The 41,023-nt window shown below is 68.7% G+C and carries 47 protein-coding genes and 5 pseudogenes; 21 read left to right on the forward strand and 31 right to left on the reverse strand.

Translation table 11 applies throughout. From position 1 onward, the window contains the following. Positions 1-294: 294 nt before the first annotated feature. Positions 295-1,236, reverse strand: a complete 942-nt coding sequence (locus ACIP37_RS35475) for a hypothetical protein (protein WP_400812529.1) — start codon at positions 1,234-1,236, stop codon at positions 295-297. Between the two features lie 197 nt (positions 1,237-1,433). Further along, positions 1,434-2,606: a TniB family NTP-binding protein gene (locus ACIP37_RS35480; protein WP_400812531.1), complete on the reverse strand. Its 1,173-nt coding sequence runs from the start codon at positions 2,604-2,606 to the stop codon at positions 1,434-1,436. Positions 2,607-2,610: 4 nt separating this feature from the next. Here ACIP37_RS35480 and ACIP37_RS35485 point away from each other — a divergent pair. Both ACIP37_RS35485 and ACIP37_RS35490 read left to right on the forward strand, forming a co-directional pair. Continuing rightward, a pseudogene (locus tag ACIP37_RS35485) lies at positions 2,611-3,862 on the forward strand (IS256 family transposase). Beyond that, entirely contained in the window at positions 3,859-4,191 is a 333-nt protein-coding gene (locus ACIP37_RS35490; RefSeq protein ID WP_400812533.1) for a hypothetical protein, read from the forward strand. Before ACIP37_RS35485 ends, ACIP37_RS35490 begins: the two are co-directional and overlap by 4 nt. A 43-nt stretch (positions 4,192-4,234) precedes the next feature. On the opposite strand, the gene ACIP37_RS35495 is transcribed toward ACIP37_RS35490, so the two are convergent. The 5 genes from ACIP37_RS35495 to ACIP37_RS35515 all read right to left on the reverse strand — a co-directional run bounded on the left by ACIP37_RS35495 (position 4,235) and on the right by ACIP37_RS35515 (position 10,035). Next, positions 4,235-6,346: a Mu transposase C-terminal domain-containing protein gene (locus tag ACIP37_RS35495; protein ID WP_400812535.1), complete on the reverse strand. Its 2,112-nt coding sequence runs from the start codon at positions 6,344-6,346 to the stop codon at positions 4,235-4,237. Then, complete coding sequence (locus ACIP37_RS35500) at positions 6,346-6,924, reverse strand: TnsA-like heteromeric transposase endonuclease subunit (RefSeq protein WP_400812537.1); 579 nt, start codon at positions 6,922-6,924, stop codon at positions 6,346-6,348. The genes ACIP37_RS35495 and ACIP37_RS35500 overlap by 1 nt, the downstream gene beginning before the upstream one ends. Positions 6,925-7,324: 400 nt before the next feature. Further along, positions 7,325-7,702, reverse strand: coding sequence for an ankyrin repeat domain-containing protein (locus ACIP37_RS35505; RefSeq protein ID WP_363633694.1), 378 nt, complete (start codon positions 7,700-7,702; stop codon positions 7,325-7,327). Positions 7,703-8,331: 629 nt separating this feature from the next. Further along, positions 8,332-8,655, reverse strand: a complete 324-nt coding sequence (locus tag ACIP37_RS35510) for a hypothetical protein (protein WP_363587081.1) — start codon at positions 8,653-8,655, stop codon at positions 8,332-8,334. A gap of 1,143 nt (positions 8,656-9,798) precedes the next feature. After that, complete coding sequence (locus tag ACIP37_RS35515; RefSeq protein ID WP_400812540.1) at positions 9,799-10,035, reverse strand: hypothetical protein; 237 nt, start codon at positions 10,033-10,035, stop codon at positions 9,799-9,801. Positions 10,036-10,324: 289 nt separating this feature from the next. Here ACIP37_RS35515 and ACIP37_RS35520 point away from each other — a divergent pair, with 289 nt between their 5' ends. Continuing rightward, the gene (locus tag ACIP37_RS35520) at positions 10,325-10,573 is read left to right on the forward strand and encodes a hypothetical protein (protein WP_400812542.1); all 249 of its coding nucleotides are present in this window, start codon (positions 10,325-10,327) and stop codon (positions 10,571-10,573) included. Between the two features lie 37 nt (positions 10,574-10,610). Here the strand turns inward: ACIP37_RS35520 and ACIP37_RS35525 are convergent, their stop codons facing one another. Then, complete coding sequence (locus ACIP37_RS35525) at positions 10,611-10,808, reverse strand: hypothetical protein (RefSeq protein ID WP_400812544.1); 198 nt, start codon at positions 10,806-10,808, stop codon at positions 10,611-10,613. Between the two features lie 622 nt (positions 10,809-11,430). Then, on the reverse strand, positions 11,431-11,913 hold the full coding sequence (locus tag ACIP37_RS35530) for a hypothetical protein (protein ID WP_400812546.1): 483 nt from the start codon (positions 11,911-11,913) through the stop codon (positions 11,431-11,433). Positions 11,914-12,107: 194 nt separating this feature from the next. On the opposite strand from ACIP37_RS35530, the gene ACIP37_RS35535 reads away from it, so the two are divergent. The 3 genes from ACIP37_RS35535 (at position 12,108) to ACIP37_RS35545 (ending at position 15,048) form a co-directional block, all read left to right on the forward strand. Continuing rightward, positions 12,108-12,992 carry an aminoglycoside phosphotransferase family protein gene (locus ACIP37_RS35535; RefSeq protein WP_400812548.1) on the forward strand — a complete coding sequence of 295 codons (885 nt, stop codon included), beginning with the start codon at positions 12,108-12,110 and terminating at the stop codon, positions 12,990-12,992. 785 nt (positions 12,993-13,777) lie between these two features. Beyond that, a complete protein-coding gene (locus ACIP37_RS35540; RefSeq protein WP_400812581.1) occupies positions 13,778-14,347 on the forward strand; it encodes a SigE family RNA polymerase sigma factor in 570 nt (189 codons plus the stop codon). Continuing rightward, the gene (locus tag ACIP37_RS35545; RefSeq protein WP_400812566.1) at positions 14,347-15,048 is read left to right on the forward strand and encodes a hypothetical protein; all 702 of its coding nucleotides are present in this window, start codon (positions 14,347-14,349) and stop codon (positions 15,046-15,048) included. Before ACIP37_RS35540 ends, ACIP37_RS35545 begins: the two co-directional genes overlap by 1 nt. A gap of 171 nt (positions 15,049-15,219) precedes the next feature. On the opposite strand, the gene ACIP37_RS35550 is transcribed toward ACIP37_RS35545, so the two are convergent. The 6 genes from ACIP37_RS35550 to ACIP37_RS35575 form a co-directional block, all read right to left on the reverse strand. Next, entirely contained in the window at positions 15,220-15,945 is a 726-nt protein-coding gene (locus ACIP37_RS35550) for a TnsA-like heteromeric transposase endonuclease subunit (protein ID WP_400812568.1), read from the reverse strand. Between the two features lie 246 nt (positions 15,946-16,191). Then, positions 16,192-16,803, reverse strand: coding sequence for a hypothetical protein (locus ACIP37_RS35555; protein WP_400812570.1), 612 nt, complete (start codon positions 16,801-16,803; stop codon positions 16,192-16,194). A 170-nt stretch (positions 16,804-16,973) separates the two neighbouring features. After that, positions 16,974-17,603: a Fic family protein gene (locus tag ACIP37_RS35560; protein WP_400812572.1), complete on the reverse strand. Its 630-nt coding sequence runs from the start codon at positions 17,601-17,603 to the stop codon at positions 16,974-16,976. Next, the gene (locus ACIP37_RS35565) at positions 17,593-17,844 is read right to left on the reverse strand and encodes a hypothetical protein (RefSeq protein WP_400812574.1); all 252 of its coding nucleotides are present in this window, start codon (positions 17,842-17,844) and stop codon (positions 17,593-17,595) included. The genes ACIP37_RS35560 and ACIP37_RS35565 overlap by 11 nt, the downstream gene beginning before the upstream one ends. After that, positions 17,841-18,362, reverse strand: coding sequence for a hypothetical protein (locus tag ACIP37_RS35570; RefSeq protein WP_400812576.1), 522 nt, complete (start codon positions 18,360-18,362; stop codon positions 17,841-17,843). Before ACIP37_RS35570 ends, ACIP37_RS35565 begins: the two co-directional genes overlap by 4 nt. Before the next feature lie 359 nt (positions 18,363-18,721). Then, entirely contained in the window at positions 18,722-20,005 is a 1,284-nt protein-coding gene (locus ACIP37_RS35575) for an MFS transporter (protein WP_400812578.1), read from the reverse strand. Between the two features lie 124 nt (positions 20,006-20,129). Here ACIP37_RS35575 and ACIP37_RS35580 point away from each other — a divergent pair, with 124 nt between their 5' ends. Beyond that, complete coding sequence (locus ACIP37_RS35580) at positions 20,130-20,669, forward strand: CGNR zinc finger domain-containing protein (RefSeq protein ID WP_363586107.1); 540 nt, start codon at positions 20,130-20,132, stop codon at positions 20,667-20,669. 523 nt (positions 20,670-21,192) lie between these two features. Here the strand turns inward: ACIP37_RS35580 and ACIP37_RS35585 are convergent. The 9 genes and pseudogenes from ACIP37_RS35585 to ACIP37_RS35625 all read right to left on the reverse strand — a co-directional run bounded on the left by ACIP37_RS35585 (position 21,193) and on the right by ACIP37_RS35625 (position 28,089). Continuing rightward, on the reverse strand, positions 21,193-21,645 hold the full coding sequence (locus ACIP37_RS35585; protein WP_363586106.1) for a hypothetical protein: 453 nt from the start codon (positions 21,643-21,645) through the stop codon (positions 21,193-21,195). A 205-nt stretch (positions 21,646-21,850) separates the two neighbouring features. Beyond that, positions 21,851-22,288, reverse strand: a complete 438-nt coding sequence (locus tag ACIP37_RS35590; RefSeq protein ID WP_400812454.1) for a hypothetical protein — start codon at positions 22,286-22,288, stop codon at positions 21,851-21,853. Positions 22,289-22,746: 458 nt separating this feature from the next. Then, positions 22,747-23,055 (reverse strand): hypothetical protein, encoded by a 309-nt coding sequence (locus ACIP37_RS35595; RefSeq protein ID WP_363586104.1) that lies wholly within the window; start codon positions 23,053-23,055, stop codon positions 22,747-22,749. Between the two features lie 283 nt (positions 23,056-23,338). Continuing rightward, a pseudogene (locus ACIP37_RS35600) lies at positions 23,339-24,361 on the reverse strand (ISAs1 family transposase); the annotation flags it as partial. Between the two features lie 182 nt (positions 24,362-24,543). Then, positions 24,544-24,780, reverse strand: a complete 237-nt coding sequence (locus tag ACIP37_RS35605; protein ID WP_363586101.1) for a hypothetical protein — start codon at positions 24,778-24,780, stop codon at positions 24,544-24,546. Positions 24,781-24,815: 35 nt separating this feature from the next. After that, entirely contained in the window at positions 24,816-25,265 is a 450-nt protein-coding gene (locus ACIP37_RS35610) for a hypothetical protein (RefSeq protein ID WP_363586100.1), read from the reverse strand. A 102-nt stretch (positions 25,266-25,367) separates the two neighbouring features. Beyond that, positions 25,368-26,651, reverse strand: a pseudogene (rho, locus tag ACIP37_RS35615) (transcription termination factor Rho); the annotation flags it as partial. Between the two features lie 338 nt (positions 26,652-26,989). Further along, the gene (locus ACIP37_RS35620; RefSeq protein ID WP_363633613.1) at positions 26,990-27,586 is read right to left on the reverse strand and encodes a hypothetical protein; all 597 of its coding nucleotides are present in this window, start codon (positions 27,584-27,586) and stop codon (positions 26,990-26,992) included. A gap of 50 nt (positions 27,587-27,636) precedes the next feature. Then, complete coding sequence (locus ACIP37_RS35625; RefSeq protein ID WP_363633615.1) at positions 27,637-28,089, reverse strand: hypothetical protein; 453 nt, start codon at positions 28,087-28,089, stop codon at positions 27,637-27,639. Positions 28,090-29,023: 934 nt separating this feature from the next. Here ACIP37_RS35625 and ACIP37_RS35630 point away from each other — a divergent pair. The 4 genes from ACIP37_RS35630 to ACIP37_RS35645 all read left to right on the forward strand — a co-directional run bounded on the left by ACIP37_RS35630 (position 29,024) and on the right by ACIP37_RS35645 (position 31,122). After that, positions 29,024-29,290, forward strand: a complete 267-nt coding sequence (locus ACIP37_RS35630) for a hypothetical protein (RefSeq protein ID WP_363633616.1) — start codon at positions 29,024-29,026, stop codon at positions 29,288-29,290. Between the two features lie 311 nt (positions 29,291-29,601). Next, complete coding sequence (locus tag ACIP37_RS35635; protein ID WP_363633618.1) at positions 29,602-29,967, forward strand: hypothetical protein; 366 nt, start codon at positions 29,602-29,604, stop codon at positions 29,965-29,967. Positions 29,968-30,120: 153 nt separating this feature from the next. Next, on the forward strand, positions 30,121-30,636 hold the full coding sequence (locus ACIP37_RS35640) for a DUF4240 domain-containing protein (protein ID WP_400812446.1): 516 nt from the start codon (positions 30,121-30,123) through the stop codon (positions 30,634-30,636). Between the two features lie 72 nt (positions 30,637-30,708). Next, complete coding sequence (locus tag ACIP37_RS35645; protein ID WP_363633622.1) at positions 30,709-31,122, forward strand: hypothetical protein; 414 nt, start codon at positions 30,709-30,711, stop codon at positions 31,120-31,122. A 34-nt stretch (positions 31,123-31,156) separates the two neighbouring features. Here the strand turns inward: ACIP37_RS35645 and ACIP37_RS35650 are convergent. Continuing rightward, positions 31,157-31,330: pseudogene (locus tag ACIP37_RS35650) on the reverse strand (IS630 family transposase); the annotation flags it as partial. Here ACIP37_RS35650 and ACIP37_RS35655 point away from each other — a divergent pair. Beyond that, complete coding sequence (locus tag ACIP37_RS35655) at positions 31,317-32,222, forward strand: hypothetical protein (protein WP_400812442.1); 906 nt, start codon at positions 31,317-31,319, stop codon at positions 32,220-32,222. The pseudogene ACIP37_RS35650 and the gene ACIP37_RS35655 overlap by 14 nt on opposite strands. A 19-nt stretch (positions 32,223-32,241) precedes the next feature. Here the strand turns inward: ACIP37_RS35655 and ACIP37_RS35660 are convergent, their stop codons facing one another. Next, positions 32,242-32,622: a hypothetical protein gene (locus ACIP37_RS35660; protein WP_400812440.1), complete on the reverse strand. Its 381-nt coding sequence runs from the start codon at positions 32,620-32,622 to the stop codon at positions 32,242-32,244. A gap of 101 nt (positions 32,623-32,723) precedes the next feature. On the opposite strand from ACIP37_RS35660, the gene ACIP37_RS35665 reads away from it, so the two are divergent. The 3 genes from ACIP37_RS35665 to ACIP37_RS35675 are packed head-to-tail and all read left to right on the forward strand — an operon-like array spanning position 32,724 to position 33,765. After that, the gene (locus ACIP37_RS35665) at positions 32,724-33,026 is read left to right on the forward strand and encodes a hypothetical protein (RefSeq protein ID WP_400812458.1); all 303 of its coding nucleotides are present in this window, start codon (positions 32,724-32,726) and stop codon (positions 33,024-33,026) included. Between the two features lie 39 nt (positions 33,027-33,065). Further along, complete coding sequence (locus ACIP37_RS35670) at positions 33,066-33,479, forward strand: hypothetical protein (RefSeq protein WP_400812438.1); 414 nt, start codon at positions 33,066-33,068, stop codon at positions 33,477-33,479. 55 nt (positions 33,480-33,534) lie between these two features. After that, entirely contained in the window at positions 33,535-33,765 is a 231-nt protein-coding gene (locus ACIP37_RS35675) for a hypothetical protein (RefSeq protein ID WP_400812436.1), read from the forward strand. Positions 33,766-33,820: 55 nt separating this feature from the next. On the opposite strand, the gene ACIP37_RS35680 is transcribed toward ACIP37_RS35675, so the two are convergent. The 4 genes from ACIP37_RS35680 to ACIP37_RS35695 form a co-directional block, all read right to left on the reverse strand. Next, positions 33,821-34,201, reverse strand: a complete 381-nt coding sequence (locus ACIP37_RS35680; protein WP_400812434.1) for a hypothetical protein — start codon at positions 34,199-34,201, stop codon at positions 33,821-33,823. Between the two features lie 124 nt (positions 34,202-34,325). Beyond that, positions 34,326-35,507 (reverse strand): sensor histidine kinase, encoded by a 1,182-nt coding sequence (locus tag ACIP37_RS35685; protein ID WP_400845215.1) that lies wholly within the window; start codon positions 35,505-35,507, stop codon positions 34,326-34,328. Beyond that, entirely contained in the window at positions 35,507-36,475 is a 969-nt protein-coding gene (locus tag ACIP37_RS35690; RefSeq protein WP_400845218.1) for an acyltransferase family protein, read from the reverse strand. The genes ACIP37_RS35685 and ACIP37_RS35690 overlap by 1 nt, the downstream gene beginning before the upstream one ends. 120 nt (positions 36,476-36,595) lie before the next feature. Next, positions 36,596-37,258, reverse strand: coding sequence for a response regulator (locus tag ACIP37_RS35695; protein WP_400845221.1), 663 nt, complete (start codon positions 37,256-37,258; stop codon positions 36,596-36,598). 32 nt (positions 37,259-37,290) lie between these two features. On the opposite strand from ACIP37_RS35695, the pseudogene ACIP37_RS35700 reads away from it, so the two are divergent. From ACIP37_RS35700 to ACIP37_RS35720, 5 genes and pseudogenes are all read left to right on the forward strand, one after another. Beyond that, positions 37,291-37,542: pseudogene (locus ACIP37_RS35700) on the forward strand (HAD family hydrolase); the annotation flags it as partial. Positions 37,543-37,759: 217 nt separating this feature from the next. Beyond that, on the forward strand, positions 37,760-38,533 hold the full coding sequence (locus tag ACIP37_RS35705) for an aminotransferase class I/II-fold pyridoxal phosphate-dependent enzyme (protein ID WP_400845224.1): 774 nt from the start codon (positions 37,760-37,762) through the stop codon (positions 38,531-38,533). Further along, positions 38,530-38,886 carry a hypothetical protein gene (locus tag ACIP37_RS35710; protein WP_400812424.1) on the forward strand — a complete coding sequence of 119 codons (357 nt, stop codon included), beginning with the start codon at positions 38,530-38,532 and terminating at the stop codon, positions 38,884-38,886. Before ACIP37_RS35705 ends, ACIP37_RS35710 begins: the two co-directional genes overlap by 4 nt. A 140-nt stretch (positions 38,887-39,026) precedes the next feature. Next, positions 39,027-39,167 carry a hypothetical protein gene (locus ACIP37_RS35715; protein WP_400812422.1) on the forward strand — a complete coding sequence of 47 codons (141 nt, stop codon included), beginning with the start codon at positions 39,027-39,029 and terminating at the stop codon, positions 39,165-39,167. Positions 39,168-39,481: 314 nt separating this feature from the next. Continuing rightward, positions 39,482-39,820: a hypothetical protein gene (locus ACIP37_RS35720; protein ID WP_400812420.1), complete on the forward strand. Its 339-nt coding sequence runs from the start codon at positions 39,482-39,484 to the stop codon at positions 39,818-39,820. 185 nt (positions 39,821-40,005) lie between these two features. On the opposite strand, the gene ACIP37_RS35725 is transcribed toward ACIP37_RS35720, so the two are convergent. Further along, positions 40,006-40,257, reverse strand: coding sequence for a hypothetical protein (locus tag ACIP37_RS35725; RefSeq protein ID WP_400812418.1), 252 nt, complete (start codon positions 40,255-40,257; stop codon positions 40,006-40,008). A gap of 675 nt (positions 40,258-40,932) precedes the next feature. On the opposite strand from ACIP37_RS35725, the gene ACIP37_RS35730 reads away from it, so the two are divergent. Beyond that, positions 40,933-41,023 (forward strand): transposase (locus tag ACIP37_RS35730; RefSeq protein WP_400845226.1); only part of this gene is annotated, 91 nt, incomplete at its 3' end.

Below are 41,023 nucleotides of genomic sequence, written 5' to 3' on the forward strand. Positions count from 1 at the left end.
ATGACCAACCGCCTGACCGCCAGTCCCGACAAAATCGGGCAATACCTCCGCCCGAAACCTCTCGCAGCAGCCTAAATCGGTATCGAACACCCTCTCAGAACTGCCAGAGACAGCACATGACCGCTACTCAGCGTGACTGTGCCGGGCCACGGTAGCTGGAACTGCGGTGTCCCGTCTCAAATGATCTGGTCTGCGAGTAGGGCTGTGACCTGCGGCGACCAGATCAATTGAGACGCCGAGGTGCCGAAAATCTCAAGTGATCTGGTCCCGGAAGCTGGGATGCACGGTGCCGTCTCAGTTGATCTGGTCCGTCCCTGCTGTTTCGAAGTGATACCAGTTTTGGGTGTTCAGCCAGGACTGGTAGTCCCTGAAGATCCTTGCGAGGCTGTCGGGTTGCTCTCGCTGGTCCAAGAACTCGCCCAGGAGCTGGAAGAGCGTCGCGACGGCTTCGATGTCGGCGTGGGGCGTGAGCGGATGGACCCATCCTGCTGGAGCGAGGTGGCGAACAAGGGCAGGCCAGGTGAGGTCTTGCCCCCTGCCGAGCCGGACGACCAGCCACTCGTGAAAGCCGGCGAGCATGCTCCAGGAGGTCCCGGCGTCGCAGCCCAGGACGAAGGCGGTGGTGGTTGCGAAGGAGCCGTCGATGCCGTGCATCGCGGGCTGTTGGCGAATGGCGGCCAGCAGGCCGCGGTGGTTTCTGATGATGTTGGCTTGCAGGGCCTGATGGGTGGCGCCGAGGAAATCTCCCGTGGTGCGCCGTGGTGTGCCGGCAACGCCGTTGGGATTCGTGAGCGGATGTCCGACGAGGAAGCGGCGCACGGTGGCATAGGAGACGTCGGCGTCATGCTCGTCCAGCAGTCTTTCCCAGATCAGACGGGTGGGAGGGAGTTGGCCGCCGTTCGTTGCCGCGCATTCGTCGAGGATGGCGTCGAGGGCGGGCCGGATGCGGTCAAGGACCGGATTCTCCTTGACCGTGCGTGGCTTTCGGGGCGGCGGTGTCGGCGAGGCAAGGGCTTGCCGGACGGTGCGGCTGTGCACGTGGTGCCGCTTCGACAACGCTTTGACGGACAGGCGTTCCTTCTGAGCATCTCGTCGGATCGCGGCGAAGAGAGCGGGCTTGTCAGCACTGAGGGTGACATACCTTTTGGGCTTCTCTGGTTCACTGGGCTCAGCTGATTTCCTGGGGGCCAGGTCTGGCAGTGCCCGTTCGAGCGCGTCTTGCTGACGTCCGGTCACTGCAGCGAGCCGGTCACCTCGGGGGCGACCTCCGTAGCCGTAGTCGGGTGGCCCGGCGAGGTATCCACGCAGGTAGCTGGGTTTGAGGTGGTTCGCGCGAGCCAGTCGGCGGACGTAGGAGTCAGTGCTTTCCCCGCTCCGAGGGCGGGGGCGGGCAGGCAGTGGGCGAGGCCGGTCGCCGTCGTCAGCACTGGTGGTCATGAAGCCGATTTGGTCTTGCGGGTCTGGGCGGCGCGGTCGAGCTTGACGCGTTCCAGCGACTTCCGGGTGATCTTCTCGGTGCCGTCCAGGATGGCGTCGATGGCGGCCCCGCGGATGAGGTGGGACAGGCTGCCGATCATGCCCCCGGTGCGCTGGTGGAGGTAGCCGGCCAACCCTTCCAATGTCTTGGGCTTGTGGTGGTGCAGCCGCAGGGCCTCTTCGAAGGTGATGACCAGTCCGGTCCATTCCGCGGTGCGGGGGAAGGGGACGGTGTCGATGACCGCGAAGCGCCCGGCGATCTGCCGGCCCCGGGGGCCGTTGAACATCCCGTCCGCCTCCAACTCCACCCCGGCATAGACGAAAGTGGCCGGGATCCGTTCCGAGAAGTACTTCAGCGTGTCCGATACCTCGGCGCCGTTCCTGGTTGCCAGCGAGAGATTGTGGAGTTCGTCGACACACACGACGCTCACCCTCGCGTCGATCAGGACACCGCAGACGGCCTCGATGACATCGGTGATGTTGGCGCGGGTCGTGACGGGCAGGCCCAGGAAGCGGGCGAACTCGACAGCGAGCATGCGCGAGGTCGCGGCGGGCGGGACGGTGACGTAGACGACCGGGATCCGGTCGACGCCCGGGTGCTGGCGCCGGTCGATGACCTCGATGGTCTTGCCGAACTGGGTGAGTGCGGTGGTCTTTCCGGTCCCGGCCGCGCCGGACAGGATCAGGCCCCGGCGGGCGCTGATCGCGTGCCGGTTGAGCAGGGTCAACCGCCTGCCCGCATGGACGACGGTGCGCAAGGTGGAGGTCGCGGCCACGGTCAGGCGGGTGTGGTAGTCGAGGCGGTCGTCGTCGTAGTCCAGCCGCTCGTCCGGGCCCAGGTCCGCGAGCGCGGGTGCGGGCAGCAGGTCGGGCGGAACCGGGTCCTGGGTGGTGAACTCCCGCCAGCCCTCCAGCGTGGTGAGGTAGCGGTGCAGGTCCTCGCGTTCCAGGGCACTTCGCCATCCGTGCTGGCGGCCCGGGTCCGAGTCCTGGCCGGGGGTGGGTCCGGTCAGAGCAATGCTCAGGACTTGTGGATCGGTGCGGGGAGGGACGCGGAGGGCGTGCCTTCCCGAATGATCCCTTGAAGGTCTCCGAGTAGGCCCGCGTTGCAGCGCGGGTCGGGAAGGCACGCCCGTGCTCAGCGTAGTCACCGATGACGGTTCGACTCAGTCCGGCTCCCTGATCGACGAGATCGTCCGCGAGGGCGCCCGGCGCATGCTCGCCGCCGCGCTGGAGGCGGAAGTCAACCAGTACATAGCCGAGTTGGCTGCCGAGATCGACGAGTGCGGCCGCCGTCTGGTGGTCCGCAACGGTCACCACCGGCCCCGCACCGTGGGTCACCGCAGCCGGCCCGGTCGAGGTGAAGGCCCCGCGGATCAACGACCGGCGGGTGGATGAAGCGACCGGCGAGCGCAGGCGGTTCTCCTCGAAGATCCTGGCTCCGTGGTGTCGCAGGTCGCCGAAGATCAGCGAGGTGCTGCCGCTGCTCTACCTGCACGGCCTGTCGTCCGGGGACTTCGTGCCCGCACTGGAGCAGTTCCTCGGTGGCACGGCCGGCCTGTCGCCGGCGACGGTGACCCGGTTGACGAAGCAGTGGGGCGACGACCACGCCGTCTTCCAGGCCCGGGACCTGTCGGACCGCGACTTCGTCTACGTCTGGGCGGACGGGGTGCACCCGAAGGTGCGGCTCGGCCAGGCGCACTCGTGCGTGCTGGTCCTTCTCGGCGTCCGCCCGGACGGGACCAAGGAGCTGATTGCGCTGGCCGAGGGGCTGCGGGAGTCCACCGAGTCCTGGGCGGACCTGCTACGGGATTGCCGTCGACGTGGCATGCGCGATCCCGAGCTGGTCATCGGCGACGGCGCGATGGGCTTGTGGAAGGCCCTGGCGGAGGTCTTCCCGACCGCCCGCCACCAGCGCTGCTGGGTCCACAAGGCCCGAAATGTCACGAACGCACTTCCGAAGTCCGCACAGCCGGGCGCCACGAAGGCGATGCAGGAGATCTACAACGCCGAGGACCGCACCCACGCGGAGAAGGCGGTCGAGGAGTTCGCCCGCACCTACGGCACAAAGTGGCCCAAGGCCGTCGCGAAGATCACCGACGACCGGGACGTGCTGCTGGCGTTCTACGACTTCCCAGCCAAGCACTGGATCCACCTGCGGACCACGAATCCGATCGAGTCGACGTTCTCCACGGTCAAGCTGCGGACCAAGGTCACCCGCGGTGCTGGCAGCCCGGCCGCGGCCCTCGCGATGGTGTTCAAACTGGTCGAGTCCGCCCAGGAACGCTGGCGCGCGATCACCGGCGCCCACCTCGTCGCCCTGGTCCGCTCCGGCGCTCGCTTCGAGAACGGCGTCCTGGTCGAGCGCACCGAGGTGGCGGCATGACCAAGTCGTCCAACCCGGTCGGCCACAGGGTCGAGGTGGAACTGCAGATCGACCAGGTCACCATCGTGACTCCGGCCGAAGCCACCGCAACGGTGCGGTGCATGCTCGGACCCGTTCGCCGCGGTGCCCGCTTCGACCGGATCCGCGACTCGGCAGAGGCTATCGACCTGGAACTGACGCAGATCCTGGCCTACCGCCACTCCGTTGAGGAGCTCGACCCCGTCCACACCGCGCTCGTCACCCTCCGAGGCACAGTCGTTCAACACCTCACGTCAGCCTTCCAGGGCTCCCGATGGCAGGCCATCCGGGGAACCAATCCGCTGCCGTAACCAAGCCATCCACAGGTATTGACTATTGCTCGTCCGGTCATGGTCACCATCGCTTGTCCGCCTCCTTGAAGGGGTCGAAGACGCCGAGCGGGATGACCTTCGCGATCGGCTCGTCATCTGTGCTGTCCATCGCCTCATCAGCGTGGAGATGCGGTTCGTCCTCGACGACTGGAGGCGGCTCTGGCCTGGGCGGACGCGGTCCGGGGCTTTCGGCGGCGGCTCGGGTCCTGGCGGCGACGCGCCGGTCGCGCTTGGACGGCCGCGAGGCGGGTCCATCGCTCTGGTGGGCCGGTCCCTGGTTGGCTCTGACGAGGAGCTTGGCGACAGCCTGGGCGGTCTGCTCTTCGGTGGGTGTCGGGTTGCCCTTGCCTCGCAGGTCGGCTGCCGCATGGTCCCAGGCCAGGTCGCCGAAGGGCTGCGGGACGCTGCCGAGGTGCTTCCAGGGGACCGGGATCCAGCCGGTCTCCCAGTGGTGGCGCATCCAGATCCAGGCGGCGTCGTAGGGGTCGCGGTGGATCTCCCACAGGTTCCGCTTGCGTGTGACGCCGGAGGGCTGGCGCCGGAACGGGGCCAGGTCGGGGCAGTCGTAGATGCGGTTGTTGATTTTGATGCCGTAGGAGTTGACGGCCCGCCAGGTCGCGGGCAGCAGTTCGACGTAGTCGTCGCCGCCAAGGGCGAGGGGGACGTAGCCGGCGCTCTCGACCAGGGCGGCGTACTTTTGGTTCGGGGTGAAGGTCCGGCCCGGGACGCCCGGGTCGCGGAGCCCGTCATGGGGCCTCGATTGCCACTTGGCGACCAGCCATTCATCGAGGAATTCCTGGATCTCCAGCATCGACCACAACGGCTCGTCGTCCACGTCTCGGCCGCGGTGCTCGGCGGTGCGGCCGAGGTAGCCGGGGAGGAACTGGCAGAACAGTGTGGCCACTGATTCGAGTGTGCGTTCGATGTGGGGTTTCTCCGCCGGGGAGCGTGGGTGGCAGGGCTGGAAGTTGATCTCCAGGGTGCGGCAGGCGGCGCGGAAGTTGTCCGAGATGAACGCCTTGCCCCGGTCACAGACGATGGTCTCCGGGATGATCACGGGCCGGGCCGCGGCGTGCTCCAGACGCTCGTCCAGGGTCAGCAGTCGGCGGTGCGGCAGCACCGAGCGGGACATCGACAGGGCCTGGACCCAGCCGGGCCGCATCGGCTCCGGGGTCAGCGCGCGGGCCAGCAGCAGCGAGGCGTCCACCGACTTGGTGGTGGGCCGCACCACCGCCGCGGCGACGGTGCGCGTCGCCAGGTCGATGAGGGCGCAGAGTTCCACCCGGCCGGGGACCCCGTGGTCCAGCCGCACCAGCACGTCCAGCGGGGTGGAGTCGATCTGCATCAGCTCGCCGGGGGCGGCGACCGACTCGTAGCGGAACGGCCCCTCGGGCTGGTCGGCCAACGAGCGGCGGGTGCGGGCCGAGCCGGTGACGTGGACCCCGTGCGACAGCTTGTCGAAGAGCCGGTAGAACGTCGGGCGCGACGGCATCTCCACCACGCCTTGGCCGTGCTCGGCCTCCAGGATCCGCTCGGTCCGCCAGCGCGCGTGCTCGATCGTGCGGGTGGAAGCCGGGATGCTCTCGCCGATCGCCTGACGGATCGCGGCCACCACCCGCCGGTCGGCCCGGCCGGCCAGCGAGGCGTGCGGGGCGAGTCGGTGGTCCACCACCGCCGCGATCCCTCCGGCCTCGTACTGCTGGCGCTTGCGCTTCACCGTCCGCGCCGTGACCTCCTCGCCCAGCGCGACCAGTTCATCCGCCTTCGCCCGCTCGCGTTGCGCCAGCGAACGGCCAACCGGGTCGTACTCGGGCTTGACCCGGACCCCCGCCGGGGCGTCGGGCGGCAGACCGGTGAGGAGTTCGACCAGATGCCGCTGCCACCACAGGGCGCGGGCGGCCACTGGCCCGGGCAGGCGATCCAGCAGCGCGGCCGAGCCCAGCGCCGTGCGGTCGCCGGCCCCCAGGACTGCGAAGTCCTCGGCCGACTGCAGGTGGACCTGGTCGACGAGCATCCCGGTGCCGTGCGTGTCGGCCAGCCGGACCCGCATCCCGGTCAGGCCGACCACGGTATAGGTGCGCTCCTGGAACCTGACCCGGTCACCGAGCCGCAGCCGTCCCGGCCGCGCGGACATCATGGCCGGTCCCGGGACGCCAAGCGCACCAGCGTGTCGATGCCCAGCGGGGCCGTCACAAGATCCGCCGTCAGTTCATGCTGCCAGAGCAGGTGATAGAGCACCGGCAGCACGGCCAGCCGGTCGCCGACCTGCTCGGCCCCGGCGAGCAGGGGCAGGGGGTCGGCGAAGACTTCCCGCAGCCGGCCTGCCACCGGCGCGCGATAGCAGCGACCGTGGCGGTAGCGGGACAGCCAGCGCAGGTTCACCCGGTAGGGCTGGTCCAGGTCGCCGACCTGCCGGAACTGCCAGCCCACCGCCTCGCAGACCCGCGCGGTGAACGCGAAGACCTCGGCGGTGGCCTCGTCCACCAGGCCCTCGGGTCGGACGTCGACAACGACGCCGGTGCCGTCCGCCAGCCGTGCGAAGTAGTCCGGGGTGTGCCCGCGCCCGCGTTCCCCGTCCGGACCAGAGGAGCCGGAAGGGCTGGGACGCCAGGGCGACCACGGCCGGGTCGAAGTCCAGTGCCATCGCCGCGTCCCGCTCGACCCACGACTCGTAGCCCACCAGGGATCCCGATATCGCCGCCCAGTACTCACCGGTGAAGTTCTTCTGTCCCTTGAACGAGTTGAACGACCGTGCCGGCGAGGCGAACTCGAAGGGCTCGGCCCAGCAGCGCGTCAGCGGACCGGAGCGCTCGACACCATCGGCGTCGACGAACCCGACCTCAATATCCCCGACCTCAAGGTCTGCGATGCAGTTGCAGGCGGAGACCGCCTCCGCGGAACCATCCACTCAGCCCTCCGCACTGTCGTGACCCCTCTCAATGCGAGCGTGGGACACGTTGTCCGGGCCCGTGGGCAGAGCCCGGCGACGCCACCCGAAAGAGTGACAACCCGTCTCAAACAATATGGTCGACGCAGGCCAGAGGGCTCGTAGCCTCTCGATGCGCCCGCATCCCGAAATATCGACTCCTGGCTGCAGGTGCGAGTCGGGTGGCTATGAAGCTGATCGTGTTCCCTCATGGCCGCGCGGACTTCGGGACGCTGGAGCTGCCAGTTCCCAGGCTTCGAAGATCGCGGTAGCCATCCAGTGCCCGCTGACGAAGGCGACGTGTTCCACAGAAAGCCCGGTCCCGCCGTGCGACTTGCGGCGCGGGTCGGCACCTCGGGCCACCAGATATGCGGTCAGGCTCACACTGAGCGGATCGCCGGTCTGGCCGTGTGCGTCTATCTCCGAGTCCACCGCATGGTGCAGCAGTGTCATCCCACCGAACTCCTGGTGGATATCGGCTCCGGCGTCCAGCAGCGCACGCAGGGCCTCGACATCGCCTGTCTCCACCGCCGCGTGCGCCGCGCTCATCGTCTCCTCGACCACTACGGGCCCTCCTTCTTCCGCGGAGCGGTAGCCCCCGTTTCCAACACATCCAACCCTGGGCTGAAGCGACAACATCACCCGAGACCGATCGCGAATCCCGCTAGGGCCACCTGAGACAGCGACAGCGACAACATCGCGTAAGACGGGACAGTAGACCCCGCCGGACCAGATCATCTGAGACGACGAGCGAATCGGACCAGATCACCTGAGACAGGGACCAGATCGACTGAGACGGGACACCCGACCTGCTGATCGGTGCTGGTGGAGGCGCTCGTGGGAATCGATAGTTGGCCCGGATCAGAAGCGGCAGTTGGCCCGAGAATGTCGCGCGATGTCACGAGGAGTAGCCGCCTGGTTGGCGATCGGCGGCGGGGTTCCCTGCCGTCACGTCCGCCTGCTTGGCCGAGCAGTCGCTCCATGTAATCCCGAGGAGGACTGGCCGGAGGGACGCCTCCGAAGCATGATCCGCACGAGCTTCCGGGCTCATGGAAGAACTCCACCGGTGGGACTCGGCGCGCTCAGCACACAGAACCTGGTCAACATCTTCGTCGCCCATAACGAGAACGGCCCCCGAGACAACACCGCCTTGGGGGCCGTCAGCATGACAGCGCGGCTACCGTCGTCGCCGGTCAGTCTCCGTAGGGGTGGATCTTGAGGTGGACGTCAGCGTCCTGCCTCGGCTGATCGCTGCTCCAGTACGCCCATCCATTCCAATGGCCCGGGTGGTCATGGTCGCCGTGAGCCGTCGTTGCGCTGAGAGAGGCCCCGGTTCGATACGACGTCACCTCGACATCGTCGCCGTAGCAGACCGGCGCACCGCCGTTCGCTCCGATGAGTTTGCCGCCGGGTGTAAGTCGTGCCTGGGTGCCGCCGTCCCTGGTGAAAACCAACTCACCGTCAGCGCCCTCGGAAATGCTCCAGCTCCCGATGGTGACTTTGTTGCCTTCTGCCACGACGTTCTCCTCACTCCACAAGGTATCCGGGCTAATCGGTGCCTTGTTGAAGGTAGGCAGTCACGCTGAAGGCAGCGCGGTAGCCATCCCGGGACACACCGTCAGCTCCATCGAACGTGTCTCGACCTTGCCTACGTTGACGAAAAGTCATGGCCACGGGCCCCGCCTTGCGCGGGGCCGATTCGCGAGATCATGGGAAAGTCGGAAGCCAGGCCGTCGCCCACCATCGCAACCGGGACCCGTCGAGCACCAGCCGCGACCGAAAAGCGGCGCCACCCGTGAACTGGCCGATCAGCGCCGCCAGATCACACACATCCGACCACGCCCCGGGCCCCTCCCTCGTCGACATGCCAGAACGACACCACCCGGTACGCGTACGCGCGGGCGGGATCCCCAAACGAGACCTCTACTCGGGAAGCTTCACCCACCCGAGTGACCGATTCGGTCACCCACCGTAGCCGTAGGGTCGGTGCGGCCAACTATCGATTCCGGCCTCAGCATCAAGGTGCTCCGACCCGCCCTCACCAGCGCTTTGAACTGCGACGTTATCGAGTCGTGGCCGAGCATCAAGGTATCGAGCGCCCAGCCCGGGGCGGTCATCAAGGAATCAACGCGGGCGCCGGGACCGCGGCGGCTTCGGGAGAAAGGGTGTCGGCCAACCGGTCTGACCTGCGGCCTTCGTGAGCTGGCTACCACTCGGAAGCCTCCCGTCCAGCACTGCGATTCCCCGTGACTCCCCGCCCAACATGGCACGGCTGTGGCACGCCTAGAAGTCGCGAAAAGCCTCTGGGGGCCACTCGGGCGGAAGCGCCCTGGTGAACATCACGTAGACCGGTCCGTAAGGAGTCTCGGTCTTGACGTTCGCCCACTGATCAAGCTCGTGAGAGCAGTATCGGCGAAGCAGACTGACGAACTGTGTGATCTCAGTGTCGGACAGCGGACCGTCGGGCCCCGGGTTCGGCTCCATGGCAGCACGGTAGCTCGGTAGCTCGGTAGCTCGGGCAACCCCGCCTCCGGGGGGCGGGAGGTGGTGACCGGCTGTGACCTGGCCTTATGGCTGCTGGGCCGGTGCTGTCTGGTTCGACCGTGGTGGGCCGCTCTTCCCCGTGGCTCCCCGCTCGATCGGGCACGAGTTGGGCACGGTCACTCGTCGCCATCCGACAGCCGCACCCGAGCGTGCGCAAGGGCGACGGCCCGCAGGTTTGGTGAAAGCTCACCGGTCGAGAAGACTTCGAGCTGGTCGGCTGGACCGTCGAAGGGGCGCGACACGGAGATGAACAGACCTTCCCGCCCCCCGCTCTGATACTCGACGCTCCAGCAGTCGTCAACGATGTCGGTGAAGTGCACAACCTGAAACAGAATCCCTGCGAGCGTGACCACCACACCCCCTAATGGCTCTGGAGCTGGACGCTATCCCGTGGGCGCCCGGCGTCAGCCTACGGCCAGTCCTCGGGCTGAGCGGGTGGCTCCCTCCTCGATCGGGCAGCTTCGCCGCACCCGGGTTCTCTAGCGGCCGCCCTTGGGTGACCGGTCGAGGTGGGGGCCTCCCGCGACCCGTCCACGATCACCACGTCGAAGCCGCACCCATGGGCATGCCCCTGGTCCCCTCCGAGGAGAGCAGAAGACCTTCGAGTACACCGACGACCTGAAGGACGCGCAGCGGGCGCTGGTGGCCGTGCAGGCCGAGCGCCGCGCGTTCCTGGCGACGCTGCCGTCGTGGAGCGGCGATCTGTTGGCCGCCCAGCAGGGGCTGGGAGAAGAGCAGCTGGCCGAGTCCGCACGTCTGGAGGAAGCCGGGCGGCGGGCCTGCCACGCGGTGTGGGCCGACGGGTACTGGGCCACGCTGGCCGGCGAAGACCGGGTCGCCGCTCGCAGCCGACTCCAGCACATCGACGACCAGCCGGCAACGGCGGCGTAGCGACGGCCCCCGCCGCCCGGCAACCGGGCGCGGGGCGCTACCGCAGTCGGATGTTGCCCTTCGCGTCAACGATGACGGTCAGCTCGCCGCCGAGGTTCTCTTGGAGGATCTTGGCCAGCTGCTTCCCGTCGAAGGGATGCCTGGGGCGTAGCGGGGTCCCGAAGTACGGCTCCTCCGGTTCGTCCGCGCCCCAGGCGGATTCGAACAGGCACGCGTCGGTGATCGTGCGCGCCATGGGGAGCCCCTTCTTCCAGGTGACCGGGCGATCACCATAGATCCCCTCGTGGTCGGGCGAAAGGCCTGCACGCCCGGCCGACCTGCTGTGGAGTCACCGGGTGGACCAGGACGGGCATACAGGTTCGTGCCAGGTGGTGCGGACCACCAGCCCGCCGGGCGACAGGTGCTCGCTGCTCCAGGTCCGGCAGTACCCTGCCGCCGGCCGGCACGGCCCGGCCGTGGCCGGGTGACCGGCAGCCTGGCGGGCGAGCACCGGCGCGGCGGCGGGCTTGCCTGTCCGGTGCCGACGGCGTCTGGTGAAGGAAGTCGTCATGCCCGCCGTTGTGCCACCCGCTGCCCGCCGAGAAGCGCCCCCGGACCGTCTCTGCCCGCCTGCGCCCGCCGTGTCCGAGGAACGGGCGGCCAGGCCCGACGAGGCAGCCTGACGGCCCTTCCGGGGCTGCCGCGCCCCAGCCCGCCCCGCCCCACCACGAGCGGCCGGCACCAGCCGGACGCGAGAGAAGAAAGGCCCGCCGCAGGCGCAGCGCCCGACCGGCACCGACCCAACCAGCCAACCAACCAACCACAGCAACCACAGGCCGGGGCACAGAGAGGTAAGTCGGGCCGGTGAGAACCCTCGATCAGCTGAGCCGTGGTTCCGCCAGCAGCACCACGCGGTCGGCCTCGACATCGAACCCGAGAACGGGATGGAGCGGATCAGACTCCGGAGTCAACGTCACCGCCTTGCCGAGCCTGCGCCCGATCGCCCGCAGCAGGAGGCACAGCAGATTGACGCCGTCCTGGCCCCACAGCTCTCGCAGATCAACATCGAAGTCGATCGAGCTGGCCTCATACGCCCGAAAGATCGCCAGGAATCCAGTGGCGGGCCAGACCCTCAACAACGCGTCGGTGTCCTCGCTGCGGGCCAGCATGTCCGCAGCTCGCGGCAGCCGAACCGCGACACCGTCCTCGGAGTACTCGCAGGACCACCCCTGCGACCGCACCAGATCAAGCACCGCCTGCCAGTCCTCGACCGAGGTATCTGCGACCCGCCCGTCCGGCAGCGACCCCATCAGGCCGGGGTCGAAGAAGTTCCTGACGTCGTCCCACAGCAGATCTGGCATCCCGCCATGCTGCCTGGCCACCCGCCCGAACGCAGCCCGATTTCCTTGACGAACACCATAGAGGCACCCCCGGGGGGCCTGCGCGGTCGGTCAGATATCGGGTGGGTTTTACCCGCGTGGAGCAATGTCTGTCTGCTCACACTAGAGCCTAGACAAGGGGGTACCTGTTGAACGATGTTCCAGATCTTGGGCCCATGCCCCAGCGGGTCACCGTGAGTGCCGAACAGGCCGGGCGGCTCGTGGCCGAGCAGTTCCCACAATGGGCCGCACTACCTGTGACGGCTGTGGAGAACGGCGGCTGGGACAACCGGACCTTCCACTTGGGCGACAACATGTTGCTCCGCCTGCCCAGCGCGGAGGAGTACGCCTTGGCCGTGGAGAAGGAGCACCGTTGGCTACCCGAGCTGGCACCCGCTCTCCCGCTGCCGATCCCGGTGCCGCTGGCGAAGGGGAGTCCTGGTGTGACCTACCCGTTCGCGTGGTCGGTCTACGGGTGGATCGACGGCACACCCGCGACGTTCGAGTCAGTCGTCGATCCGATCCGCTTCGCCGAGGGCCTGGCCAACTTCGTCGCCACGTTGCAGAGCATCGACGCCTCGGAAGGACCACAGCCTGGCAAGCACAACTGGTTCCGCGGAGCAACGCTGCGGACCTATGAGGCGCAGGCGCTCGGTGCGCTGGACGAGCTGCGCGGCCGCATCGACGTCGCGCCGGCACATGAGTTGTGGACTCAGGCGCTCGAGGCGCAGTGGGACGGGGCCGACGTCTGGTTCCACGGCGACCTTGCCCAGGGAAATCTGCTCCTTGAGGACGGACAGCTCGCCGCCGTCATCGACTTCGGTACGTGTGGCGTGGGGGACCCCGCTTGCGACCTCGCGATCGCGTGGACCTTGCTCTCGGCTGACGGCCGCGACTTGTTCCGGAAGCGGCTGGGCGTCGACGATGCGACGTGGGCGCGCGGACGCGGCTGGGCGCTGTGGAAGACGCTCGTCTCGTACGCCAACAGCCTGGGCGAGGACGGCGCTGACGCCCGTGACGCGCGACGCGTGCTCTCGGAGATCCTCGCTGATCGAGGCTGAGGGGTCGTAGGGGCGCGTGGACCGCGGCGCGGGCCTGCACGCACTCGGAGCACTCCAACCGGTCCGGGCCCGCCTTCTCCCGCAACTCCAGCTGCGAACCCGCCTGCCGGACGTCGGCTTCCCGGGGTCAGGACCGCCAGCTGTTGCCCACGGCCAGCGGCCGCTCGCCCGACCCGTCGACGCGCAGTGCCTCCCGGCCTGCGGCATCCTCCAGGAGAACGGCCTCCATGTAGGCGATACACCTCAGACGCTCACTCGATGTCACCCCCACGCCAGGCTACCGAGACCACGACGGTCCTGACAGTCCGAACGTGTGCCGAACCTCCAGGTCCACATCGCCGCCGCCCTCGGCGCCGGTTCCGGTTCGATTGGTTCTCACCGGCCGCTGACCTGTGCCGACGCCCGAAACTCACCAACGGTCCCGGGGCGAGACTCACCTCCGCGAGGCGAAGCTCCCCACCGCAGGTCAGCGGGGGTTCCCAAACTCCCCGGTGCAGGTCAGCGGCCCGCACCGGGGGCAAGGCCGGGTCAGGAGCAGCGCCACCACGAACCGGCGAGCTTCGCCGTGGCGGCCGCAGCCTCGGCGGCGGTCTGCTCCGCGCGCGCAGCAGTTCGTCGCCGTCCGGGTTGGCCAGCGCGTCGGTGCCAGCGTGCAACCTTTGCGGCGGCGCGGCGGTGAGTAGGGCAGAGCGGTGGCCCGGTCGGGTCGTCGCGCGGATGCGAAGAGGAACTGGATGACCGCGACCATATTGCCCGTCCCGGTGGAGGACCCTCCCCCGTCCGTCATGGCACCGGCTTCCGCTGGCGGCCCCGGCCTGCGGGAGCTGGACTTCGAGGGGTTCGCCGCCACGCGCTGGCGACGGCTGGTGCGCACCGCCTACCTGCTCACGGGCGACTACCACGAGGCCGAGGACGTGGTGCAGGCGACGTTCGCGAAGGTCTTCAGGAACTGGTCCCGGATCAGCCGTCTGGAGGAGCCGGACGCCTATGTCCACCGAGCCCTGGTGAACAACAACCTGAGCCGCCACCGGCGGCGCCGGGTCAGGCAGCTGCTCGTCCCCGTGCTGCCCGACCGGGCGCACACCGCCGGTGGCGGCCACCGCGACGTCGAGGAGCGCTCGGTGCTGCTCCAGGCGCTGGCGGAACTGCCGCAGCGCCAGCGGGCCGTGGTCGTCCTGCGCTACTGGGAGGACATGAGCGAGCACCAGGTCGCCGAGATCCTGGGCTGTTCGCTGGGCAATGTGAAGAGTCAGGCCAACCGGGGCCTGGCGAAACTGCGCCGGCACCCGGCGCTGGCCCCGTACGCGGCGGACACCGGTTCGACGACCGACGGCACGAACGGAGACAACAGGTGATGGACACCGAGGACATGGTGCGCGGCGCCCTGCGGGACGAGGCGGCCCGGGTCGCGGTGGCGGACTGGTCCGCCACGCCCGCACGGGGCCACGTGCGCCGGCAGCGGCGGGGGCGCCGCGTGGCGATGGGCGCATCGGCCGTGGCGGCCGCGCTCGCGGTGGTGGCCGGCACAGGCGCGGTGTTGTCCGCGCAGCACGGGGCCCAGGCCGTCGGACCGGCCTCCCAGGCTCCGGCCGTACCGGAGGGTCCGGCTCCAGAGCCCGTGGTGGTGGAGCCCGGCCAGCAGCTGCCGCTGGGCCGCCCGGACTGGTGGATGCAGCTGAAGGACCAGGAGGTCTGCATCCACGACGCCCCCGCCTACCGCAGCGATCCGGGATGCGGCGGGTCCTCCTGGGCGGGTGGCACGACCGGGATCAACATGGGGTACTACGGGAACGCCCCGCAGTACCAGGAGGGTCTGTACAACCTCATCTACCACGGGCCCGAGCAGGTGGCCCGGATGAGCATCGAGGTGGACGGCCACGCATACTGGGCCACCGTCGTCTCACTGCCCGGCACCCCGGGCTACACCACCGGCTACCTCTGGGGGCCCAGCAACAAGACCCTCAACGGTTCGACGGCATTCCCGCTCGAAGGCGTCAAGCTCGCCGCGTACGACGCCCAGGGGAAGCTCCTGACGAGCAAGACGGTGTCGTCCTGAACCCGGTGCGTGGGACCGCCGTGCAGGCGGTCCCACGCACCGGGCACCGGGCGGCGTGATTCACCTGGTGACGCCACCCGAGCAGAAAGACTGGCCTTCGGGCTCTCCTTCAGCCGGGACTGCTGGTTGGCGTACTACTGGCAGGAGCCATCAGAGGCTCGTTGGGCACGATCAGCCTCCACCCGCACGCGCTCGTTGCCGATCCACGCCCGTGCCCCCTTGCCCGGGGCCGCGGGCCTGGTGCCGGCGGAGGTGTCCGCGGAGGCGGTGCCGGGCCCCTTGTCCGGGCCAGGCGAGGCCTGGCGCCGGACGGTCCGACAGACGGTCGGCGGCCTGTTCCGCCCCGACGAGCACGGGCAGCGGCTCGACGAATACGTCCCGAAACCTGTCCGCCACCGGCTCGCGGTGGCAACGGCGGCGACGGTAGCGGGCCAGCCAGCGCAGGTTCACCCGGTAAGGCTGATCCAAGTCGCCGACATGGCGGAACTGCCAGCCCACCGCTTCGCAGACCCGCGCGATGAACGCGAAGACCTTGGCGGTGTCCTCGTCGATCAGGTCCCTCGGACGCACGTCCACGACGACACCCGTGCCGTCCACCAGCCGTGCGAAGTAGTCCGGCGTGTGCTCCCGCCGGCGTTCCCCCGCCGTCCAAACGATGCGGAAGGGCTGTGACGCCAGAGCGACCACCGTAGGATCGAGGTCCAACGCCATCGCGGCGTCCCGCTCCACCCATGACTCGTAGCCCACCTGGGATCCGGACGTCGCCGCCCAGTACTCACCAGTGAAGTTCTTCTGCCCCTTGAAGGCGGCGAACGACCGGACAGGCGAAGCCAGTTCGAAGGGGTCCCCACCAGCGCGCCAACGGTCCGAAACAGTCGACACCGTCGACGTCGACAAACCCGACGTCGACCCCCGAGGCGTACTCCCAGGCAGAGGCCATGGCTGCGGACCGGTCCACCGACGCCTCCGTCGCACCGAGAACCCGTCTTCCCTGCGAGGGTGAAGCACCTCGTAGGTGGCCACGACAGAGAGGCGGATGCCGTCACTCGAAAAGGTGACAATCCATCTCAAACAATCAGGTCGATGCAGGCCAGTAGGAGTTTGGCCCAGCGTGGAGGATGGGAGGTCCGACCGCTGGGACACTCACGCCCGGTTGGAGAGGGGCGCTCGAAGCTCCACGCGGAGTCGGATCGAGGTGTCGACGGGCAGTCCCGTGCTGAAGTAGCGAAGCTCTTTCGAGTAGTTCGCGATGAGATCGAGATCCCGCAACTGCCGCTGCAACTCAGAGGCCAGAGCTTCGTCCGAATCAGGGACGAGCTCGTCATCTTCCTGCTCGGCGAGGTACTCCAGCTGTTGATCAACGGCTTCCACCGCCCGGCGGCTGGTCCAATGGGCGAAGTCGTAGCAGCCGAACAGATAGGCGTGAGCGGCATACAACGTCGCGGTTGCGGCCGACTCGTCCGCATCATCGGGCCCGTCCTGACCGTCGTTGTGGCAGTACTCGCTGAGCATGTACTCGGCGACACCGCGGTTCACTGCCGAGAACGCCGTCGTGTCGCCGAGAACGCCCTCCCACACAGAGTTCAACAGGGGGCGAAGGCTCACCGTGAACGGCGCCTGCTCGTCCTCGGGCAGGGCCTCGTGCCAGTTCATGAGCCGTTCCGCGACACCGGCAGCGAACACGCCACGTTCACTGGTCGATGTCGCCTTCAGCCGCTCCTCCACCAGCACTGAAAGCTCTTGCCACGTGTCCATACGAGCCACCCCCGAGTCGTGAAACCAGCGTGCTCACGCTGGCAACGGCGATCATCGCATCCACCAGGGACAACGCATCAGGCGCGGCCCACCTGTCGGCGTACACGGGTAAGTGCTCAGCCGCGTACTGCTGAACGTGCTCACCTGCCCGGTTCGGCGGGAGCCTTCTCTCACCGTGTGGTTGCCCGGCGGTGAGTGGCGCGGATCAGTACGGTGACCAGGGCCGCCAGGTCGAGGGCGCCGTCCGGGTCGTCCGCGTAGCGGGTGGTCTGCAGCGGCCCCACTTCGTCCAGGCGTACTCCCTCCGTATCCAGGACGTGAGCGAGGACCAGTACTGCCAGGCGGGCGTTGCCGTCCGGGTAGGGGTGGAAGAAGGCGATGCCGAGGTACGCCCTGGCCGCGCGGGCTGGCAGGGGGACCGACAGGGCGGCGCTCTGGTGTAGGCAAGCGGCGAAGTCCTGCCAGGTGTGGGGCGTGAGCCCGTATCGTTCCCGGCCGTCCTTGGCGAAGGCGTCGCTCTGACGCAGGCGCACCTCGTTCACACCGAGGACCAGCTTCTGCCAGCCGGCCAGAAGGGTCGGGGTGAGCGGCTCTCCCTGTGAGGCATCGGCGCGGGACAGGGTCATCGCGGCGAGCAGCCGGTCGGCGCGGTCCGGGTCGCGGAGGCGGACCGGACCGTCGAACCAGGCGGCGAGTCCGTCCACGGCCGCGCACACCGGTGCCGCGCGCACGCTCGCGGCCGAGGACCAGTCGACCTGCTCCCTGACCTTGCACCACGTGGCCAGCGCGTCATCGCTCACGGTAGAACCCGCGGCCGGTCGGGCGAATCGCCAGGTCCTCTCCCACCGTGTCGACCAGGGGCGGGGCGGGCGCACTGTGGCTCTTGAACCGGCCGCCGATCGCGGCTTCCACCGCCTTCTGCGCCTCTTCCAGTCCCAGGCCGGTGGAGGTAAGGAACCAGGTCAGCGTCGTCTCGCAGATCCCGTACCAGGACGACTCGGCGTGGGTGCTGTTGACGACCGCGGTGACCAGGCGGGTCACCGCGCGTTCCAGGTGCCAGCTGCGGTCCTCGGCGTCCGTACTGGGAAGGGGTGCAAGTCCGTACCGGGAAGGGGTGCAAGCTGCTCGAACCGCTCGGCCATGTCCTCCAGCCAGTCACGCCACTCCAGCAGGCAGGTCACGACGCGTTCGGCGGTCTCCGACGCCTCTCCGACCGAGTGCGAATCGCAGCACCAGGTCTCGACGGGACCGCCGTGGTGGTTCGAATGGTCCCAACCGCAGGCCCACCGGCCATAACGGGACACCAGGAGCACGGTGACCTCGTCGATGAATCGAAAGCCCGCCATCCGCTCGGCACCGACGGGAGGCACCATCGGAACGACCAGCGCCGTCAGCCGCGCCGCCTCGTCGTCGTCCCAGTCGAAAGCGTTCCGGCCGGGGGCAGCAGCGGACCACGGCAGGTCCCAGGCTCGTTCGCGGTGGATGGACGTGGCGTACCTCCGAGGTGAGACATGACGGAACAACTGACCGATCATGCCGACCAGGTCGAGACCTGTCATCCCAATTTGTTGACCACCGACCTGCGTCTCCCGCCGCCCGGCTGCCTTCACCCAGCCGGGCACATTCACGTGTACCTGCCTGAGCACTTACCCGTGTACGCCGACAGCTGTCGGCGTACACCCGAATGTGCGCCGGCCGGTACAGCGGAACGTGCACGGCCATCCCGGCTTTTTGGCCCAGTGCTGTGGCGCCAGGGCCCCCCGTCTGGTCAGGATCCGGGACAGTCGTCACCGTCAACGGGGCCCTCTCCCGGAGGCGGCTGGGGTATGCTTCCGGGCCTTCCGGGTCCCGTGTCGCCTTGGGGCGCATCTGCCCGGTGCATCGGGCGGGGAACGCGGAAAGGTCCGAAGGTGCGTTCCTAACGGGATTCCAGGGCCGACCGGGTGACGTTCCTGAGGAACAGCACCGGCGTCGCCGCTGTGGTTACCGCGAACACCCCGAAGGCCAGCCGCATGCCGCCCAGTTCGGCCAGCAGGCCCACCAGAGCCGCACCGAGCGGCATGGCGCCGAAGCTGAAGAGCCGAGCCGCCGCGTCGTAGCGGCCGAGCATCTCGTCGGGGACCTTGCGCTGGGCGACGGTCCGGGAGTTGACCGTCCAGAGCGTGCCGCCCATACCGCCGAGGAAGGCACCGCCCGCCACTGCCCAGATGTTGGTGGTCAGGGCGGGCAGCGCCACCATCGCGGCGGTGCCGATCAGGTCGGCGAACATCGCCCGGCGAACACCGAGCAGCCGGTTCACCCAGGTCACAGCCATCGTGCCGGCCAGCCCGCCGATGCCGAGGGCGCTGAGCACAATGCCGTACTGCTGCGGTCCGAGTTCCATGGCCTGCTGGGCGTAGAGCGGCATGAGCGCCAGCCAGGCGCCCCAGACGGCGGCGAGCACGCCGACGACCAGCGACAGTGTGCGCAGCACCTCGTCTCGCCAGAGGAAGCGCAGCCCCTCGGCGATCCGGCTGTTGACCGAGACGGGAGCCGCGTCCGGGGCGGGCCCGTCGGCCCGGAAGTGGCCCACCAGCAGGAGCAGGGCCAGGGCAGCGACCGCGTAGGAGGCGCTTATCAGCCCCAGCGCGAGACCCGTCCCGGCGGCCAGCAGCAGCCCGCCGATGAAAGGCCCGGCGAACTCCTGCCCCACGGTCTCGGCCCCCACCATCCAGACGTTGGCGCGCTGCCGGCCCGCAGCCGGCACCGCAGCCGGTACCAGAGCGGAGGCGGAGGTCGAGGCCAGTACGTCGGCGACGCCGAGGATCACCCCGGCGGTGAAGAGCTGGCCGAGCGTGAGGGCACCGGTAACGGCTGAGACGGTGAGCCAGCCCATCGCAGCCAGCCGCATCCCATTTGCGCCCCAGAGCAGCCGCCTCCGGTCGAAGCGGTCGACGATCACGCCGATGTGCAAGGCGACAAGCAGCCAGGGCAGCGTGAGGGTCAACGAGACGGCGGTGACCTGGGCGGGAGAGCTGGTGAGCTGGGCTGCGAGCAGGGGGAGGGCCATCTTCATCACGCCGTCGGCGAGGTTGGTCGCGGCGGTGAAGCCGACCAGGACAGCGGTGTTGCGGCGACCAGGGTCTGGTGGGGCGCAGGGCCCCAGTGTCGACGTGCCGAGGCTTTTGTCGGTCTGCGTTCGTTCAGGCACCGCTGTGACCATGACCATCCCCTAACTACCTAACGCTTTAGCCGGTGAGATCACTTTGACGTACACCCCCGCCATCGCGCAACCGGTAAAACGTTTAGGCGGTAGAGTGGTGGAAACCTGTAGGAGGTGACCCGCAATGCTGGAGCCACCGGCCTCAGCCGTCCTGGTGGAGGCGTTCGCCAACACGGTCGACGTGGAAGAGACACATGATGAGATCGCCACCCCGGCCGGACTGGCCGACTGGCTGAAGGACCGCGGCCTGCTCGACGCACCCTGCGAGATCCCCACTGAAGTGCACGAGAACTATGTGACCCTTCGCGCAGGCATCCGCGAGGAGTTGGGCGCCCATGTCGGCGACACCCCCGACGCGGAACTGCTCGCCGCGGCGGACCGGGTGCTGGCCGAACACCCTGTGCTGGTCACGGTGCGCGGCTCACTGACCCCTGCGGCGGAGCTACCGGCGGAGTGTGGGCCGCTGGCCACGCTGGCGATCGCGTGGAGTGAGCTGGTCACGACCGGGGATGCTGCCCGACTCAAGCGCTGCGCAGAGCACACCTGCGGTTGGGCTTTCTGGGATGTGTCGAAGAACCGCAGCCGCCGCTGGTGCTCGATGAAGGTGTGCGGGAACCGCAACAAGAGCCGGTCCTACGCGTCCCGGCAACGGCAGACGATCTAGCCGTCGGTCGGCCGCGTTCCTGGGGAGTAGGGCATTGTGGTGCACGTTCGTGTGTACCGGGCTGTGCACTTTCACGCGAACGCCGACAGCAGCCTCCTGGTCGGCCGGGAGTCCGGCAGGCACCGGGCCGTAATGGATCTCCGGACCGGGTTTCACGTGGCGAGGCGGTCCGACCAACTGCGGGCACACCGACCGTTCGCCGCAGATACCGCAGATCCAGATCCGCGACGCCTTCTCACCCTGCGGACGTCGATGCCGCCCCGAGCCCGACTCCGTCACATCCCAGGCCATGCCCTGCCCATCGATCCACCCAGCCCACCGGCACGGCCCCGCCGGCGACGGGCCAGCAGGCCACACCGGCAACGGACACAGGGCACAGGCGCAGCAGCGGGCACGGACGGCGGACGGCGGGGAGCAGCCGAGGCCGGCGGACCGGGCAGCGGGCGCAACACGCGCAGCCAGGCCCCTCCCCGCCACATCACACTCGGTCAGAGCTGTGCAGTACAGCTGTGTTCAGGGACGCTCAGTCGTGGATCTCCCAAGCCCTCTGCGGGAACCAGTGGGGGAGGTCGTCGAGCGCCTCCGCGGGGAAGAACACCGGCCGGGTAAGAAGACGGTCGCCCTCCCGTTGGACGTTGACCATCAAGCCGAGGGAGTACGAGCAGGGCACACCCGCGCTCATGTAGGCGAGCTCGTCGTCCGGACGCGTCTCGGCGCGCTCCAGCATCCACCGCTCCAGCACGGACGGCACCCGCCCGACGAGAGCGGTCCCCTCCGCGGTGACCTGCGGGCCACACAGGGCGTCGACCACGATGCCGGACAGCCGTTCGTCCTGGTAGTAGAGCTGGGGCCCGAACTCCCGGAACAGACCCTCACTGACCCTCCAAGTGCTGTCGCCCCGCCCGCCGGTCCACGTGCGGTGCTCGACATCTGCGGTGACACCACTCATCGAGTCCGTCACCTCGTCAGCACTCATACCGAAACGCAACGGTCCCACAGCCGTGAACGGCTCCAGCACCCACTGCTCGCGTTCCTCGTCCGGCCGGACATTCCACCATCCCTTAAACATGATCAACACCCTGCCCGTCCCCACTGACACACAGGGCAGCCGGACCGCTGAACCCCACGAAGGCCATCCACCAAGGCGGCCTGACAGCCACCCAGCAGCCGACCCTGGACTTCTACCTGCCAATGTCCTCGCTCATCAACTGCTGCAGTCGGTCCCTCAGGTCACCCGCACGATCCTTCGCCTCGTCCAACGCGGCCATGTCAAGGGCGTCGAACCCGTCCGCCATGTCGCGGCTCCGGCTCAACTCTCGAAACACCGCGTCCGCGGCGAGCACTACGTCCGCCGGCGCCACAACATGAAGCCGCTGCCGCACCGCCCCCAGACCATGGGCGGTGAACGCCTCCTGCACAGCCTCACCCCGCTCGCCCGGGGGCAAGGCCCGCAACACCTTCAGCAACGCCTGCGCGGCCTCCTCCAGCGCGGTCAGGAACTCGCCGTAGACACGCACCCTCAGCTCTCGCGTCCACCGACGCTCCTCCCACCGCGCCCGACGCAGCTCCGCCAAATGCGTCGCCACGGCCCCCAGACACACACCCACCAACGCGAACACCGGCGCTATCCAACTCCCCATGGCCAAACCGCTACCCAGCCTCCCCGCCCAGCACACGACAAGCGGCCCAGGGCTTCGGCGTAGTTGACGGACGCCCGGTTTGTGGTGATCTGTTGGCTGGTGGGTGCCCTGAAGGCAGGACAGGCACGGCTTCCAAGATCATGGAGTTCTCGACGCCCCGTGACCTGTCTGGAAGACCGTGCCTGCCGACGCAGCATCCCCGATCCCGCCTGCCCTTGACCAGCTACGCGAGCAGTCCGACGCCGCTCCCGGGGAGGTCCCCTGCCTGCTGGAGCGACTGGCCCAGGTACCTGACCCACGCGATCCGCGCGGCTGGAGCCCCGCCATGTAGCTGTCGTGGGTCTCGTCGTAGCACGTGGCCAGGCCCCGCCACGCTCGGATTCCGTGGGAGACCGGTTGCCCGCCCGCGCTGCCGCGCCTCTTTCGGTACGGCCCGTTCAGACAGCGGAAAGGTGCAGCTTGAACGGCGAACCGTTGGAGCTGGGCGTCCAGCCGTTCGACCGCGCGGCCCGAATACCTGCGGCGACTTCGCGCGGTAGGACGACCTCAGCCGGCACCATGTTCGGTTCGAGCACGGCCGGCCGACCGGTCTCCACGACGAGCGTCGTTCCGGGACAGGCCGCGTCCTCCACCATGTAACCCAAGGTGATGCCGTCGTAGTCGCAGCACGGTTTCCTGCTCACTCGCCAGCGGTACTCGACGCCGTCGACGACAATCCGGCGGGAACCCTTCTTCGCCAGTGCCACTCTTTGCCCTTCGGCCTTCGACTGCTCGTATATGTCTGTCGCCGCCAGTCTCCCTGTACGGCACACGCGTGTCACCGGGTTTGGCCCAGAGCTTCGGCGCAGTCGCTTGGCATCTGCTTTGTGATCACGCAAGGCCGAGGAGCGCGAGGGGCCGGCGTGCGTCGCGCGCGTTGCGGCGGAGGCCGGCCGCAATGTTCCTGACGCCGCTCAGCCGCAGGGCTCCAACAGCGAGGTTGCGCCAGGTCGCCATGGCGCGGGGAGCGTTCCCGGTTCGCAGTTGGGAGGCGTCCTCGGCGAAGGTCGTGTCGCGGACGTGGTGCAGGGCCTCAATCTTCCAGTGGCCCCGGATCAGTTGCGCGAGCTGGGCGGGAGTGGCCTGTTCGGCGGTCAGGCTGGTGACCGCATAGATGGTCGCGATGGTGGTCTTGCCGGTTTTGCGGTCGGTGCGGCGGCGCTTGACCTGGACCGCCTGGCAGGCACCGGGGAAGAGCAGGTTGTTGACGGTGGCGACCTTAATCCGGCGGATCTCGGAACGGCCGTGTCCGATTCCCCGGGTGCGTCCCTGGAGCGGAATGTCCTTCCAGGGAAGGGATTTGAGCTGTCTGCGCAACTTCTTCTGGTTGTCCTTGACGATCGCGATGTAGTGGGCCCGGCGGCCGAGGAGGTAGGCGGCGTGCTCGCGCTGGGTGTGCAGTGCGTCGCTGGTGACCACCATTCCGGCGAGGTCCGCGACGCTGTCCAGCAGCGGCTGGAAGCGGGTGGTCTCGCCGGTCTTCTCGCCGACGTCGAGCTGGGCCAGGACCAGGCCGTTGGTGTGCTCCACCGCAGCGAGCAGGTGGATCTTCCGGCCGTCGGCCCTGGCCGCGCCGCGCAGGCTCTTGCCGTCCACAGACAGTGCGCGCAGCCCGGAGTTCGTTGGTCGGCGGTCGGCGAGCCAGCCACCTACCGCCCGGTCCAGGGCGTCGCCGTCGATGCGGGTCAGCAGCCGGCGGACCGTCGCCTCGGCCGGGACCAGCCGCCTGGGCAGCAGCGGGTCGGGGTGCACGCCGAGGTGTTCCAGCACGTACGGCGGCGCGTCCGTGATCCACTCGCCGACCGCCAGCAGCGAGGTCGCCCCGGCCAATACCGCGCATGCCGTCAGGGTGAGGACGACGGCCAGCGTGTACCGCACACCGCGCGGATCGCGTGGGTCAGGTACCTGGGCCAGTCGCTCCAGCAGGCAGGGGACCTCCCCGGGAGCGGCGTCGGACTGCTCGCGTAGCTGGTCAAGGGCAGGCGGGATCGGAGATGCTGCGTCGGCAGGCACGGTCTTCCAGACAGGTCACGGGGCGTCGAGAACTCCATGATCTTGGAAGCCGTGCCTGTCCTGCCTTCAGGGCACCCACCAGCCAACAGATCACCACAAACCGGGCGTCCGTCAACTACACCGAAGCCCTGGTGCGGGACCGAGTTGACCGAGATCGTCGAGTCCTTGCCGATTCTCTGAACTTATTGCCGAGCCTTGCTCGTGGCCACGATGTCGATGGCGACTCGAAGCGGTGTCTCCGCATTCCCAAGTAGTGCCCGGGTGATTGCAATCGCCTGGATGATGCTCATTCCGCGCTCGGCTAGGAGGGTCTGGACAGCCTCCATTCCGTCACTCTCAAGGACTGGCCGGGACTGTTCGACCAGCGCTGCCCAGCGTGCGGCCTCCTCGGGGCCTAGCCCGATGACGTGGTCAAACACGACTTCTTCCTTCCCGTGATGGGCAGATGGGTTGCTCACGTCTCGTCAGAGCCCAGTGCTGCGCTCAGAACCTGCACGGCGTCAGCGTATTGAAGGCGGTCGAACTGAAACGGGCCGGACCCCGAATAGTCGCGTGTCTTGCGGTGAGGTTGTTCGAAGGAGTCCCAGGTCACGTGGTCAGGAGTCACTGTGATGCTGGCCATCAGCGGCCAGCATCCCCACTCACCGCATTCACAGCCGAGCACGGGAGTCTTCGGCCCCGTCGCTCCGTTGGATCGTCCATGGAAATGGTCTTCCATCGAGCCGAACTGGAAGAACTGCGGGATAAGGCCCCCATAGGCGTCTCCCGATGGTTGCATCTCAGCGTCCGTCTCGAACTGGTCGATCAAGTCGGTGAGCGGTGTTCCGTCGATGTACGGGACGACTTCAAGCACGCTGCGATACGCGTGGCCTCGGCAGTCGAAGAGGATTTCCTGGTTGGTCATATGCTGATTGTTGCAGCTCGTGCCTTCCTTGTTCCTCCTGATTATGGTGGGCAGCTTCAGGGGATTGAGGGGCGGTGTCCACCAGGTTGAGATCGTCCCTGGTCAGCGAAGGAGCTCGGCGTTGCTGGCGGTCCGCTTCAGCCGGTCCAGGAGCAGTTCCGTGGCCTGCTGGCCGTTGAGGCCGCCCAGGGCCCGGCGCAAGGCCCACGCCGCGGGCGTGCGGGCGGGGCCGAGAAGGAGTTCCTCGCGGCGGGTGCCGGAGGCCTTGACGTCGACTGCCGGGAAGAGGCGCTTGTCGGCGAGGCGGCGGTCGAGGCGGAGCTCCATGTTGCCGGTGCTCTTGAACTCCTCGAAGATCAGGTCGTCCATGCGGGAGCCGGTGTCGACGAGGGCGGTGGCCAGGATGGTCAGCGAGCCGCCGTTCTCGATGTTTCGTGCCGCGCCGAAGAGCCTCTTCGGGTGCTGGAGTGCCGAGGCGTCGAGGCCGCCCGAGAGGGTCCGTCCGTGAGCGGGTGCGGTGGCGTTGTAGGCACGGGCGAGGCGGGTGATGGAGTCGAGCAGCACAACGACGTCGTGGCCGAGTTCGACGAGGCGCTTGGCGCGTTCGACTGCGAGTTCGGCGACGGCGATGTGTTCACGGGCGGGCCGGTCGAAGGTGGAAGCGATGACCTCGCCCTTGACCGCGCGCCGCATGTCGGTGACCTCCTCCGGACGCTCGTCGACCAGGACGACCATCAGGTGCGCCTCGGGGTGGTTGCGGGCGATCGCCGCCGCGACCGTCTGGAGGACGATCGTCTTGCCGGCCTTCGGCGGCGCCACGATCAGACCGCGCTGGCCCTTCCCGATCGGGGCCACCAGGTCGATGACGCGGCCGGTCAGCTGCTGCTGGTCGGTCTCCAGACACAGTTGCTCCTGCGGGTACAGCGGCGTCAGTTCATGGAAGGCGGGCCGGGATTGGGACCTGTCGATGGGGTCGCCGTTGACCGTGTCGATGCGGGCCAGCGGCGTCTGGGCGGCACCGCCCGAACGCGGGCGGGTCGCGCCGGTCAGGACGTCGCCGGGCCGCAGGCCCAGTGCGCGCACCTGGCCGGCGGGCAGGTGAACATCGCTGGACCCGGGGAGGTAGCCGGAGGCGCGCAGGACGGCGCTCCCCTCGCGGATGTCCAGCACACCGGCGACTGGGAGGAGGTCGCTTTCCACGGTGGTGGCCGGCTGCGCCGGCCGGTTGGAGCGGCTGCGCGTTCGCGGCGACGGCAGTGCGGACCGGCCGCCGCGGCTTTCGGCGTCCGCGGGCCGGGGACCGGCCGTCGGCATCGGCGGCCGGCCGGTGGAGCGCTTGGCGGTGATCGCCTCAACGAGTTCGCCCTTACGTAGGCGGGCGGCGCGCGGAATGCCCAGGGCGCAGGCGAGTTGGTGGAGATCTGTCTTCATCAGGCCGTCCAGCGGCCTGGTGGTCGACGGTTCGGTGGTGGTCGTCACGATGAGGTACTCCTGTGGTGTCGAAGGGTATGGCGGCGCCCGGCGGGCCCGGCGTGAGTGGCACGCAGCGGTGGGCGGCTCGGCCGGCCGGGTGCGGGGAGCGGGGAGCGGGAACATGGTTCAGCTGCAGCGCTCGGCATGGGCGTGGGCGCGGCAGCGTTCTCACGGCCCTGCATGGCCGCGGCGGGTGGGAGTCGGTTGCCTGCCGGTGAGGGTTCGCCGGGACACTGCCGGGCAGGGCGCTCTCAGGTGTTGCCGTCGTGCCAGGCACGGAGCAGGAGGAGGGCGGTGGTTTTCCGGTGTCCGGGCCTGCCACGGTGGGGTGCTCCGGTGTGCGGTGGCGCCTGGTTCCCGCACCCTGAGGGTGGGCGTCCAGTATCGCTGTCGCGCATTTTAGCACCTCGCGGCCTGGGCAGCCAGGCGGCGTGCTGTTGGCACCGTTGGCTGTCCAGGCGGATCCGCAGGTGAGGGTTGGTGCTGTTGGGCCAGCGGCGACGACGGTAGGCCGGGTAGTCGGCGATCGCCTCGGCGGTGTAGTCGTCCAGCGGCCGGTCGAATCCGTCCGGGTCGAGGCGGCGGCCGGCCAGGTCGACCTCGTCCAGTTGGAGCGCACGGATGCGCCGGGCGGGCAGTGCGTGGACGCCCGCGAGGGCGACGACCACGCGCAGGGCGGGATCCTGCCGGGCAGCGAGGGCGACGGCGTCGACTTCCTGATCGGAGAACGGAATCGGCACCGCGGCGTGGTTCTTGCCGGTTGTCACCCCTCGCATCGGGTTGGCGAAGACGAGCCGTTCCTTCTTCAGCACGTTGAACAGGCTCCGCAGGGCACTGGCCTCGTGCACCCGGTTAGGGCGGTCGGTTAGGGCGGTCGGCCAGCCAATTGGCGACGTCGTCACGGGTGACCTGACGCAGTGTCGTGTAGGTCGACGTCCGCTCGCGCAGGAACCGCCGGACCAGCCTCATCTGGGTAACGACCGTGGGCTGGGAGCGAGGGAGCCAGCGCCGGGTGCCGTTGCGCGAAACCGCGACCCAGGCGTCGACCTCGGCCCGTATCCCGGGCAGAAAGGAAGTCCAGACGCGCGTCGCACCAGGTCTGCACGGCGTCGGGCCGGTCGTCCAGCAGCACGTCCAGGTCCTCGAAGACCTCCAGGACGTGGTTGGAGGGGATCGCATTGTGGGTGAGTTGGGCGATCGTGGACGCTCGGATCGGCTCACCGATCTCGTGAACCACGCAGAGGATGCGGATGCCCCTGCGGACGGAGCCGAGCGTGCGCGGAGGCCAGCCTCTCAGCTCCGCGATCCGTGCGGCGTGCGCTTCCAGGACGGCGGACAGTTCCGGATCCAAGAGCGGTGCCAGGCTGGACTCCGCGCAGGTCACGGACCATCTCGAACAGCGGCAGCTGCCTCCAACGCGACCGCACGTAGTGCAGCCGCCGGTCCGGTGGCCCGTCCACGGTGTTCTGCGGACGAGGGCCGCCCCACGGTGGGGTGGCGGCCAGCTCTTCCATGTCGCCGGATCGCCGTACGCGGTGCTGCGCCCCATCCCGTGTCCGTGTCTGCGCTGCGTGTTCGCGATTCCTGGAGGCGTTTCCGCGTGGGTTTGCGGGCCGGTGTGCCCCCGGGAAGGGGCGGGGGGCGTGGGTTCCCGGAAGAAGGGCAGGGCAGTGCATGGGGATTGACCAATCGTTGAGGGCGCCCGTGAGGGCGCGAGGGGCGGGACCGGGCCGTGGAGCGCTCGTTCGCTCCGGAGGGAGATCGGCTGCGGGGCGGAGTTCGTGGCGGATGGGCTGGTTCGGGTGATGTGGCGCCGGGGCTGGTCGATCGCGCCCAACGGCCGCGGCCTGTACGGTCTTCGGTGCTGCGCCAGCAAGGTCATCTCTGCCACACATTTCCCGGGGGGACTCATGAGGCTTCGCCGGCCCGAGTGCACGAGGCTTCGGCGGCCCGAGCGGTCGGATCGCTCGAACAGCACGCCGGTCGTCGTAACGTGTCTGCTGACGCTGGATGTCGTCCTGTTCGCCGCTGTCGTTTCGGCCGCGCTTGGGCACGGATTCTGCGCGGCCCTCGGCGGGCCTCAATGCGGCACCCGTGCTGCTGTCCATCGGCTGGTCATCGCGTTCGCGGCGACATCGGTCACCGGCGGCCTGTGCCTTTGGTGGCGGCGCCCGGCCTCCGCAGCCTTCCAACTCATCCTGGCCCTCCTGTACGGTTTATCGGCCGTCAATACCCACTAACGAGGGCGCTGGTTCGTACCGGCGGAGCCGAGGGGCTCGACGCGGGTGAACTACTGGTCCGAGCGCCTCGTGAAACTCGAACGCTGGGCATCCCGGACCGTCGCATCGCGTGACGGTCACGAGGAACGGGCGATGCTGCACCGCTACGAGGTCTGGCACCACCTACGACGCCTCCGGGGCCGCCTCGGCACCGGCCACGCCACCCGCCTGCAGATAGCCAACGTCTGCAGCCACATCACCGCCGCAGTCAACTTCCTGGACTGGCTGGCTGGCTGGCAGAGGTCTGACCCTCGCCACCTGCACCCAGTCTGACCTGGACCAGTGGAAAGCAGGCGAGGACCTCAGCTACCGCGACCAGACCGGCCACTTCATCCGCTGGGCGACCAAGAACCGGCTGGCGAAGGGGCTGACCTTCAGCGCCGAGCGCTGGCAGGGCCCGGTCGGCCCCCCACGACTCCGAGGGCCGGTGGGACGACGCCCGCACGCTCCTCCACGACGCCACGCTGACCACGGCCGACCGGGTCGCCGGACTACTCCTACTCTTCTACGCCCAACGGCTCAGCACGATCAGCAGCCTCACCGTCGATCAGGTCACAGAGGCGAACGACCGGGTTTCGATCCAGATGGGAACCTCCCCGACCATCCTGCCCGAACCACTCGCCGCACTCGTCCTCGACCTGATCGCAACACGTCGCCCCTACACAGTGATCGGACACGCCAACCAGACGCCTTGGCTGTTTCCAGGTCAACGCCCAGGCCAACACATCAGCGCCGACCGACTCGGCCTACGGCTGATCGCCGTCGGAATCCAACCAGGCCAGGCCCGGTCCACCGCCCTGTTCGCCCTCGCCGAAGAGGTCCCGGCCGCGATCCTGGCCCGCATGCTCGGCATCCACATCCAAGTCGCCGTCCAGTGGCAGAAAGCGTCCGCCGGAGACTGGGCCGCCTACGCCGCCGACGTCAGCCGCCGTATCCCGGAGAACCGATGAAGCTCCCCATCACCATCCACCAAGTCGCTGCCGCCCGCTCGTTGGTGTCCTGTCAGCGGGGTCTGGCATAGTCCCGGCCATGGAGACCGACGAGTTCTGGACCATCATCGAGACGGCGCGCGCGGCGACGGATACAAGCCCTTCGACGAGGCGTTGACCGACGTCCTGGCCGAACTGCCGTTGGAGCGCATCCTCGACTATGACGAGCGCTTCCACGCGGTCCACGAATCCGTCTACCGCTGGGACGTGTGGGCAGCCTCCTACCTGATCGGCGGCTGGTTCTCCGACGACGGCTTCATCGACTTCCGCGCGGGCCTCATCAGCCTCGGCCGGGAGTGGTTCGAGCGGGTGGCGGCCGCGCCGGACTCCCTCGCCGACCACCTGGTCGACAGCTCCGGCTCCGTCGACGACCTGGAGGAGGCGCTCCTCCAGGAGGATGCCAACTACGCGGCGCTGGGAGCCTATGACCGGGTCACCGGAGTCAAGGACAGCTACTACGACGCGCAGGAGGCCCGGGCGGCCTCGCGGCCGAAGCGCGAGGACATCGAGCCTGACATGGGCGAGAAGTGGGATTTCGAAGACGACGGCGAGATGCGGCGGCGGCTGCCCCGGCTCGCGGCGCTCTGCCTCGAAAAGGATGACGATGACGAGGAGGGCGACGAGGACTGACGGCAGCCGCCTTGGCTTGTAGCGAGAGGTTCCCGAGATCAGCAGGCCCCGGCCGACAGCACGAACCGCCCCGTGGCCTCGTCCTTCCCGAACGGACGAGGCCGCGACGACAGCCCCCACCGACAGCGGCCCGTACAGATGCGGGAGAAGCCGCAAAGACTGAAAGGCAACACAGTGGCATTGGCCAAGAAGGGTTCCCGCCGCATCGTCGTCGACGGCGTCGAGTACCGCTGGCGGGTGAGCAGGCAACACTTGTGCTGCGACTACGAAGGCAGCACCTTGGGCTACGTGGCGGAGGACGCGACCCGCCCCGGAACGACGCTCGTCGTGGAAACCGGACGGCCGGCCGTCCTCAACCCGGACATGGTGCCGGCTGAGGTCGTCCTGCCGCGGGAAGTCGCCGCAGGCATTCGGGCCGCGCGGTCGAAAGGCTGGACGCCCAACTCCAACGGTTCGCCGTTCAAGCTGCACCTGTTTGCTGCTTGACCGGGCCGTTGCAGTTGCGCCCGTTTCGGTCGTGTCATGCGGCTGTGGCCAGGGAGCGTCCGCCCCAGCGGATGCCCTTCTCACTGCGCACGCGGGCTCGCTCCGCGCGTTGGGCGGCCAGGACGTCGGGGTGGCGGTTGTTGGCGTTGCGCCAACGGAGGTAGGCCTGGCGTTTTCGGGCCAGCACGGTGTGGTTGGGGTGGCCCGAATCGCCCATCGATTACGCCCGCAGGCGCCGCATCGACTACGACCAGCTCCTCATCGCCACCGACTGGAAACAGATCTGCCGCCGCACCGGGGCCCCACTCGGCCGTGAGCACCGCCACCAGGTCGCCCGCAACCTGCTCTTCCAACGGATCAGCGGCATGCCAGCGCATCTCTCCCCGGCCGCCTACACCATCACGGACACTCCAAGACGCACATATCTGAACGAGTTCACGGCCAGCCTCACCCCCGCCCTCGCCGACGCACTGGACAACGCCGCCCAGGCATTCCTTGACGATCAAGGAATCCGGGACGAGCCGGTCACCTGGCATCCACCCACCTCGCTCATGGACGGCCTCGACCTGCCCGGCCCTGATCCCGCCGCAGTGGACATCGAGCTGATGCACGAACTGGTCATGGCGGCGCAGAGCAACATCAGCACCATCGCCGAGCAGCTCGCCACCTCCGTCGAAGTCCTTCGGCACCTTCTTCAGCGGCATCCACCATCGCCTCCACCGCTGACCGCTCACCAGTTCCGAGCACGCGGACGAGCCATCGCCGCAGCCCAAGCCGCACTCTCCCGAGAAGAGTTGACACGTCTCTACTGCGACGAACGGCGAAGCCTCGGCGAGATCGCTGAGGGCTTCGGACTCAACCGCATCACCCTGACCCGGCTCGCGAACGAGTACGCCATCCCCCTTCGCCGACTCCGGACAGCCCGCACGGTCATCGATCGCACCTGGCTCTACGACCAGTACGTCCACCACCAGCGCAGCCTCGCCGACCTCGCGCAGGAGAAGGCCATGAGCCCCGCGAACATGCGACGTTGGGCGAAGATCCTCGGCGTCCCGCTCCGATCACGCGGAGGAAGCCGACCCGAATCGGCCATCGACTGATTGCGGTCGAGCTGGCAAGTCACCTCTTCGAGTCGTCCAGGCGATGAAAGGCCCCTTCGAACTCTCCTGACGCAAGCAACTCGGCGATCACACTCACCATGCCTCGGATGCCGGGATCTCTAACGATCAGTCCGTCCGAGCTCCAGAAGCGTCGACCACCTGCCGCTTCTCCCGTCTCCTCCCACCTCTTCATCAACCGGTCGACCTCAGCCATCGTGAAGATCGTCGCGCTCCAGCGCGAGCCATCGGGGAGGTGGACCTCAGCATCGACGTTGCAGACCTCGTCGAGCACCTCATCAGGGCTCGGGAGAAACAGCGCCTCGAATCCTTCGGCCCGGGCACGGTAATAGGGGCCGTCCCATCCGGCCTCGGCCTGCAGATTGCCCGTCGTTGTGGTCACAGCAGGAGCATCCCAGTACTCCGGATGACCATCCAACAGGAATTCGACGCCGCAGCAGTTGGAGAGCAAAGCACCGCCATTATGGGCTCGTGAACACATGGATGCGCTGCTACTGGGGCGAGGAAGATGTCTGGTTCTACTTCGAGGTGGACGCCGAAGGCTGGGTGACCCGGCAGGTCGAACTCCAAGGGCCGGAGCTGACCCCGATCGCAGCAGCCTCCCTCGACGAATGGCAGCAGGCCCACGACGCAGGCCGCCTCGATGAGTACGACGGCAGGTTCGGGATCACAGCCGAGCTGCCCGTCTCAGAATGGGAAGGCCACGACCCCGAGCAACTCACCGCCGAGGAGTTCGAGGAAGTCTGGGGTCCTGCCCGTCGGCAGATTGCATCCCGGCCCTGCTGACCTCTCGGCCCTGCGGAGGCTTCCTGGCATCATCTCGGCATGACCCCGACCCTTCCCCGCACCGTCCGAGCCGTCGACACCGCTCAGCTCCTGGACCTGGCCCAGGAGGCCGCCATGCACGGCTTCAGCCAGCGGCTCCCGGTCGACTGGCTTCAAGAGCACCTCGCCGCAGAGGCGACGCACTACCTGTTCCCTACGCTCATACAGCGGCTGAGGCACCGTCCCGAGGTGCCGCTGCAGTGGAGGTGTCAGCAACTGCTGACCGTCAGGACCGGCGAACAGATCTGGGGTCTGCTCGACGTCCTTCCCGAGACCTTCGACAAGCTTCCGGAGACCTTGGACACGGCGTCCAAGAAGGACATCGTCAGCCGCATCGAGCGAGCAGTGACCCAGCGCGAGTGGGTGGAACGGATGGCTGCTGATCCAGACCCTGAGGAAATGCCACTGAACTGAGATACGAGCACCCGGACATGGGCTGAGACAGCCCAGGAACTCCCTGGTCAGGGCTGTGCTCTATGACACGAGCCGCGAGATCCTACAGGGGCCCACACCGACCCACCAGCCCCACCCGGCCTGCTCGCCCAAAGCCATCCGCGCCGTCCGGGCCTGGCTCGACCCCTGGATCACCCTCCAACGCTGCTGGCGCGCCCGGACCAACGCACCCCCACCACCCGAACTCCAAGCCCTCATCGACGCCGTCGCCACCGGCCGCCCACTTGATCTCTACTCCCCGGTATAACAAACCACCGGTAGTTCGAGCATCGTCTCTCTCTTCCCCGTCGGACCGGTCGGCCTCAGCCCTTGAGGTCCGTCTCCTTGCCATCGCGCGTCACGGCGACACCGCGGGGCACCTCCACCCGGAACTTGGCGTCGCAGTTGGCCAGTCCGGTGCACTGCGCCTGGAGTTCGAGGGTTCCCTCCTCCAGCGTCCAGATCTCCTTGGCGTCACCGACCTTGGCCTTGTCGAACCAGCGGGTGACCTTGACGTCCTTGCGGTCGGCCGGGACGAGGTCGGTGGGGATGCCGTGCGCCTTCACGTTCAGGGACTTGCCGCTGAACTCGAAGGCCTTGTCCTCGGGCGCGGCGTCCGAGGCCTTGGCGCAGCCCGTCAACGGGATGAGGGCGGCCACGGCGAGAGCGAGCAGGGCGGGTGTCGCCTTCGGGCGAGAAATCACCGGTACCTCCGGGAGTCTGGGATCGGGCACGGTGGAGATCCTCGCCGATCCGCGGCCGCCTGCCATCTGCCGTTCGGCAGATATTCGCGCCGGACGCGGGCGGTCTCCGAGCCGTCGGGACCGGTCAGCCCCGGCCCGTCCGGTCGGGTCGCAGCGGCAGTTCCCCGCGGACGCGCCAGCCGCGGGCGTGCGGGCCGGTGGACAGGTCGCCGCCGAGGGCGCCGATCCGCTCGGACAAGCCGGCCAGGCCGGTGCCACCGCCGCCGGGGCGGCGGGCCAGCAGGCCGCCGGGGCCGCCCTGCCGTCCGCTGTCGGTGACGGTGACCCGCAGGGCGGGGCCCGGGACGCGAACCACCTCCACCTCCAGCCGGGCCGCGCTCGGGGCGTGCCGGCGGACGTTGGTCAGCGCCTCCAGGACGACGCGGTAGGCCGCGTCCTGGATCTCGCGCGGGGCGGCTCCCTCCAGGCCCGGCTCCAGTTCGAGGGAGCCGCCGGTCGTGCCGGACGCCAGGAAGCGCTCGACCAGCTCCGGGAGGTCGGCGAGGCCGTGGACCTTGGTCGGCGGAGGTTCGGCGAGCGTGGGTGCCTCCGGGTCGCGCAGCGTCTGCAGGGTGTGGTCCATCGAGTCCAGCGCCCGCAGGCCGGCCGCCTCCAGGCGGGACAGGAGCTCTCTGCTCTGTTCTTCGTCGTAGGCGCTGACCTGGGCGGCCTGGACCTCCAGCAGGATCCCGGTCAGCTCGTGGGCGACGAAGTCGTGGAGATCCCTGCCCACGTCGAGCCGCTGCTCCCGGCGGGCGCGCTGGACGGCGCGGGCCCGCTGGTCGTCCTGGACCCGCAGGTAGAGCCCGACGCCGACGGCGCAGGCCACCGGGAACGTCGCGATGGCGACGGCGACCACCGACGGCGCGAGGACCGTCTGCGGCAGCCGGAGGGTGAAGCGCAGCGGGAGGGCCATCAGGGCGAGTGCCAACGCCGAACCGACCAGGGCAGCTTGGCGGACCGGCGCCCGCCGGATCACCTGCCAGGTCAGCACCAGCATGGCCGCGAATTCGACCGGGAGCCACGGCAGCACCAACCCCCGCGGTCCGGGATAGACGGCGTCCGTGACGAGCGAGAGCCCCGCGACCAGGCCGGCCGCCAGGACCGGGGCGACCGGACCCAGCGGCCGGCGCAGGATCGTGGTCGCCATCGCCGCGACGGCGACGACGACCACGATCCACGCACTCGGTGGGGCGATCACCGCCGGAGCCGCGATCAGTGCCGTCGCCGTCGCACACACCGTGCGGCGGCGATGCGCATCAGGCATCAGTTCGGTCTGCACGGGCTGAGCCTACGCACGGCAGGGGAACGGTGCGCCCCCCCCGACAGATGACCGATCGTCAGGCATCTGTCGTTCGGCAGATCTTTTCGGCACGACCGGACAGCATAGTTGAGCACGATGCGCCGCCCGGCCATCTCCCCGGCGGCGAGAGAGGCCGTGAGCAGGCCCATCGGGATCACCGTGGCCGCGCTGAGCCGGTACAGGTACGGCAGTTGCTGCCCGATCACGTAGCCGACCACGAGCAGCGGCACCGCCACGAGCGGTCGCATCCAGTCGATCCAGCGGCCCGTCAGCACGATCCGCGCCAGCAGCATCCCGAGCAGGCACTCCGCCAGGCGGGTGAGCGGGAAGAAGTACACCACCCAGTACTGGTCGATCGACACCCCGAAGAGCGGCATGGGGCGGTCGTCCGCGACGAAGTTCTGCGCCACCACCGGCACCAGGACGGTGACCAGCACGCAGGCTCCGGCCCAGAGCCAGAGCAGACCCGGCCGGATCCGCTCGATCAGCCGGTACAGCAGCGGGAAGAGCGCGTAGACGGCCAGGTCCGCCGAGAGCGACCAGGTGACGGTGTTGCCGACGTCGAAGTACGAGGGGTCGGGCACCCACGCCTGGAGCAGCAGGGCCTGGGCGCCGAGTCCTGACCAGTCGGTCAGGTCGCCGTAGTGGCCGATCAGCAGGATCACCGCCACCAGGGCGACCCAGTGGCTGGGGAGGATTCTGAACAGCCGCCGGCGCCAGAATCTGCCGACGCCGTCGGCCGGGCGGTACGACCAGGTCAACACGAATCCGCTGAGGACGAAGAAGTACGACACCGCGACGTGCCCGGAGGTGCCGAGGGCGTTCAGGTAGTCCCAGTCCGTCCGGGCGTTGTCGAAGATTCCCTCCAACGAACTGTGGAAGAGGAAGACCGGAATCATCGCGAGGAATCGCAGACCGGTCAGTGAGTCCAATCGGGTTCGGTTTGTTCGATCGTGCATGGGGGTGCCTTTCGCCGTTTCGGTGCCGCATGTGCACCGGACCGGCCACCCTGATCCGCGATGACTTCGGCACTCGACGTGCGAAGGAACACCTCACTCGGCCAATCGACCGGTCGCGTATCCCATCTCGAAGGCGCGCACGGCGATTCCGACCCTGTTCTTGACGCCCAGCTTGCGCTGAATGCTCGCCACGTGGGTCTTCACCGTGCCCGCCGAGATGAACAGTTCCCCGGCGATGTCGGAGTTCGTCTTCCCCTCGGCCACCTTCCCCGCGATCTCCGTCTCCCGCCCGGTCAGCGACTCGGCCATGGCCGGGCCGCCCGGACGGACGCCGGTGACGTGCTTGAGCAGCCGGACCGTGATGGAGGGGCTGATCAGGCTGTCGCCCGCCACCGCGGCCCGGACCGCCTCGACCAGCAAGGTCGGGCCCGAGCGCTTGAGCAGAAATCCGGAGGCGCCGTGGCGCAGCGCCGGGTACACGTATTCGTCCAGATCGAAGGTGGTGACGACGACCACCTTGATCGGAGGCGTCGCCGAGGGGCCGGCGATCAGGCGGACCACCTCCAGGCCGTCCATGCGTGGCATCCGGATGTCCACCAGCGCCACGTCCGGCTGGAGCCGGCGCGCCGCTTCGACTGCGGCGACGCCGTCCGCTGCTTCGCCGACCACCTCCATGTCCGGTTGGTTCTCAAGGATCCGTCGCATTCCGCGGCGGACCATCTCCTGGTCGTCTGCGAGCAGTAATCGAATGGTCACAGCCAGGAATTCTGTCATAGCGGCGGACCGGGGTGCTCCGGTCCGCCGGGTGGCAGCACATCGTCGTGTCGAACCACGTCCCCGAGCTGCCCGCCATCCTCCACGCCCTCGGCGTCACCCCGAGGCTGACGGCCACCATCAACTCGGCCGCCACCGGCCACGAGAAGCCCCACCCGGAGACATTCCGCCTCGCCCGGCTGGCGTCCGGCCCCGGCCCGCTGTGGATGGTCGGCGACAACCCCCACGCGGACATCGCCGGAGCCCAAGCCGCCGGCATCAACGCCATCTGGGTCCAGCGCCCCAGCCCCCGCGCCATACCGGACCTGCCCGCCGCGGCTCGCCTCGTCCTCGAACACCATGGCGAAGACCGGGGACTGCGCTGGGAAATCCCGCCCGCCCCAGCCGAACGTCCCCGCGTCACCCGCCCGATCGGCTGGTCTCCCACCGTCTGCAACGCAGACGCCCGGCCAGCGCCCCGGACCAGGCGCGCGAAAGCCGGGCATGCACCAGACCAACCCCGCACCGGCCCAGGCCGAGTGCCTCACCGCGTTCGCCCGCCTGCGCGCCGGATCCCCCCAGGACGCGTTCGAGATCGGCGAAGGCTGCAACTTCTACCCGCCCTCGCCCGATCTCGGACGCCACCTCGGCGTGCTGCTGCACAACCTCGCCGCCCGCAGCAGCCTGTCCCGCTACTCCGATCCCTTCAACGGAGGAGCCAAGGCGGCCTTCGCCGAACTCACCTCGGCCCGGCTCGGAATTCCTCTGACCCGCCAGGACATCACCTTCGTCCAGGGCGGCACCGAAGCCGTCAGCCTGACCATCGGTCACCTCGCGGCCACCGGCCACAGCCTCACCCTGCCGATCCCGAACTACTACGGCTTCGACCAGTCCGCGGCCCACTGGGGCACACCCGTCGCGGCCTACTACCGCCACGACGGCGCCGTCCACCTCAACGGCGCCCAGCCCGACCGCCCGAGTGCCCTCGTCGAAGTCCTGCCGAACGGCGTCACCGGAACGCTCTTCACCCGACCGAACGGCTGCCCGGACTTCACCCTCCTCGATCCCGTGTTCCAACTCGGCGCCCACCACGAGCCCATCGTCCTGGAGGCCGCGATCCAGGCCCGGATGCAGGAACTCGCCCTCACCCACAGCGCGGTCATCATGACCGCCTCGAAGGACCTCGCGATGCCGGGCCTGCGCGGCGCCGCGATCATCACCCGCAACCGCGCACTGCAGCAGCACCTGGCCTGCCCAACCTTCCCGACACCGCCGTGACCCACCAGGTACACGCCCACCTGGACGCCATGGCCCAGCGCTTCCGCAGCAACAGCGAGCTGCTCACCGGACCGGCCAGCCCGCTCGCCTTCACCGACGGCCTGGTCCCCATCGCCGGGTACTCCGCGTTCCCGCAACTGCACCTCCAGAACGCGGACTTCCTGGACTGGGTCCACCGGTGCGCCGTGAACGGGCTACGCCTGAACCCCACGGTCCTCCACGCCGGCACCGCCGCCGCCTGGAGGGCTCTTCACCCCGGCCGGTACCTGCGAGTCAACCTGTCCGAGTCCGCGGCACGAACGGCGACGGGACTGCAACGGCTGCACACCGAGCTGGAGCGTGCGAGGCAGTGAAGACCCCAACCGAGCAGGCGGCACCAGCCCTTTCCTTCAAGGCACCTGGAGGTGGAACATGATGATCACGCTCGTGTTGGTGCCGTACGTCAGAACCGGTTGGGAGGTCCTCGCACACGCCGCAGCGGATGCACCGGGACATGGCGCTGCACGGAGTCGGCGGCACGGACACCACTACGCGCGTGGTCTTCGCCGCCGCGTACCTGTTCGTTCTGCTGGTGTGGCCGGTCAACCTCTGCCACTGGATTCGACACCAGCGCGTGATCGGCCGACCGGACTGACCAAGGGGCAAGGGGCACGCGAAGCCAGAGGGGAACACGGATCACGCAGGGCGGGATCCTCGCCGGCCTGAGTGCTGGGCCGACCGAGCCCCGGGGATGGGCCGATGTGTGGGCTCTCACGCCCGGGAGCCGAAGGCTGTCCATCAACTCGCCGTTCCAACACGAGAGTTTCCCTGAAGTGATGACAAGGATACGGACACGCCCACGGGCGGGCGCGGTCCCGCGCACGCCGCCTCCTTCACCCAAGGGACGATTGTCCGGTGGGATCGCGGTCGCGTTCCGATCGCGGATCTCATCTGTCGGGGCTTCCACACTTGGCTTCCTGGCATTACGTCAGGTCTTCACGACGGTCCTGGCCGCGCGCCCTGGACGGCGCGCCCATCGCCTCGATCACCGACACGCTGCGCGGAGCTCTGCTCGACCTGGCCGCCCATCTCGACCCGCGCGGCTGCGGAACCGACGCCAACGGCGCTGTCGTCAGCGTGTTGCGCCTGATCGTCGCCGCGGCCTACAACACTGCCGAACCCGGCGAAGAGGCGGGGCTCCTGTACGTCACACCAGCCATCGTCGGACTCAAGGGACGGCCGGTATGGCTGGAGCGCCGACGGGCCGGCGGGCCGATCACGACCAGGTTTCCCGCCGATCGCTGCTGACCGGCATCCTGTCCCAGAGGAGGGCCTGGTGCATACCATTGTCCAGGTGCCGCTCGGAGATCACCAGTGGACGAGGGTAGGAAGGCCTGCAGCGCAGGTCAGTCAGAGCCGGGAAGCAGCGCGAGGAGAGCGGTGGTCCCGGGCCGCCGCCCGCAGGATCTCGGCCTGGCGAGGACGACGCCGCCCTATCGGACCCGGTGCCTCTCCTCGCCGGTGGCCTTCGGCGCCCGGCCCCACATCCACGCGCCCCCGGCGAGGACGGCCAGCACTCCCAGCACTCCCAGCACTCCCATGCCAGCGGTCCAGCCCACCCGCTCCAGGACCGCGACGATCAACCCCGCCAGCCCTTCCCCACCGGGGTTCTCCCCCGGGGCCGGTGGCTCACCGTCCGCCAGCAGGCCGAACACCGCGCCGTGCGCTACCTGACTACCTGTCATCTGCATCTCCATCCCCTGGGGAGCCCCGCCCGGCAGACCGCCTCACAGCCTGCCGGGCGCTCCCCCGTGTGTGACCACTCCGCACGGAGCGTCAAGTGTGCGTGCTGACGTGGACAACTGCCGCCTACCGCGTTTCAGTTCCGCCACTGGTCAGGACAGGTGAAGCCAGGGCGATACCGTCGTCTTGGCCACCGGGCCGACTTCCGGCACCTCAACACCCTGGGCATCGTCGGACACTGGACCGGGCGGTCAAACTTCGGCGAGACAACCACCGCTCAGTCAAACTTCGCTGAGACGGGTCAGCGTACGACGCTTCCCGTCGAGGTGTCGTACGCGGTGTGATGGCCGACCGACAGAATCCGCTGACCTGCAGTGGCTGCAAGCGTATCCGCTTCGGTTCCCGTCCGGCCGAAGATCGTTTCCCGTTGGGCAATCGGTGTGGGATTGGTGTGAGTTTGCCAGGCGGGGAACTGCCCGTGCCGGACAGCGACAGTCAGGCGGGTCCGTGCTTCGCACGCATCTCCTCCGGCGAAAGGCGTGATCATCGCGGCTAGTAGGGCTTGGTCAGGTTTGTGCGGTAGTGGCGTGTCTGTTGGTGGGTTGTGTCGTTGGTGGTGTGTGACACCTGAGGAGATGGCCGGGGTCCGGGAGGACCTGGCGGCGTTCACGGCGGAGATGTTCGAGGCGTTTACGCGCGCGGATCAGCATCGCTGGGGGCAGGCGTATGTGCGGGGACTGCTGTTGGACGGGCGGCGCAAGTCGGTGG

It is taken from the genome of Kitasatospora sp. NPDC088861, assembly GCF_044750105.1.
Taxonomy (GTDB): domain Bacteria; phylum Actinomycetota; class Actinomycetes; order Streptomycetales; family Streptomycetaceae; genus Kitasatospora.

Coding starts and splice junctions, on each gene's coding strand:
- ACIP37_RS35685 (WP_400845215.1), bottom strand. CDS start 35,507: ATGCCTGATGCGCATCGCCGCCGCACGGTGTGTGCGACGGCGACGGCA.
- ACIP37_RS35715 (WP_400812422.1), top strand. CDS start 39,027: ATGGCGCTGCACGGAGTCGGCGGCACGGACACCACTACGCGCGTGGTC.
- ACIP37_RS35495 (WP_400812535.1), bottom strand. CDS start 6,346: ATGTCCGCGCGGCCGGGACGGCTGCGGCTCGGTGACCGGGTCAGGTTC.
- ACIP37_RS35555 (WP_400812570.1), bottom strand. CDS start 16,803: ATGGACACGTGGCAAGAGCTTTCAGTGCTGGTGGAGGAGCGGCTGAAG.
- ACIP37_RS35530 (WP_400812546.1), bottom strand. CDS start 11,913: ATGCCAGATCTGCTGTGGGACGACGTCAGGAACTTCTTCGACCCCGGC.
- ACIP37_RS35610 (WP_363586100.1), bottom strand. CDS start 25,265: ATGACCAACCAGGAAATCCTCTTCGACTGCCGAGGCCACGCGTATCGC.
- ACIP37_RS35545 (WP_400812566.1), top strand. CDS start 14,347: ATGGACACCGAGGACATGGTGCGCGGCGCCCTGCGGGACGAGGCGGCC.
- ACIP37_RS35575 (WP_400812578.1), bottom strand. CDS start 20,005: ATGGTCACAGCGGTGCCTGAACGAACGCAGACCGACAAAAGCCTCGGC.
- ACIP37_RS35635 (WP_363633618.1), top strand. CDS start 29,602: ATGGGAACCTCCCCGACCATCCTGCCCGAACCACTCGCCGCACTCGTC.
- ACIP37_RS35585 (WP_363586106.1), bottom strand. CDS start 21,645: ATGAGTGCTGACGAGGTGACGGACTCGATGAGTGGTGTCACCGCAGAT.
- ACIP37_RS35705 (WP_400845224.1), top strand. CDS start 37,760: ATGCACCAGACCAACCCCGCACCGGCCCAGGCCGAGTGCCTCACCGCG.
- ACIP37_RS35535 (WP_400812548.1), top strand. CDS start 12,108: ATGCCCCAGCGGGTCACCGTGAGTGCCGAACAGGCCGGGCGGCTCGTG.
- ACIP37_RS35490 (WP_400812533.1), top strand. CDS start 3,859: ATGACCAAGTCGTCCAACCCGGTCGGCCACAGGGTCGAGGTGGAACTG.
- ACIP37_RS35525 (WP_400812544.1), bottom strand. CDS start 10,808: ATGGCGCGCACGATCACCGACGCGTGCCTGTTCGAATCCGCCTGGGGC.
- ACIP37_RS35665 (WP_400812458.1), top strand. CDS start 32,724: ATGCGCTGCTACTGGGGCGAGGAAGATGTCTGGTTCTACTTCGAGGTG.
- ACIP37_RS35540 (WP_400812581.1), top strand. CDS start 13,778: ATGGCACCGGCTTCCGCTGGCGGCCCCGGCCTGCGGGAGCTGGACTTC.
- ACIP37_RS35670 (WP_400812438.1), top strand. CDS start 33,066: ATGACCCCGACCCTTCCCCGCACCGTCCGAGCCGTCGACACCGCTCAG.
- ACIP37_RS35725 (WP_400812418.1), bottom strand. CDS start 40,257: ATGACAGGTAGTCAGGTAGCGCACGGCGCGGTGTTCGGCCTGCTGGCG.
- ACIP37_RS35580 (WP_363586107.1), top strand. CDS start 20,130: ATGCTGGAGCCACCGGCCTCAGCCGTCCTGGTGGAGGCGTTCGCCAAC.
- ACIP37_RS35570 (WP_400812576.1), bottom strand. CDS start 18,362: ATGACAGGTCTCGACCTGGTCGGCATGATCGGTCAGTTGTTCCGTCAT.